Annotated in this window: 49 protein-coding genes (2 of these 49 only partly in view); 22 read left to right on the forward strand and 27 right to left on the reverse strand. The window is 65.7% G+C overall.

Annotated features, from left to right (window positions below):
- From QFZ83_RS10930 to gspD, 4 genes are all read right to left on the reverse strand, one after another.
- Positions 1 to 678 carry the 5' portion of an integrase family protein gene (locus QFZ83_RS10930; RefSeq protein WP_307506034.1) on the reverse strand. The gene continues 666 nt to the left of window position 1, outside the view, so the window shows 678 of its 1,344 coding nt (coding positions 1-678); its start codon is at positions 676 to 678; the stop codon falls past the left edge of the window.
- Between the two features lie 381 nt (positions 679 to 1,059).
- The gene (locus QFZ83_RS10935) at positions 1,060 to 2,781 is read right to left on the reverse strand and encodes an ATP-dependent DNA helicase RecQ (RefSeq protein WP_307506037.1); all 1,722 of its coding nucleotides are present in this window, start codon (positions 2,779 to 2,781) and stop codon (positions 1,060 to 1,062) included.
- A complete protein-coding gene (locus tag QFZ83_RS10940) occupies positions 2,781 to 3,107 on the reverse strand; it encodes a hypothetical protein (RefSeq protein ID WP_307506039.1) in 327 nt (108 codons plus the stop codon). Before QFZ83_RS10940 ends, QFZ83_RS10935 begins: the two co-directional genes overlap by 1 nt.
- Before the next feature lie 330 nt (positions 3,108 to 3,437).
- A complete protein-coding gene (gene gspD / locus QFZ83_RS10945) occupies positions 3,438 to 5,966 on the reverse strand; it encodes a type II secretion system secretin GspD (RefSeq protein WP_307506042.1) in 2,529 nt (842 codons plus the stop codon).
- 908 nt (positions 5,967 to 6,874) lie between these two features.
- Between gspD and QFZ83_RS10950 the strand changes: the two genes are divergently transcribed.
- From QFZ83_RS10950 to QFZ83_RS10965, 4 genes are all read left to right on the forward strand, one after another.
- Positions 6,875 to 8,221 carry a hypothetical protein gene (locus QFZ83_RS10950; RefSeq protein WP_307506046.1) on the forward strand — a complete coding sequence of 449 codons (1,347 nt, stop codon included), beginning with the start codon at positions 6,875 to 6,877 and terminating at the stop codon, positions 8,219 to 8,221.
- A gap of 417 nt (positions 8,222 to 8,638) precedes the next feature.
- Positions 8,639 to 10,648: an alginate lyase family protein gene (locus QFZ83_RS10955; protein WP_307506049.1), complete on the forward strand. Its 2,010-nt coding sequence runs from the start codon at positions 8,639 to 8,641 to the stop codon at positions 10,646 to 10,648.
- A 445-nt stretch (positions 10,649 to 11,093) separates the two neighbouring features.
- Positions 11,094 to 12,962 carry a tannase/feruloyl esterase family alpha/beta hydrolase gene (locus QFZ83_RS10960; protein ID WP_307506052.1) on the forward strand — a complete coding sequence of 623 codons (1,869 nt, stop codon included), beginning with the start codon at positions 11,094 to 11,096 and terminating at the stop codon, positions 12,960 to 12,962.
- A gap of 26 nt (positions 12,963 to 12,988) precedes the next feature.
- Entirely contained in the window at positions 12,989 to 13,279 is a 291-nt protein-coding gene (locus QFZ83_RS10965; RefSeq protein ID WP_307506056.1) for a LysR substrate-binding domain-containing protein, read from the forward strand.
- Positions 13,280 to 13,339: 60 nt separating this feature from the next.
- Here the strand turns inward: QFZ83_RS10965 and QFZ83_RS10970 are convergent, their stop codons facing one another.
- Positions 13,340 to 15,034: a response regulator gene (locus tag QFZ83_RS10970; protein WP_307506059.1), complete on the reverse strand. Its 1,695-nt coding sequence runs from the start codon at positions 15,032 to 15,034 to the stop codon at positions 13,340 to 13,342.
- 4 nt (positions 15,035 to 15,038) lie between these two features.
- Complete coding sequence (locus tag QFZ83_RS10975; RefSeq protein WP_307506062.1) at positions 15,039 to 16,541, reverse strand: ATPase domain-containing protein; 1,503 nt, start codon at positions 16,539 to 16,541, stop codon at positions 15,039 to 15,041.
- A 424-nt stretch (positions 16,542 to 16,965) separates the two neighbouring features.
- Here QFZ83_RS10975 and QFZ83_RS10980 point away from each other — a divergent pair, with 424 nt between their 5' ends.
- From QFZ83_RS10980 to QFZ83_RS11005, 6 genes are all read left to right on the forward strand, one after another.
- Positions 16,966 to 17,346 carry a hypothetical protein gene (locus QFZ83_RS10980; RefSeq protein ID WP_307506064.1) on the forward strand — a complete coding sequence of 127 codons (381 nt, stop codon included), beginning with the start codon at positions 16,966 to 16,968 and terminating at the stop codon, positions 17,344 to 17,346.
- 140 nt (positions 17,347 to 17,486) lie between these two features.
- The gene (locus tag QFZ83_RS10985) at positions 17,487 to 18,431 is read left to right on the forward strand and encodes a Ku protein (RefSeq protein WP_307506067.1); all 945 of its coding nucleotides are present in this window, start codon (positions 17,487 to 17,489) and stop codon (positions 18,429 to 18,431) included.
- 63 nt (positions 18,432 to 18,494) lie between these two features.
- Positions 18,495 to 21,050 carry a DNA ligase D gene (gene ligD / locus QFZ83_RS10990; protein WP_307506070.1) on the forward strand — a complete coding sequence of 852 codons (2,556 nt, stop codon included), beginning with the start codon at positions 18,495 to 18,497 and terminating at the stop codon, positions 21,048 to 21,050.
- A 22-nt stretch (positions 21,051 to 21,072) separates the two neighbouring features.
- Positions 21,073 to 21,309: a hypothetical protein gene (locus tag QFZ83_RS10995; RefSeq protein WP_013541218.1), complete on the forward strand. Its 237-nt coding sequence runs from the start codon at positions 21,073 to 21,075 to the stop codon at positions 21,307 to 21,309.
- 153 nt (positions 21,310 to 21,462) lie between these two features.
- Positions 21,463 to 22,395 (forward strand): Ku protein, encoded by a 933-nt coding sequence (locus QFZ83_RS11000; RefSeq protein WP_307506073.1) that lies wholly within the window; start codon positions 21,463 to 21,465, stop codon positions 22,393 to 22,395.
- Positions 22,392 to 23,237, forward strand: coding sequence for a tetratricopeptide repeat protein (locus tag QFZ83_RS11005; protein ID WP_307506076.1), 846 nt, complete (start codon positions 22,392 to 22,394; stop codon positions 23,235 to 23,237). The genes QFZ83_RS11000 and QFZ83_RS11005 overlap by 4 nt, the downstream gene beginning before the upstream one ends.
- Positions 23,238 to 23,274: 37 nt before the next feature.
- Here the strand turns inward: QFZ83_RS11005 and QFZ83_RS11010 are convergent, their stop codons facing one another.
- Entirely contained in the window at positions 23,275 to 24,153 is an 879-nt protein-coding gene (locus QFZ83_RS11010; protein WP_307506079.1) for an aldo/keto reductase family oxidoreductase, read from the reverse strand.
- Positions 24,154 to 24,268: 115 nt separating this feature from the next.
- Between QFZ83_RS11010 and QFZ83_RS11015 the strand changes: the two genes are divergently transcribed.
- From QFZ83_RS11015 to QFZ83_RS11040, 6 genes are all read left to right on the forward strand, one after another.
- Positions 24,269 to 25,168 (forward strand): LysR family transcriptional regulator, encoded by a 900-nt coding sequence (locus tag QFZ83_RS11015; RefSeq protein ID WP_307506082.1) that lies wholly within the window; start codon positions 24,269 to 24,271, stop codon positions 25,166 to 25,168.
- A gap of 205 nt (positions 25,169 to 25,373) precedes the next feature.
- A complete protein-coding gene (locus QFZ83_RS11020) occupies positions 25,374 to 25,673 on the forward strand; it encodes a helix-turn-helix domain-containing protein (protein ID WP_307506084.1) in 300 nt (99 codons plus the stop codon).
- Complete coding sequence (locus QFZ83_RS11025) at positions 25,673 to 27,004, forward strand: HipA domain-containing protein (RefSeq protein WP_307506087.1); 1,332 nt, start codon at positions 25,673 to 25,675, stop codon at positions 27,002 to 27,004. The genes QFZ83_RS11020 and QFZ83_RS11025 overlap by 1 nt, the downstream gene beginning before the upstream one ends.
- Before the next feature lie 160 nt (positions 27,005 to 27,164).
- Positions 27,165 to 27,578 (forward strand): PaaI family thioesterase, encoded by a 414-nt coding sequence (locus tag QFZ83_RS11030; RefSeq protein WP_013541225.1) that lies wholly within the window; start codon positions 27,165 to 27,167, stop codon positions 27,576 to 27,578.
- A gap of 235 nt (positions 27,579 to 27,813) precedes the next feature.
- Entirely contained in the window at positions 27,814 to 28,134 is a 321-nt protein-coding gene (locus tag QFZ83_RS11035; RefSeq protein WP_307506090.1) for a hypothetical protein, read from the forward strand.
- 141 nt (positions 28,135 to 28,275) lie between these two features.
- Positions 28,276 to 28,836, forward strand: a complete 561-nt coding sequence (locus QFZ83_RS11040) for a fasciclin domain-containing protein (RefSeq protein WP_306879222.1) — start codon at positions 28,276 to 28,278, stop codon at positions 28,834 to 28,836.
- Positions 28,837 to 29,150: 314 nt separating this feature from the next.
- Here the strand turns inward: QFZ83_RS11040 and QFZ83_RS11045 are convergent, their stop codons facing one another.
- Entirely contained in the window at positions 29,151 to 29,861 is a 711-nt protein-coding gene (locus QFZ83_RS11045) for an XRE family transcriptional regulator (protein WP_307506094.1), read from the reverse strand.
- Between the two features lie 68 nt (positions 29,862 to 29,929).
- Between QFZ83_RS11045 and QFZ83_RS11050 the strand changes: the two genes are divergently transcribed.
- Positions 29,930 to 30,172, forward strand: a complete 243-nt coding sequence (locus QFZ83_RS11050) for an XRE family transcriptional regulator (RefSeq protein ID WP_306879224.1) — start codon at positions 29,930 to 29,932, stop codon at positions 30,170 to 30,172.
- A gap of 181 nt (positions 30,173 to 30,353) precedes the next feature.
- Here the strand turns inward: QFZ83_RS11050 and QFZ83_RS11055 are convergent, their stop codons facing one another.
- The 11 genes from QFZ83_RS11055 to QFZ83_RS11105 form a co-directional block, all read right to left on the reverse strand.
- Positions 30,354 to 30,863 (reverse strand): hypothetical protein, encoded by a 510-nt coding sequence (locus tag QFZ83_RS11055; protein WP_307506097.1) that lies wholly within the window; start codon positions 30,861 to 30,863, stop codon positions 30,354 to 30,356.
- Between the two features lie 52 nt (positions 30,864 to 30,915).
- Entirely contained in the window at positions 30,916 to 32,886 is a 1,971-nt protein-coding gene (locus QFZ83_RS11060) for an ABC-F family ATP-binding cassette domain-containing protein (RefSeq protein WP_307506100.1), read from the reverse strand.
- 170 nt (positions 32,887 to 33,056) lie between these two features.
- On the reverse strand, positions 33,057 to 33,935 hold the full coding sequence (gene prmB / locus QFZ83_RS11065) for a 50S ribosomal protein L3 N(5)-glutamine methyltransferase (protein ID WP_307506103.1): 879 nt from the start codon (positions 33,933 to 33,935) through the stop codon (positions 33,057 to 33,059).
- Positions 33,932 to 35,107, reverse strand: coding sequence for a succinyl-diaminopimelate desuccinylase (dapE, locus tag QFZ83_RS11070; protein ID WP_307506105.1), 1,176 nt, complete (start codon positions 35,105 to 35,107; stop codon positions 33,932 to 33,934). Before dapE ends, prmB begins: the two co-directional genes overlap by 4 nt.
- A gap of 14 nt (positions 35,108 to 35,121) precedes the next feature.
- A complete protein-coding gene (locus tag QFZ83_RS11075) occupies positions 35,122 to 36,270 on the reverse strand; it encodes a PilT/PilU family type 4a pilus ATPase (RefSeq protein ID WP_013541234.1) in 1,149 nt (382 codons plus the stop codon).
- Positions 36,271 to 36,320: 50 nt separating this feature from the next.
- The gene (gene dapD, locus QFZ83_RS11080; RefSeq protein ID WP_013541235.1) at positions 36,321 to 37,154 is read right to left on the reverse strand and encodes a 2,3,4,5-tetrahydropyridine-2,6-dicarboxylate N-succinyltransferase; all 834 of its coding nucleotides are present in this window, start codon (positions 37,152 to 37,154) and stop codon (positions 36,321 to 36,323) included.
- A 60-nt stretch (positions 37,155 to 37,214) separates the two neighbouring features.
- A complete protein-coding gene (gene dapC / locus QFZ83_RS11085; RefSeq protein WP_307506108.1) occupies positions 37,215 to 38,426 on the reverse strand; it encodes a succinyldiaminopimelate transaminase in 1,212 nt (403 codons plus the stop codon).
- Positions 38,427 to 38,474: 48 nt separating this feature from the next.
- On the reverse strand, positions 38,475 to 39,470 hold the full coding sequence (locus tag QFZ83_RS11090; RefSeq protein WP_307506111.1) for a DUF3829 domain-containing protein: 996 nt from the start codon (positions 39,468 to 39,470) through the stop codon (positions 38,475 to 38,477).
- A 133-nt stretch (positions 39,471 to 39,603) separates the two neighbouring features.
- Entirely contained in the window at positions 39,604 to 40,242 is a 639-nt protein-coding gene (locus QFZ83_RS11095; protein WP_307506114.1) for a LysE family translocator, read from the reverse strand.
- Between the two features lie 25 nt (positions 40,243 to 40,267).
- On the reverse strand, positions 40,268 to 41,614 hold the full coding sequence (argA, locus tag QFZ83_RS11100; RefSeq protein ID WP_013541239.1) for an amino-acid N-acetyltransferase: 1,347 nt from the start codon (positions 41,612 to 41,614) through the stop codon (positions 40,268 to 40,270).
- 40 nt (positions 41,615 to 41,654) lie between these two features.
- Positions 41,655 to 43,637, reverse strand: a complete 1,983-nt coding sequence (locus tag QFZ83_RS11105; protein WP_307506117.1) for an AAA family ATPase — start codon at positions 43,635 to 43,637, stop codon at positions 41,655 to 41,657.
- A 463-nt stretch (positions 43,638 to 44,100) separates the two neighbouring features.
- Here QFZ83_RS11105 and hrpA point away from each other — a divergent pair, with 463 nt between their 5' ends.
- Complete coding sequence (gene hrpA, locus QFZ83_RS11110; protein ID WP_373457528.1) at positions 44,101 to 47,883, forward strand: ATP-dependent RNA helicase HrpA; 3,783 nt, start codon at positions 44,101 to 44,103, stop codon at positions 47,881 to 47,883.
- A 45-nt stretch (positions 47,884 to 47,928) separates the two neighbouring features.
- Here the strand turns inward: hrpA and QFZ83_RS11115 are convergent, their stop codons facing one another.
- The 8 genes from QFZ83_RS11115 to lptF all read right to left on the reverse strand — a co-directional run bounded on the left by QFZ83_RS11115 (position 47,929) and on the right by lptF (position 53,847).
- Positions 47,929 to 48,087, reverse strand: coding sequence for a DUF3309 family protein (locus QFZ83_RS11115; protein ID WP_013541242.1), 159 nt, complete (start codon positions 48,085 to 48,087; stop codon positions 47,929 to 47,931).
- Between the two features lie 99 nt (positions 48,088 to 48,186).
- Positions 48,187 to 48,639, reverse strand: a complete 453-nt coding sequence (locus QFZ83_RS11120) for a DUF3592 domain-containing protein (RefSeq protein WP_306879235.1) — start codon at positions 48,637 to 48,639, stop codon at positions 48,187 to 48,189.
- Between the two features lie 12 nt (positions 48,640 to 48,651).
- A complete protein-coding gene (locus QFZ83_RS11125) occupies positions 48,652 to 49,020 on the reverse strand; it encodes a rard protein (protein ID WP_307506123.1) in 369 nt (122 codons plus the stop codon).
- A gap of 34 nt (positions 49,021 to 49,054) precedes the next feature.
- Positions 49,055 to 50,227, reverse strand: coding sequence for a pyridoxal phosphate-dependent aminotransferase (locus tag QFZ83_RS11130; RefSeq protein ID WP_307506127.1), 1,173 nt, complete (start codon positions 50,225 to 50,227; stop codon positions 49,055 to 49,057).
- Positions 50,224 to 51,165, reverse strand: coding sequence for a CysB family HTH-type transcriptional regulator (locus tag QFZ83_RS11135; RefSeq protein ID WP_013541245.1), 942 nt, complete (start codon positions 51,163 to 51,165; stop codon positions 50,224 to 50,226). The genes QFZ83_RS11130 and QFZ83_RS11135 overlap by 4 nt, the downstream gene beginning before the upstream one ends.
- Before the next feature lie 62 nt (positions 51,166 to 51,227).
- On the reverse strand, positions 51,228 to 51,605 hold the full coding sequence (locus QFZ83_RS11140; protein WP_307506131.1) for a sirohydrochlorin chelatase: 378 nt from the start codon (positions 51,603 to 51,605) through the stop codon (positions 51,228 to 51,230).
- Entirely contained in the window at positions 51,602 to 52,711 is a 1,110-nt protein-coding gene (gene lptG / locus QFZ83_RS11145; protein WP_013541247.1) for an LPS export ABC transporter permease LptG, read from the reverse strand. The genes QFZ83_RS11140 and lptG overlap by 4 nt, the downstream gene beginning before the upstream one ends.
- Positions 52,708 to 53,847: an LPS export ABC transporter permease LptF gene (gene lptF, locus QFZ83_RS11150; RefSeq protein WP_307506133.1), complete on the reverse strand. Its 1,140-nt coding sequence runs from the start codon at positions 53,845 to 53,847 to the stop codon at positions 52,708 to 52,710. Before lptF ends, lptG begins: the two co-directional genes overlap by 4 nt.
- A gap of 21 nt (positions 53,848 to 53,868) precedes the next feature.
- Here lptF and QFZ83_RS11155 point away from each other — a divergent pair, with 21 nt between their 5' ends.
- From QFZ83_RS11155 to QFZ83_RS11170, 4 genes are all read left to right on the forward strand, one after another.
- Entirely contained in the window at positions 53,869 to 55,377 is a 1,509-nt protein-coding gene (locus QFZ83_RS11155) for a leucyl aminopeptidase (RefSeq protein WP_307506135.1), read from the forward strand.
- Positions 55,374 to 55,817 carry a DNA polymerase III subunit chi gene (locus QFZ83_RS11160; RefSeq protein WP_307506137.1) on the forward strand — a complete coding sequence of 148 codons (444 nt, stop codon included), beginning with the start codon at positions 55,374 to 55,376 and terminating at the stop codon, positions 55,815 to 55,817. Before QFZ83_RS11155 ends, QFZ83_RS11160 begins: the two co-directional genes overlap by 4 nt.
- A gap of 1 nt (position 55,818) precedes the next feature.
- On the forward strand, positions 55,819 to 56,214 hold the full coding sequence (locus QFZ83_RS11165; RefSeq protein ID WP_013541251.1) for a hypothetical protein: 396 nt from the start codon (positions 55,819 to 55,821) through the stop codon (positions 56,212 to 56,214).
- A gap of 137 nt (positions 56,215 to 56,351) precedes the next feature.
- On the forward strand, positions 56,352 to 57,261 hold the 5' portion of the coding sequence (locus QFZ83_RS11170) for a branched-chain amino acid ABC transporter substrate-binding protein (RefSeq protein WP_307506140.1). The gene runs 299 nt beyond the window's last position; 910 of the gene's 1,209 nt are visible here — the first part of the coding sequence; the start codon lies at positions 56,352 to 56,354; the stop codon falls past the right edge of the window.

The raw sequence follows: 57,261 nt of genomic DNA on the forward strand, positions 1-57,261 counted from the left end.
CTTGTAGTCGGACTCTTCACTGCACCAGGTGATGAATGCTTTCAGGCAGCGCCACGCAAGCCGCCCGTACGTCTGGCGCTCTTGCCCCTGTTGCGCGGCCCATGCCTCAATCTCCGATGACGTGAGGTCAGAGAGTTTCAGGGAGAGTAGCGGATGCAGTGGGCCTGGCTTTGTCTTGCCGCTGCCTCTCGTGCCCCGCTTGCTGCTCTTCCCGCCTTCCTGGGTGAGCTTCTCGTGGTCGGCGTAGTGACGAACTCCCCACTTGGGTTTACGGGCCTGCAGATAGAGCTTCCATGCATCACCAACAGTCACCGCCTCTTTCACTGCCTGCATCGCGGCTGCAGCCTTGGCTTCTTCCCGCTGGCGGGCGAGTACGCGCGGATCGTCGCCCCCATCCATCGCCACGCGGAGCCGGAAAGCCTCAGCTCGGGCCGCATCGATCCGCCACGCTCGCACGTCGCCAATAGTGCGCCGGATGGTCTGACGATCTAGCTTGGCCTCGAACACGAACGACTTGGCCCCGTTGGCAGTGACGCGCACACGAAGGCCGGGAGCTTTGCTGTCCCTCAAGAACGCTTGCTGCTTGCCAGGAGGGCAGGCCAGCCGCTCAATTACTCCGGCGGTGAGGTCAATTGGTTCGGAGAGGTCGAGTGCTTGATTGCGCGGTGGGCGTGCCATGGTCTTCCCTGTCGTGTAGCCACCATGTAGCCGTCTGTGATGGATTTACATGAACATCCATCAACATTCAGACGGATGGGAAAACCATTACAAGAGGGGAAATGAGGCGATAGCGACGATTCTACGAACACTGACGAATATCCACGAATAATCGATTCGTCGGACTTTTAATCCGTTGGTCACTGGTTCGAATCCAGTACGTCCTACCAACAATCTCGAGGGCTAGCCGGTAAATACCGGCTAGCCCTTTTTCTTTGCCGCGCGCTCTTGTCGCGATCTATCTCACGATCCGTGGTTGGCTGAGGCATTTGGCCCAACCTCCCAGTGCAGCGCGCATGCTGGGCTGTTGGAGTGGCAGGCATCTGCCATGTACCAGGGCAATCAGCCGCGCACGCGGGCTGCCCCCGATTCACGGCGCAGACGGGTCACATAGTCCGGATGGAAGCAGCGCTGGGTCCCGTCCGCGAATCCGACGGTGATCGACGTCGCGTCCGAAGCGACGACCACGCCCAGCCCGAAGCGCCGGACACGCACCCGATCATGGGCAGCGAAAGCCGGCAGGGTGCGAACGGCAGGCTCCGCGTCGCCGTCGTCCACGAAGATCGGTTGCGCCATTTCTTTTTCATGGGCCTCGATGCGCCGGCAGTTGTCGCACGTGCCGCAGCGTTTGGGTTCCGCCGCCTGATCGAGATCGCTAAGGAGCAACTGCCACCGGCACTGGCCCGACTGCGCGTACGACACCATGCGCTCGAGCGTTTCGCGGTCCTGCTGCCGTCGGGTTTTGTAGGCATCGAGCACCGCGGAGAAGTCGACCTTGCCGGCAGCGCGCTGGCGCACCGACAGTCGCCCGCGCCGGTCGGCCTGGAGCACTTGCGCGTGCTTCAGCACCGCGATGCCCGACTGCATTCGAGTGCGCGGCCGGCCCAGCGCGTCGAGCAGGTGCGCGGCCGTCCATCCCCCGGCCTCGGGCGGCTCGGCGAGCAACTGCCGGTAGATCGCGTCCAGATCCTCCAGCTGCGGATACTTTCCGGCCAAAAAGAACTGCTGCACTGTGCGGTCCTTGGCATGGAACAGGAGCAGGCAGCGCGCCTCTTTTCCATCGCGTCCGGCGCGTCCGGCCTCCTGGTAATAGGCATGCAGGCTCGCCGGCATCTGGCAGTGCAGAACGAAGCGGATGTCGGGCTTGTCGATGCCCATGCCGAAGGCGTTGGTGGCAACCATGACGCGTACCTCGCCCGCCATGAACGCCTCCTGCGCAGCGCTGCGCTCGCGCGCGCCGAGCTTGCCGTGATAGAGCGCCACCGATTCATCGCGCACCTTCAGCGCATCGAACGCATGCTCGGCGGCCTTCACCGTGGCGGCGTAGACGATGCCGCTGCCCGGCGTTTCACGCACGAATTCGACCGTGCGGCGCAAGCGCTCCTTTTCGTTGGCGAGCTGTTCGACGGCAAAGCGCAGGTTGGCGCGGTAGGCGCCGGTATCGACCAGCCCCGAGCGTGGGATGTCCAGGAGCTTCATCACATCGGCGGCCACGTCGTCGCCCGCGGTCGCCGTCAGCGCGAGCACGGGCGGACTGCCCAAAGCCCGGATGGCGGGGCCGATCTCCAGGAATGCGGGCCGGAAGTCATGGCCCCATTGCGAGATGCAATGCGCCTCGTCGACCGCGACCAGCGCCACCGGGTGCGCGCCCAGGCGCCGCAGGAAATCCGGATCGGACAACCGCTCGGGCGTCGTCAACACGATCCGCGCAGTGCCGGCGTCGATGTCGGCTTCCGATTGCGCCAGCTCCTCGGCACCGAGCGAACTGTTGACCTGCACGGCGCGAATGCCGAGCGCTCGCAGCCTGTCGCACTGGTCTTTCATCAACGCGATGAGCGGGGAGACCACGACGGTCTGGCCTTCGAGCAGCACAGCGGGCAACTGGTAGCAGAGCGACTTGCCGGCGCCCGTGGGCATCACCGCGAGCGTGGACAGGCCAGCCAGCACGCGCTCGATCACTTCCGCCTGGCCGGCGCGCAAACGCTTGTGGCCGAAGACATCGCGCAAGGCTCGGTCCACGCGGTGCGCGGGCGGCTTTTCCCTTGGCGATTTGCCGGCGGGCATCAGGCGTTCTCGGGCTCGCCGTCTTCGTTGTCTTCGCGGTCTTCGCGGTCTTCGTTCTCCTCGGCAAGGTCCTCGACGCGGGCCGCTTCCGGATCTTCGGCGGCCGTGTCCACTTCATGCGCCGCATCCGGGATCACGCCGACGCGGTCGGGGAGGATGTCCGAATCGGTCGGCTCCTCGATCCCGGCCTCGGCCGCCGCGCGATTGCCCGTGCCTGCGGCATCGCTGCCGCTGTCGCTGGAGTCGGAGGGACCGAGGCTGTCTTCGTCGGTGCCTTTGGGTTCGATGGGAGCGCGTTCGCCGCCCAGGATGCTGCTGGTTGCCATGTGTTGGGATTCCTCGTGTTGCTGGGTGAACTTCAAAGCCCAGGCTGCAGGTTTCCTTCGTCGGGCCGTCATCCTTCATCGGCCATGCTTGGCTTGCGCTGTAGGAAGTTTGCCCGCGGCTGTTGATTCGGGGTGGGGGGCCTGCGGAGCAACTCACCAGGTGGCTTGAACTGCGCGCATGTGCTTCGTGGCGCGCGGTTGCAAGTGCCGACACGTGAAGCTGCGGAGCGCCTCGGTACGTCATCGGGTTGGGCGCGCAAAAGGAAGCGCAAGACCGCGCAGGGTGCTTCACACATATCGCGATGACGCTGAACACCTCCGCTTGCTGCCCTACGGAAGCTCCCGTCCGCTGACCGGGTCGGCGGTGGGGGGCAGGGCGCCACGCAGCGGGCTTGAGGCGAGCTTGCGGGTGTCGGCCAAAGGCTGCGGCGGCGGAATGAGCTGCGTGCCCTCCATGCGGGTGCTGCCGTTGCCGCGGTTGTTCGAGCGCTGCAGCGCCGCTTCAGGCAGCACCGGGGCGGCGTTCACGCCGCGCAGCATCACGTTGTCGGTGTTGGGCTGCACCTGCAACTGCTGGCCGCGGATCTCGTCGTAGCGGTCGTAGGCAAAGGCTTCGGTCGAAGCGCCGTCGCGCATCACCGCCGGGCGCAGGAACATCATCAGGTTGCTCTTGTTGCGCGTGCGGTTCTCGTTCTTGAACAGGTTGCCCAGCACCGGGATGTCGCCGGCCAGCGGGATCTTCTCGATGTTGTTGTTGTAGGTGTCCGACAGCAGCCCGCCCAGCATCACCAGGCCGCCGTCTTCCACCAGCACGCTCGATTCGATCGAGCGCTTGTTGGTGGTCGGACCGTTGGGGTTGGCCAGCGAGTTCTGGTCGACCGTCGAGGTCTCCTGGAAGATCGTCATGCGCACCGTGCCGTTCTCGTTGATCGTCGGGCGCACGCGCAGGGTGAGGCCCACGTCCTTGCGCTCCACGGTGGTGAACGGGTTCACGCCCACCGAGCCCGAGGTGCTCGCGTACGAGCCGGTGGGGAAGGGCACGTTCTGGCCGATGATGATCTTGGCCTCTTCGTTGTCCAGCGTCAGCAGGTTGGGCGTCGAGAGCACGTTGGCATCGCCGTCGCTGTTGAAGAAGTTGGCGATGGCGCCCAGGATGTACTGGCCGCCGATCTTGCCGGCAATGCCCAGGTTCAGCCCCGGCTGGATCGAGGAGGCCAGACCCGCGGCGTTGCGGGTGGCCAAGGCCTGCGTAAGGGCCAGGATGTTGTTCCTGTTGAGGCTGGAGTTGGTGCCGATGACCGCGTTGTTGCCCAGCGCGCTCTGCCATTGGACGCCGAAGTTCGCCGCCTTGTTGGCGCTGACCTCGACGATCAGCGCTTCGATCATCACCTGCGCGCGTCGGCCGTCGAGCTTGTCGATCACCGCGCGCATCTGCCGGTACTGCGGCTCGGGGGCCGTGATGATCAGCGAGTTGGTCGACGGGTCGGCCTGGATCTGGCCGCCGGTGGAGGGCTGGTTCGCGTTGTTGAGCGGTGCGTTGGCGGCGGCCGAGCCGCTTTGCCCGCCACCGCCCGTGCTGTTCTGCGTGACCTGCTGCGGCACGGCACTGCTGCCGTCGCCCGCGCCTGCGGTGCCTGATGGCCGGTTCGCCGCCATTGCGGCGCGCAGCGTGGCCGCGAGCCGTACCGCGTCGGCGTTCTTGAGATAGACCACATAGATGTTGCCGGCCACGCCATTGCTGCTTTCCGCGGGCGGGCGGTCGAGCTTCTCGATCAGCGTGCGCACGAGCTGCGCGCGCGCCGGGTTGGCCGCACGCATGAGCACCGAATTGCTGCGCGCATCGGCCAAGAGCGTGGTGCGAAAGGATGCGTCGGCGGCGCCCGGTGCATCGCTGACATTCGGTGCGCTCGAGGCACCGCCATCGATGAGCCGCTGCACCAGCGGAATGAGGTCGGTGGCGATCGAGTGCTTCAGCTGGATGACCTCGACATCGGAGGCATTCGGCACATCGAGCGCCGCGATGATGCGCGCGAGCCGGCGCATGTTGTCGGCGTAGTCGGTGATAACGAGCGAGTTGTTGCCCGGGCTCACGTGGATGGTGTTGTTCGGCGGAATCAGCGGGCGCAGCACCGACATCAGGGCATTGGGCGACTCGTGGTTGAGCCTGAAGATCTGGGTGACCACCTGGTTGCTGGCCGACGAAGGCACGGCACCGATGGAGGTGTTCACGGCAACGCTCTGCAGCTTGGCGTTGGCTTCGAGCACCACCTTGTAGAGGCCGTCGGCCTCCACCACCGCAAAGCCCTGCAAACGCAGCGCCGCGGCGAACTGGTCGAAGGCCGCGGCCGGCTGCACGGGGCGGTCGGTCACCAGATCCATCGTGCCCTTCACGCGCGGATCGACCACCACATTGCGCCCGGTGACAACCGCCATGGTGCGGGCCACGGCCTCGATGTCGGCGTCGGAGAAATTGAGCGTGATCGGACTGCTGCGAACAACGGGCGCTGCCGCGGCATCGGGCGGCGCGTGCGTTTCCACCGTCCGTGTCTCGGTAACGGCAGTGGCAGTGGCAGTGGCAACCGCCTGAAGCGTGACCCGCACCGAATTGCCTTGCAGCTCTGCCGTGTAAGGCACCGGCTGCCGCAGGTTCAACACCACCCGGCTGCGCTCGCCGGCCTGCACCACGTTGATCGAACGCAGGTTGGGTTGATTCACTTCGATGGCTGCGCGTCCGACATCGTTGGTGGCGCCAACGAAGTCCAGTGCGATGCGCGCAGGGCTCGCGACCGAAAAGCCGCTGGGCGCGGCGGCGGGCGGTCGTGCCAGGTCAATCTGGATCACCTCCACACCCTGTTGCATGGCGCTTGCGACCGCCTTGATCGCATTCTGCGCAGAGGCGCTGCCGACCGCGCCGGCCGCAAGCAGGCCCAGGCAGATTGCCCGGAGGAGGAATCGGAACCGTAGAGCGCCCCGTGCGCCGAGCTCTTTCACTTGCAGGCGGTTCGTCTCGGATCGAAGGGCCGAGCACCAAGGGGAATCATTGCGGCACGCAGCAGCCGAAGGGGGAAAGGGAGCATGGGGGTACGACGCCAACGGCGGTTTGAATTTCGATGTCGATCACACGCCGTTGCTGTCTCGTCGACCCTCGGGAGTCGCGTTCGCATCCATCGCCCGGCATCGCTCGCAAGAGATTCGGCTCTTGCGAGCGATGCGGACCCCATGTGTCATTCGGGAACCTTGCGCGCTGATTGTTTACTGAAACGCGCAGTTTCCATTAGCCATGAAAAATGGAATTCAGACGCTCATTTTTCGAGGCAATCACCAAGGGCGCGGAGTGCTAGGCATTCTGAAATCTCCGATTCGGAGCTGCGCCACGAGGGCGTTCAGAAGCCATGCGCACGGCGTGAGAGAACAATGGCATTCCACTGAAAAATGAGTGAGTGCATCTCGATTTTCGATGCAGTCAAAAAACTAAGATGAAGTCTCGGGTGTCCCACTTCGTCGATGCCTGAATGGTGAATGAAGCGCCTTGTCAGGCACAAGTTTTAGTTCGGGTTGGGACTGCTGCGCCAGTAATTCCATTTTTGTCGGACTTCACTTAAGCGCAGGCCATAACTTGTCGCATGGCGAGTTCGAAGCGACGCTCCGCGTCACTTTCCGGGCTCGATCGGCGTGTTCTTCCCAGCGGGGAACCGAGGCATGAATCGTGCGCCTCATGGCGCAGCTTGCGAGTGGATCGGGGCCTGGCCTGCGGCATGCCCTTGGCCATGCGCGACGACAGCAATCCCCGCATGAGAAGTGCGCAACGCGCGTGGCGGCTGGTCTTTTTCAATCTTAAAAAAATACTCATGATGATGTTTCCCCGAGGATGCGTTTGTGCACTGATGCTTTCGGTGCTCCTGTCTGGCTGCGGCGGTGGAGGTGGCGGCAACCAGGGCAGTGGCCTGGCCGGCCTGTTCGGTCTGGGCAATGGCAGTCAAGGCAGCAGTGGCACCGGCCAAGGTAGCGGTGGCACAGGTGGGACGAGCGGTACGGGGGGCACGAGCGGCGGCACAGATGGAGGCACTTCGTCCGTCGCAGCGACCACCGCACTGGTGACCAAGCTGGGCAAGCCCGCGCGGGTGCTGTTCGGGCTCGGCTTGGGCGAGATGGATCAGATGAAAAGCCAGAACATTCGCCCGGACATCATCGACACCTACCTCGTGGGCACCGGTGAAAAAACCTGGCCCAGCTGGAACAGTCCCGACGGCGCGTTCATCACATACACCGCGCAAACCAACCAGGCCTACGGCGCGATTTCCATGTTCACGCTCTACCAGATGCAGGGCGATCTGAGCCGCATCAACGACGCGGCCTTCATGAGCAAATACTGGAGCCAGACGCGGCTGATGTACCAACTCATCGCGGATCTGCGCGGGCCCGTCCTGATCAACCTGGAGCCGGACTTCTGGGGATTCCTTGCGGCCAAGAGGTCCGATCACGATGCGACGCAAGTTCCAGCCCGCGTGAGCAACCAGCCTGAATGCGCCGGGTTGCCGGACACCGCCGCGGGTTTCGGCCAATGCCTCGTGCAGATGGGCAGGCAGATCGCGCCCAAGGCGCTGGTGGGGTTCCCGCCCTCCTTCTGGAGCGGCACCGCTGCCGAGATCGGTGCGCAGATGCGCGCGGTCGGAGCGGACAAGGCGGACTTCATCGTCGCGCAGACCAGCGACCGCGACGCGGGCTGCTGGGAAGTCACACCGCGGCCCGAAGAATGCAAGGACCGAACCGGAACGTTCTATTGGGACGCAAGCAACAAGACCAGCCCGAATTTCCACGACTCGCAGAAGCAGATTTCGGATTACCGCGCAGCCCTGGGCAACGGACTCCCGATCCTGTGGTGGCAGACGCCGATGGGCGTGCCGTCCGATACGCCTGGCGGCACCGACCTGCACTACCGCGACAACCATGTCGACTACATGCTGCGCAACGCCCAGGAGTACGGAGACATCCACACCTTCGCCATCGTCTTCAGCCCAGGTGGCAAAGTGCAGACCTCGCTCGCCACCGATGGCGGCCAGTTCGCCCGCCTCTCGGGCCAGTACCTGGCGCGAGGCGGTGCGGCCCTGAAGTAGCGATCGCACGCCGCAATCGCACGTGATCCGGCTGCGACGTCTTCTTGGATGAACGCCAGGATTCACCCGCCTCGCGAGCCGAAAAGCCTTCAAGGCGGCTCGTGGCTCATCAATGAAATCGACGCCTCCAGGAAAGCTGTTGGCCTGTTCCTTACCCCGCGACTTTTCCGCGCATTAATTCAAGGCTCTCTTATGTTTGACAGAACCATTTTTGCTGCTGCGTTGCTCGTGTTGAGCGCGGTCGTACTCCCGGGTTGCGGGGGCGGAGATTCGGGGAGCTTCCAGGCGGTCGCTCCGGTCCCTGCTGTCGGCGGGGGCGCCCCGGAGGTCCCCGCCGTCGCAGGAGGCACACCGGAGACTCCCTCCACCCCCGGTGTCACCCCCGAAGTCCCCGCAGCCCCGGGAGACGGCACCCCGGTGGCCCGTGTCATCAAGCACCCGGGCGTCGGGGTCAGCCTCTCGGATCTCGCGACACTCAAGGCAAACATCGATCAGGGAAGGGAGCCTTGGAAGTCCGGCTACAACCAATTGGCGAACAGTCCCAACTCCAGGCTCAGCTACGCAGGGCGTGGTGGCCCATTCGCGAAGGTGAGCCGCGCCCCCGACGAGAATCTCAATGCTTGGCGCTCCGACATGGTTGCGATCTCGAATCTCTCGCGGATGTGGTACTTCACCCGTAACGAGCGGTACGCGGAGATTGCAAAGTGGCTGCTGCTGGGGTGGGCCACCACCCACACGGAGTTCTCGGGTCGCGAGTCGATGCTCGACCTGGGCGACTACGCGCTCGACTTCGTCGGCGGCGCGGAAATCCTGCGCACCACTTGGCCGGGCTGGAAGGAGGCCGACACGGAGATAGTCAAGAAGTACTTCAAGGACGTGCTGATGCCGGCGGCGAACCCCTATGGCGAAAGCATGTTCGGTGCCGCCAACAAGGGCGCACTGTCCCTCACCGCTCTTGGGCTGATGGCGATCTACAACGACGACATCGAGACATTGGACAGGGTCGTTTATCAGGCCCGTACGCTGGCCCACATCGGGCTGCGGAATTCCAACGACATCGGCATGCTCGGCGACTACCTCCGCGACCAGGGGCACGCCTATGGGCAGCTCAAGTCGCTGACCATGCTCGCCGAGGCGCTCTGGACCCAAGGCATCGACATCTATTCCGATTTCGACAATCGCCTGCTGGCGGCGGGTGAGTATTTCGCGAGAGTGAACGAGCTCGTCCCAACGACAGCCCTTCCTTTCGGCACCACCGATCGCTACTACCTCACCGACGTCACCAATCGCGGCTGGGGCGGCGCCAATCGCGGGAGCACGGCGCTGACCCAACTCCATGGCGCCTACGTCCTGCGCAAGGGACTCCAGGCACCCTTCATCGCGCAGAGGCTCCTCGGGACATCGGTGGACGGCACCAGCTTCATGTTCCTCAGGGAGTCCGACACCTCCAAGGCAACGCCGCCGCCGGCGCTGCCCATTCCTACGAGCACCTCGATCACCTCGGGGTTCAGCAGTGCCGACATCGGGGGGGCCAGCCAAGCCGGCTCGGCCACCTACGCCGCCGGCAAATGGAACGTGGCTGGGTCAGGCTGGGGTATCTGGGGCGCACTCGACAGTTCCCACTTTGTCTACAAGGCCCTCACCGGCAACAGCGCCATCATCGCGAAGGTCGAGTCGCTCGAGAACACCCACCCGTCCGCAGTGGCGGGTGTGATGATGCGCACAAGCTTGGAACCAGGCGCTCCGCGCGCCTGGATGGCGATGAACTACAAGAGTGAAGTCTTGCAGAACATGACGAAACTGGCGGTGTATGGCGGCTCGAACTACGCGAACAAGGTCACGAGTTCTGGACCCACTCACTGGGTGAAGCTCGAGCGCATCGGGAACATCATCACCGGCTACGTTTCTCCCGATGGCACCAATTGGGCCGCCACCGATGTCGGCCGCATCGTCGCCCCCGTTCCCGACACGATCTATGTCGGGTTGGTGGTCTCGTCGGTCACAAGCAAGTTGAACAACAGCGTCTTCAGCAATGTCCAGATCACCGGCGGCGACGGTGGGGCGCCGCGCGTCATCCCGGCGGCACCCGCCATGCTGCTGGCTTCGCCGGGCGATGGGGCCGTCCCGCTGCGCTGGCAGGCGTCCTTCGGGGCCACCGGCTACACGGTCGGCCGCTCCGAGTTCAGCGGCGGGCCCTACGAGGCCATCGCATCGGGCGTCACGGGCAGCAGCTACACGGACACCTCCGTGACCAATGGCACCACCTACTACTACACCGTCGCGGCGAGCAACTCCGCCGGAACGAGCGGCCGTTCTCCTGAAGACAGCGCCGCACCGGGCCGTCCGATGGTCAAGGCTGCCACCGGCGGCGCGAGCAACTCCGGCAACGCTGAAAGCGCCTTGGACCAGGACTCGGCGACGCAATAGTTCTACTCCGGCACGACCGGCTGGCTGCAAGTACGCGGGGGCGCGGCGGCGCGATGGCTCGGAGTAACTGAAGATGGCGCGCCCGCGAGCCAGCGGCGGCTTGCGGGGGGCAAGTGGATGACCAGCCGTTTGCAACGGCGCCACGGAGATCGCTGCGCCGGCACGGGCCCCGACCAGTCGAGAGGCGGGCCTGTCATTCGCCCTGACAGAGCGAAGCAAAGCTGCAATGACGTGCACTATATTTCCGAGCGGCGAGACGAAAAAGGCCCGATCTGGGCGGCCTTGGTGGGTCAATTTGCGCCTAGCCACTGCACGGCGTATTCCCTAGCGGCGGGATAACCCGTGCAAACGGAACTCATGGAGGATGCCTAATAGTTCATGTTGCACTTCGGGATAGGAAGAAAAGTGCAATTTCTTGCAGCCATCCCCAACTCGAAGGAGACATATGAAAACCCACCAGCCTTTGGCAGTTTCCGCAATCGTCGCAGCCGTTCTCGCCAGTGGGTGTGGCGGCGGCGGCGGCAACAACAACAACACCCTGCCTTTCATCGGATTCGGCAATCCCCCTGTCGCCACGGTGCCGCCCCCTTCAGGCCCTGCGGCGCTGACGTGTGACGACACGCTCAAGGCGAGTTTCAAGCCCGACGCCAGTACAAGCGTTGTTGCGGTCAAGTCATTCAAGAAGGGAGACGCTCTTGTCCTGGGTGGTGCGGCGACGGCGACAACGCCGGTGGCTGCCAATGACGTCTGCATGGTCAAACTCAATGTGGGACCTGGAAACTCCGGACCCGAGGGTGCTCCGTCAACGTCGCCCGGCATCGGCATCGAGATTTGGCTGCCATCGAAATCAGCCTGGAATTCGCGCATTCATGCGTTGGGAGGCGGTGGTTGGCAAGGAGGTGTCGCCGGTAGCGCGGCAGCGATTGCAAGCAGCGACGCGGCCGACGTGGCCGGCAAGGAAGGCGCCGTCTCATCGACCACGGATACCGGCCATGCCTCGCTCGCGGGCGGAGCGTTCGCAATGAACCCGGATGGGACCATCAACAAGACCTTGTGGACCGACTTCGCCAGCCGAGGCATTCATGAACAGGCCGTCAAGACGAAAGCGCTGGCAGCGGCCTACTACGGAACGCCGGCCAGGTACGCCTACTGGGACGGAGGCTCGACGGGTGGACGGCAGGGCCTGAACCTGGCGCAGAACAACCCCACCGACTTCGACGGCATCATCGCCAACTATCCCGCCATCAACTGGACGAGGTTCATCACCGCGGAGCTGTATCCGCAGATCGTCTTTCAGCGCGACCTGGGTGGTGTTGCACCGACGCGGGCCCAGCAGGATCTGGTTTCCAACGCCGCTGTTGCCGCGTGCGATGTGGTAGCCGGCCAGCACCTGGGGTATGTGCTCGACCCTGCATCCTGTACGTACGATCCGACGACGGATCTCACGGTTCTCTGCACATCCGACGGCGGAACGAACGCAACGAGCGCGTGCGTCACGAAGGTGCAAGCCGCGGCCATCAACAAGGTCTGGTACGGCATGACCGCCGATGGCTCGGCACCGTCGCCGGCGACCGACAACGGCTGGTCCGCCGCATCGTCCTCCACGCTGCCTGGCTCCGCAAACCAGCGCTGGTTCGGACAGAGCCGCGGAACTTCGCTGTACGGCGCCATGTTCGCTGGCTTCGGCTTGAACGGCCTGACCAGTCCGAACGGTGCATTCCCCATCGCGTCCGACCAGGTGGCGCTCGAGTTGCAGAACTCGACCATCGGCGACCCTTCGTTCGTGAATGCGACCGGCAACGGCCAGTCGCTCTGGAAGCAACTGAGCTACGCGCAGTTGAGCAATGCGTACGACCGCGGCGTGACGCTGCAGCCGCAGTTCGGGAACATCAACACGGACAACCCGGACCTCTCCGCGTTCAAGAATCGCGGCGGCAAGATGCTGACCTGGCATGGTCTGGCCGACGAACTCATCATGGCGCAGGGAACGGTCAACTACTACAACAGGGTGGCCGCCAAGACCGGCGGGCTGAGCGATGTCCAGGGCTTCTATCGGCTCTATCTGGTGCCGGGTGCCGGCCATGGCAATCCGAACGGAACGTCCAACCCGGCAGCGGAAGTTCCTTTCTTCACGCCGACCCAGTTCTACGACGCGCTGACGGCCTGGGTTGAAAAAGGCACCGCGCCGGATGCGCTGACCCTGCAGACCCTGGGCGGTGCCGCAGCGAAAACCCGTCCGATCTGCGTGTACCCGAAGAAGATCACCTACACCAGTGGCGACACCGGTTCGGCGGCGAGCTACACCTGCTCGTAGGTGCTGCCACTGTCAGAGCTCGTGGTGTGGTGATTGCCGGCAGGCTGCGTGCCCAGGGCGTCGCACCGGAAACGGTGCAGACCCTGAGCCACACGCATTCGATCCTGGCCCTCGTGGATGCGGGCGTGGGCGTGGCGCTCGTGCCGCGCTCCGCGCAGAAGCTGGGCTATGCGGGCGTGCGCTTCAGTCCGCTGGACGAGGTCGACAGCTTCGATGTCGAGGTTCATCTGGCCTGGCGCCGCCGCGGTCGCCAGGGCGTGGTGGATGCGGTGCGCCTGCTGATCCAGGAGGCGTACCCGGTACCGGCCAAGGCGTAGCGCGCGGCGTGCGATCGCTACGGTGCGGCAGGCCGAACCGGCGGCGATGCGGCGCTTGCGCTAGGTCGGCAATTTCCGGCGCTGCAGTTCCGCGGCGACCGCCGAGCCGAGCGTGTCCAGGTCGAACGGCTTGGCCAGCACCGACTGCGGACCGATCAGCCGCTCGACCGCGTTCATGTCGGCGTAGCCCGTGGCCATGAGGATGGGAATGTCGGCATACAGCGTCTGCGCGTGCGCAATCAGCTCGGCGCCGTTCATGTGGGGCATGAGGTAGTCCACCAGCAGCAGATCCGGCTTCGCCTTTCTCAATTCGAGCAGGCCCGATGCGCCGTCGGCCGCCTGCCTCACGCGGAATCCGAGCACCTGCAGGCTCTCGACCATGCTGCGGCGCACGCCGGGATCGTCCTCGACGACCAGGATCTCGGCCTGCCGCGCGTCGGCGATCGCCCGACCGGCGGCGGCCGTTTCCTGCGCGGCCTCGGTCGGTCCCGGAGCGAGCGGAAAACGCAGCCTGATCGAGGTTCCCGCGCCGACCGCGCTTTCCACGATCGCGCTTCCGCCCGACTGCCGCGCGAAGCCATAGACCTGGCTCAGCCCGAGCCCGGTGCCCGCATGCTGCTTGGTGGTGAAGAACGGATCGAAGACCTTGTCCAGCAGGTTCTCGGGGATGCCGGTCCCGGTGTCGCGCACCGTCACGTCGGCCGTGCCCAGCGGATAGCCGGGCTCGCCCGCGGCGCCTTCCACCCCCGCGGGGGAGATCTGCGTGCAGATCTCCAGGGTCCCGCCCTGCGGCATGGCGTCGCGCGCATTGACCGACAGGTTCAGGATCGCCATTTCCATTTGCGCGGCGTCCACGATCACGAAGGCGGGCTGCGCGCACAGCGCCAGGTTCAGCCGCACGTGGGAGCCGACCGAAATGGAGATCAGCTCCGCCATGTTCCTGATCAACGCATTCAGATCGTGCAGCCTGGGAACCAGGCTCTGGGTGCGCGCGAACGACAGCAGCTGCCCCGTCAGCCGAGAGCCGCGGTCCACGGCTTCCTTGGCCCGCCGTGCGTAGTCGCGAACGCGCTCCTCGTTCACCTTCAACCGCTCGATCAACTGCAGGTTCAGGTTGACGACGTGCAGCAGGTTGTTGAAGTCGTGGGCGATGCCGCCCGTCAGCCGGCCCAGCGCCTCCATCTTCTGGTTCTGCACCAGGGAGTTCTCGATGCGCTCGCGCTCCAGCATCTCGCGCATCAGCCGGTCGTTGGCACTCGCCAGATCGGCCGTGCGCTCGGCAATGCGCGACTCCAGCGCGCCGTTGATCTGCTCGACGCTGGCCTTGGACGCCTGCAGCTCGGCCAGGTGCTTGCGCGTGAGGTACTGGCGCTGGCGCGCCCGCAATGCGGACTGCGCCGCGCTGACGAGCGTGTCGACATTGACCGGGCGCTCGAGCAGCACCAGGTTGCTGAGCTCCTGCAGCGCCGATCGCGCGCGGTCGGTCCGGCGCACGGTCTGGCGGGCCGCGAGCACCACGAACGGGTAGTCCGACCAGGGCGGCTGTTGCGCCAGCAGTTCGCGAAAGGCCGCGACCGTTGTTCCGTCGAGGGATTCCTCGGTCAGGACCGTTGCGGCCGATCCCTTTTCGATTTCGCGGATGAGCGCACGCGCGTCCTGGCAGACGTGCACCTCGATTCGCCGCGCGGCGAGGGCGTCGCCGATCAGCCGCGCGTCGCGCCCGAACGGCGCCATGACGAGAACTCGATCTTCCACCTGGTCAGGCCCGATCGGTATCGCCGAGAAGCGCGGTCCGGCCGCGATAGCGTGGAAGGCCCGCCATCACGCCTTCGAAATCGGTGAGCGCCTCGCCGATCTCCAGGCCCGTCGGGCCCAGGCGGAATTGATGGATCGTCGTTGCATGCGCGCTCGCGCGGCTCTTGACCACGGACACGGCTTTCAAGAGCTGTCCGCGCGCCTCGAAAAACCGGAACTGCAGCATCGAGTCGCTCAGGTAGCTCAGGTCCACATCGTTCGGCGCCTCGCCGGTGAGGCCATGCTGCGACAGCACGAGGATGGTGGTGACGCCCTGCAGGTTGAGATAGGTCAGCAGTTCGTGCATCTGCAGCATCAGGAAGTTGCTGCCGGGCATCGCGATCAGGTAGGCGTTCAGCGTATCGATCACCACGGTCGTCACGCCTTGGCGCTCGACCGCGTCCCGCACGCGATGCGAGAACTGGCCCGCCGAGATTTCGGCAGGGTCGATCGCGTGCACGGCCAGTTGTCCCGACGAGGCGTACTCGTCGATGCCCAGTGCGAGCGCGCGCGATCGCATCATCAAGGTCTTGACGCCCTCGTCGAACAGGAAGATGGCGGCCTTGCCGCCGCGCTCCACGCTGGCGCGCGCGCAGCAGACGGCCGTGGTCGTCTTGCCCACGCCGGCCGGCCCCGCGAACAGCAGGTTGGTGCCGGGGGTCAGGCCGCCGCCCAGCAAGCGGTCCAGGTCCGCATTGCCCGAACTCAGGGGCTCGCTCGCAAAGCTCCGCCCATGCTCGCTGGCCACCAGCCGGGTGAAGACGTGCAATCCGCCGCGGTCCAGGCTGACGTCGTGCTCGCCCTCGCGAAACTTGACGCCGCGCAACTTCACGACGCGCAGGCGGCGCTTGTCGGAGCCGTAGGTGCCCGTCTTCTGCTCGAGCTGGATCACCCCGTGCGCAATGCTGTGAAGGTGCATGCCGTCCGCGGTGCGCGCCCTGTCGTCCAGCAGCAGCACGGTGCATTGGTGGGCGAGGAAGAAGCGCTTGAGCGCCAGGATCTGGCGGCGGTAGCGCATGGGATCCTGCGAAAGCAGGCGCAGCTCGGACAGGCTGTCGAACACCACGCGCTCCGGCCGCAGGCGCTCGACCACCGCCATGACCCCGCGGATCGTCTCGCCCAGTTCGAACTCCGACGGATGAAAGATGCTCTGCTCGGCCTCGACGCTCAAGCCTTCCTCGCTGACCAAGTCGAAGATCTCGATGCCCTGCAGGTCCCAGCCATGGGAGAGCGCACCTTCGGCGAGCTCCTGCGAGCTCTCGGAAAGCGTGACGTACAGGCCCTTCTTGCCGAGCGCGCGGCCCTGAAGAAGAAATTGCAGTCCCAGTGTTGTCTTGCCGGCGCCTGGCGTGCCTTCGACCAGATAGAGATGGCCTGCGGGCAGGCCGCCTGCGGTCACCTCGTCGAGGCCTGGAACACCCGTGGGCTCCAGCTTGGGCGGTACAGCATGTTCGGTAGAAGTCGTCATAGAAAGCTGTCCGATGGAAAGGATGGTGCGGCTATGCAACGACTCTAATGGGGCACTTCGGCCGTCCTCGGCGATGCGCGGCGCGGCTCGCTGTAGGCCCAAGGCTTGCGCATGCGTACGAGGCTGCTGGCGCGTCGAGCAGCAGGTGGTCGCCCAAGCCGCGTGACTTCTTGCATCGTGCGGCGCGATGGCTGTGGCCGCGAGTGAGCGGCCTGCGGCTTGGCGAGATCGTTCGCATGCATTTGCGGCGAAGTCCGACTTGCTCGAGGTTCACCGGCGGAGGATGGTTGCGCATGAAAGACAAGATGCGACCGTCCGCGAGCGGTCCGAGCTCCGCTCGGATCTGGCCCCGGCCAGGCCCCGCCTGCCCAGCGTGTTCGCCACCCCGTGAAGCATCAACCAGACTCCCTGAGGAGAACCGAACATGGCGACGAAGACGAAAGGTGATCTGCGACAGATCTCCGTACACATCGAAGAGCCCAAGGCCGGCGCGTTCGAATGGGTGCTCAGCGAGGCAGATGCCGAGGACGCCGGCAACTGGCAACCGTTCCAGCGCTCCCGCAGGGCCGCGAGCACCTACAAGGCGGCGATGGCCGACGGTCTGGTCGCGCTCGAATCCCTGATCGACGACCTCGACAAAGGTCCCCGATCGAGCACGGCCCCTGACCGCGAGCCCGGGCCTGAGATCGCCCCGGAGAGGGAACGCGCCGGCAAGGGTGCTGCCCGCGCGGCGCCGAGGCAGGACCCGCCCGCGAAGCCGGCCGGACGCACCCGCACGGCATTCGGGTTCGGCGTGATGCCATAGCGCCTCGCCTACGCCATGTGCGCCATGTGCGGCATGTCCTCCGGGGAGCGCCGGTCGCGTCCCACATCGCCGCGTGCCGGCCAGCGCAATGCTGCCGGACATCTTCGTACCCCCGACCAAGTACTCCCCAAGGAAAGTCCATGGCCACTGGCAGCAGAACCCTCTGGAAAGGCGCGATCACCTTCGGCCTGGTCCACATACCCGTCGGCTTGCACACGGCGAGCATCGAGCAGGGCGTGGACTTCGACTGGCTGGACAAACGCACCATGGACCCGGTGGGCTACAAGCGCATCAACAAGAAGACGGGCAAGGAGATCGACAAGGACAACATCGTCAAGGGCGTCGAATACGAGGACGGCAAGTACGTCGTGATCTCGCCCGACGAAATCGAAGCCGTGTATCCGCGCACCACCCAGACGATCGAGATCCAGCGCTTCATCGATGCCAACGAAATCCCCTTCGTGTATCTGGAGCGTCCGTACTACGTGGCGCCGATCAACAAGGGGCAGAAGGTCTACGCGCTCCTGCGCGAGGTGCTGATCAAGTCCGGCAAGGTCGGCCTGGCCAAGGTGGTCATCGCGACCAAGCAGCACCTGGCGGTGCTGGTGCCGTCGGGCAAGGCACTGGTGCTCAATCTGCTGCGCTGGGGTGACGAAGTCAAGACGCTCGAAGGTCTCGACCTGCCCGCCGCGGGCGTCAAGGGTGCCAACGTATCGGCCGCGGAAATGAAGATGGCGGAACAACTCGTGAACGACATGTCCGGCAAGTGGGAGCCCGAGGATTTCAAGGACGAGTTCAAGCATGCGGTGATGAAAATCGTCGAGAAGAAGGTGAAGGCGGGCGACACCGAAACCGTGATCCAGCCGGAAGAGGAGGCGCCGGAAGAAGCCTCCAACGTGATCGACCTGACCGAGTTGCTCCAGCGCAGCCTCAAGGGAGGCGGATCGGCCAAGACCAAGGCCCCCGCGGCCAGGAAGCGCAGCGCCAAGACCACGGCCAAGACCACCACCAAGGCCACCACCAAGGCCAAGGCGCGAAAGACCCCTGCGAAGAAGGCGGGCGCTGCGGCCAGGAAGGCCGCATAGCAGGCGGCAAGCCAAGCCGTCCGCTTGGGCAGCGCGCCGCAGCAATTGGAGCAACGAGGAACGATGGCCAAGGGCGACGCGCTTTCCACGTACAAGTCCAAGCGGAATTTCGCCGTGACGGCGGAGCCCGCCGAAGGTGGCCGGCCGAGTCCCCACGCGCTGTCGTTCGTTGTGCAAAAGCATGCGGCGTCGCGGCTGCACTACGACTTCCGGCTCGAGCTCGATGGGGTGATGGTTTCCTGGGCGGTGCCCAAGGGGCCCAGTTTCGACCCCAAGGAAAAGCGCATGGCCATCCACGTGGAGGACCATCCGATCTCCTATTCATCCTTCGAAGGAACGATTCCGCCGAAGCAGTACGGCGCCGGGACGGTGATCGTCTGGGACAACGGCACCTGGGAGCCGGTGGGCGATCCACGCAAGGGCCTGGCCGCCGGCAAGCTGGTGTTCCGGCTGCACGGCCAGAAGCTTGAGGGCCTGTGGGAACTGGTCAATATCGCCAAGGGCGGCGAACGGCAGGAGCCCTGGATTCTGTTCAAGAAGAAGGACGAATACGCGCGTGCGCATGCCGACTACGACGTCGTGACAGCGTTGCCTGACAGCGTGATCGCCAAGCCGATCAAGAAGGTGCGCACCCGTGCCTCCGCCCGCAGCGCTGCGTCGGCGCGGCCCCCGCCTTCCAAGGCGCCCAAGCCGCTCGCCCGCGCACGCGTGACGGCGCTGCCGGCGCAGATCAAGCCGCAGCTGGCCACCCTGGTCGCAGGCGTTCCGTCGGTCGGCGAGTGGCTCTACGAAATCAAGTTCGATGGCTACCGGCTCATGGCCCGGCTCGACAATGGCGAGGTCGCCCTGATAACGCGCGGCGGACACGACTGGGCGGCCAGGATGCCGACGCTGGTGGCCGAACTCGGTGCCCTGGGCCTCGGCTCGTCGTTCCTGGACGGCGAAATCGTGGTGCTGGGGCCCCGTGGTGCGCCCGACTTCAACGCCTTGCAGAACGCCTTCGATCGCGGCCGAGACACCCAGGACATCGTGTTCTTCGTGTTCGACGCTCCCTTCTTCGAAGGCCAGGACCTCAGGCAGGTGCCGCTGCGCGATCGCCGGCAACTGCTTCACGACTTCCTTGCGGAGAAGGCCAGCGAACACGTCAGGTTCAGTGCCAATTTCGAAGCCGATCCGACGTCGCTGCTTCGCTCGGCTTGCCAGATGGAGATGGAAGGCGTGATCGCCAAGCGCGCCGACGCACCCTACGTTTCCCGGCGCAGCGAAACCTGGCTGAAGCTCAAGTGCAAGCTGCGCCAGGAGTTCGTGATCTGCGGCTACACCGACCGCACCGACGAGGCCGGCCAGGTCGGCAGCTTGCTGCTCGGTGTTCACGACGACGGCGGCAAGCTGGCGTCGGTCGGTAGTGTCGGCACAGGCTGGAGCGGCGAGGAAGCCCGTGAGATCAAGCAGAAGCTGCTGCCGCTGGCGGCCCCGAATTCGCCTTTCGAAAAAGGCGACACCAAGCCGGGTCGCTGGTCCAGGCGCAAGGCCGGCAGCGAGCGTTGGGTGAAGCCGCAGTTGCTGGCGGAGGTCAGCTTTGCCGAATGGACGCCCGACGGGCAAATTCGCCACGCCTCGTTCATCGGCCTGCGCGACGACAAGCCCGCCAAGGTCATCGTGCGGGAGCGTCCCAAGGCGGTCGGCGCGCCTGCCGCTGCGGCGTCCAGCCGCACGGCCGCCGGCTCGTCGAGCGCTTCGATCACGGTGACGCACGGCGACAGGGTCATCGATGCCACCACGGGCATCACCAAACTGGATCTGGTGCGCTACTACGACTCCGTGGCCGAATTCATCCTGCCGCATCTCAAGGGTCGTCCTTGCTCTTTGGTGCGCGGCCCGACAGGCGTGACCGGACAACTGTTCTTCCAGAAGCACGGCGAAAAGATCGGCATTCCGGGCATCACCGAACTGCCCGAGAGCCTGTGGCCGGGCCACGCCGCTCTGCTGGAGATCGGCAACGCCAAGGCGCTCGCCGGTGCCGCCCAGATGAACGTGATCGAATTTCATACGTGGAACTCGACAGCCAAGACGATCGACAAGCCCGACCGCATGGTGTTCGACCTCGACCCCGGCGAAGGGACCGCCTGGGGCCACATCCAGGAAGCGGCGACGCTGGTGCGCGCGATGCTCGAAGCCCTTGGCCTGAAGGCTTGGCTGAAAACCAGCGGGGGCAAGGGGCTGCATGTGGTCGTCCCCCTGGCGCCGCGATACGACTACGACACCGTCAAGGGGTTCTCCCAGGCGATCGTGCAGCACATGGCCAGGACGATCCCGGCGCGCTTCGTAGCCAAGAGCGGCCCGAGCAACCGCGTGGGGAAGCTGTTCGTCGACTACCTGCGCAACGGGCACGGCGCGACGACGGCGGCCGCGTTCTCGGCGCGCGCGCGGCCCGGCCTGGGCGTTTCGATCCCGGTTTCGTGGGACGACCTGGGCAGCCTCAAGAGCGGCTCGCAATGGAGCGTTCGGACAGCGCGCGAACACCTGTCTTTCCAGACAGAGGATCCATGGGCCGGCTACTGGAAAACGCGCCAGCCGCTGACGCAGGCCATGAAGCGACTCGGCTATGAAAAACGCTGACTGAACGAGGACAGGAAAAATCATGAAGCTTTCACATCTCGCACTGACCGTGATCGAAGACCCGCTGCACGATGGTCGCTATCACTGGCTGCTCCTGACGGCCAGCGGCGATGCCGACCAGGTCAAGGAGTTCGACGCGTCGGACAAGTCCTTTGCATCCGCGCACGAAGCCTTCGAGGCGGGCGCCGTGCGGTGGCGACAGGAAATGTCGCGCGAGAACGAAGACGCCGACCCCGTCGGGGATGCCCGCATCGACTGACAGAAAGACCCGGCATGAGAAGCAGGGCGGAGCGAACCTGGTTCTGCAACTCGGCGTCGGCAGGTTGATACAGATGCGCCGCATTGACGCCTTTGGCCTCTTTTCCACGGCCGAAAAAAATGGCATGTTGATTCGCGTCGCAAAGGAGCCGCCATGCCCACCCCTCGCTCGATCGCTTCCCTGTCGCTCGGCTTCGGCCTGGTGTCGATACCCGTGCGGCTCTACACCGCCACCGAGAGTTCGGCGGCCATTCACTTCAACCTCCTGTCGAAGGAGGGGACGCGGGTGAAGCAGCAGTACGTTTCTGCGCTCAACCCGAAGAAGGTCATTACCCGCGCGGAAATGGTCAAGGGCTACGAGTTCGATACGGACCGCTTCGTCATCTTCCAGCCCGACGAACTGAAAGCGCTCGAGGATGGCGCGAGCCACCTGATCGACATCGTCGCGTTCATTCCGGCGGACGCGGTCGATCCGATCTACTACGACAAGCCGTATTTCCTCGCGCCGGACAAACGCGGCGGCAAACCGTACAACCTGCTGAAGAAAGCGATGCTGACGAGCGGGCGCTGCGCCTTGGCGAAGTGGGCCTGGAAGTCCAAGCAGTACGTGGTCCAGGTGCGCGCCCAGGAGGACGGACTCGTCCTGCAGCAGTTGCTGTATGCGCAGGAGGTGCGCTCCATCCAGGACCTCGGCATCGAGAAGCTCGAACCCTCGGCCGCGGAACTGAAGCTGGCGCTGCAGCTGATCGATCAGATCTCGCAGGACAGCTACGACCCGACGATGTTCGAGGACGAGGAGCAAAAACGCATCCTGGCGGCCATCGACGCAAAGATCGCGGGCCAGGAGATCGTGGCGACCGAACATCCCGAGGACGGCGAGTCTTCCGGCCAGGTGATCGACCTGACTCAGATGCTCATGGCGAGTCTCGACCGCAAGGGCGGGGGCGCACACAAGCCGCGGACGATGCCGGCCAAGGGCACCCAGGTGGTGACGCCCATCCGCAAGCCGATGGCCAAGGCCAAGCGCGCGCCCAAGGCTGCTGCAAAGGCAGTCGCACCTGTGCCACGCACGAGAATGAAAAAGTGACGGCGCCCGAGGAATTCCCGCTGTCGCTGCGCAACGTGCTGAAGTCGTTCGGCCTGTCGCGCCACACGGTGCTCAAGCTGATCGAGCTCGGCTTCGTTGCCCCGGTGAAGGCTGATGACAACGTCTGGAAATTTTCCTTTCAGGACCTCGTGCTGCTTCGGTCCGCAAATGAATTGCGAGCGGCACGTATTCCCACGCGGCAGATTCTCAAGGCGCTGCGCCAGCTTCGCGCATCGCTGCCCGAAGATCAGCCGCTCCGAGGCATGCGGATCACGTCCGAAGGGGATCGTGTGACGGTCCGCTTCGGAGATGCGCACTGGGAGCCCCAGACGGGGCAGTTCGTGCTGGACCTTCAGATCAGGTCTGGCGAAAGCCCTCTGAGCTTTTTCCCCTCGAGGTCCGCGCCGCTTGTCGGCGCTGTCGCGCTCGATGCGCGCTTTGCCGAGGCTGAAGCGTTGGAAGAAACGGCCCCCAGGATCGCCGAGGCGCTCTACCGAAGCATCCTGGCGGACGACCCCACGTATGCCCACGCGTACCTGAATCTCGGCTTCATGCTCTGCGAGTCCGGCGAGTTCGATGCGGCTGCGTCGCTCTACGAAAAGGGGTTGCGGTTCTGTCCGGACGATCCGCTGATGCATTTCAATCTCGCCGTGGCGCTCGAGGGTGTCTCAGACGTGGACGGCGCATTGGCGAGCTACGAAGAGGCGCTGCGGCTGCAACCGGACCTGCTCGACGCGCATCGGAATGCGGCCCTGCTGTATGCCGACAGCGGGCGGCAGCAGATGGCCATCCGGCACTTCAGCGCATTCCGGCGATTGCAAGCCGGCAAGCAGCCGAATTGAAGGAGCGGCCTGTGCGTGTGGTGCGAGTCAGCCAGAGTCATCCGACCTTGGCCGCAGCCACACGGTCCAAGGCCTCCATTGCATCGGCAGGCAACGCCAGCTTCCCTGCAGCCAGGTTCTCGCGCAGGTGCGCGACCGACCCAGTGCCGGGAATCAGCAGGATGTTGGGAGAGCGGCGCAGGAGCCAGGCCAGCGCCACCTGCATCGGCGTGGCGCCCAGGCGCTGCGCGACCTCGGAAAGCCCGGAGGACTGCAGCGGCGTGAAGCCGCCCAGCGGGAAGAAGGGAACATACGGAATGCCGTCGCGCGCCAGGTCATCGATCAGCGCGTCATCGTTGCGATGCACGAGGTTGTACTGGTTCTGCACGCAGGCGATGCGGCAGATGCCGCGTCCTTCCGCCACCTGTGCGGAGGTGACGTTGCTCAGGCCGATGTGCCGCACGAGCCCTTGGCGCTGCAGATCGGCCAATGCTGCCAGCGGCGCCTCGATCGATCCTTCGGCCGGGCCGTGCACGTCGAACATGATGCGCAGGTTCACCACCTCCAGCACGTCCACCCCGAGGTTGCGCAGGTTGTCGTGCACCGCCTGCGTGAGCTCGGCGGCAGAGAACGCCGGCAGCCAGCCGCCCGTGTCGGAGCGCTTCGCGCCGATCTTGGTGACGATGACGAGGTCTTTCGCGTAGGGCGAGAGCGCCTCGCGGATGAGCTGGTTGGTGATGTGCGGGCCGTAGAAGTCGCTGGTATCGATGTGATCGACGCCGCTGGCAACCGCTTCGCGCAGCACGGCCAGTGCCGCGTCGCGGTCCTTGGGCGGGCCGAACACGCCGGGACCGGCGAGCTGCATGGCGCCGTAGCCGAGCCGATGGACGGTGCGGTCGCCGAGGGTGAAAGTGCTGGGTGTCTGCGTGCTGGTCATGGTGGCTTTCCTGGATGTCGTGTCGACGAAGAAGGTGTCGTGAAGCCAGTCTAGGCAGCGGGCCCGTGTTTGATAAGCCGTGATAATCGGCACGGGCTGTGCAGGATTCAGAACAATGAAAGCCGATCTCGGAGATCTCAACGCCTTCGTGGCGGTGGCGGGCGCCAAGGGCTTTCGGGACGGCGCGCGCCTGAGCGGTGGGAGCGCCTCGAGCTTGAGCGAGGCTGTGCGCCGGCTGGAGACGCAGCTCGGCGTTCGCCTGCTGCATCGCACGACCCGCAGCGTGCGGCCCACGGAAGCCGGAGAACGCCTGCTCGAGCGGCTGCGGCCCGCGCTCACCGAGGTCGAGGCGGCGCTCGATGTGGTGAACGGCTTTCGCGACCGGCCGGCGGGCACGCTCAAGCTCAATGTGCCGATCAGCGCCGCGCGACTCGTGCTGCCGTCGATCGTGCCGCCGTTTCTGGCCGCTTATCCGGAAATCTCGCTGGAGGTGATCGCGGAGGACGGCTTCGTCGATGTGCTGGCCGCCGGTTGCGATGCCGGCATTCGCTACGACGAGCGGCTCGAACAGGACATGGTCGCGGTGCCGATCGGCCCGCGCGTGCAGCGTTTCGCGGTGGCCGCAGCGCCTTCGTACCTGGACCGCCGCGGCAGGCCCGAGCATCCGCGCGACCTGCTCGGCCACGCCTGCCTGCGCGGGCGCTTCGCCAGCGGGTCGATGCCCCCGTGGGAGTTCGAGCGCGATGGCGAAGCCCTGCGCATCGATGTGACCGGCCAGTTGATCGTCCGGATCGGTTCGGCCGCCGATCTCTCGGTCGATGCGGCCATCGCCGGTGCCGGTGTGATCTACCTGTTCGAGGACTGGCTGCGGCCCCATCTCGACAGCGGTGCCCTCGAACCGATCCTGGAGCCTTGGTGGCCGCGTTTCTCGGGCCCTTTTCTCTACTACCCCGGCCGCCGGCTGCTGCCTGCGCCGTTGAGGGCGTTTGTGGATTTCATACAGCGTGAGGGCTGAGTTGCGGGTTGCCATTTCGGCGCCGCCGTAGGCTGAACCATGGGACCCCGCCAAGTAAGCTGGCGCGCAGCTATTTCGCATTCACATTGTTCCGGTATGCCGGAACAAACGCATTCAGAGGCGCGGGTGGCGAATTGTTCCGTTATTGCGAAACTAATGGCGACTTTTCAGCTTTCGGCTTATAGTTCCGGAAATACGGAACAATATGGCCCGAACACTTCCTGAATTCCAGCAGAACCTGAGTCCAGCCGCGGCATCCCTCGAGCAGCTCGGCAAGCTCGTGCGAAATCGACGCGCTCAATCGCGCATGCGCATCGACGACGCTGCGTCCCTCAGCGGAGTCTCCAGCGACTTGCTTTCGCGTTTGGAGAACGGCAAGCCGGTGACCGCGGACAAGCTCATGCTGGTGTTGGACAGCCTGGGCCTTCGCATGCTCGTCGTGCCCAAGACCGCCATTCCTGTCCTCGAGGCAGCGCTTGACCCCTCCGCGGGCGAGGGGCGGTGATGGACGGGTACATCCTGGACGTCTACGCGGAAGCCGTGCGGGTCGGCACGCTCGGCTATGACCAGGCTCAGGATGCCTTCCACTTCGACTACGGCGCTGCCTGGCGGACGTTGCCGGGCCGGTACCCGCTCTCGCCCCATCTGCCCTTGGAGGGGAGCGCGTCGCCGCAGGCCATCCGCCGTTTCCTGGAGAACCTGCTCCCTGAAGGCGAGGCGCTTGCCGTGGCGGCCACCGATGCGCGCGTGGCGCGCAACAACGTCTTCGGGCTTCTGCGCCACCTCGGACATGAGACCGCTGGCGCGCTGAGCTTTGTCGCTGCCGGCCAAGAGCCGGCCGAGCAAGAGCCACTGCGCCGGCACCTGCCGCTCGAGGAGCTGCAGGCACGGATCGACAACCGCGCGAACGAGCCCTTCAACCGGTGGGACGGCAAAGTGCGCATGTCCATCGCGGGGCATCAAGACAAGCTTCTGGTGGCCGTCGAGGAAGACAGGCTGTTCCTGGTCGACGGGGTGCTGTCGTCCACGCACATCCTCAAACCAGAGCCCGTGCGTGAGGACGCAAGGTGCATGGTGGCCAACGAGCATTTCTGCATGCAATTGACCCATCGCATCAGCATGCGGCGCTGGAAGGCGCCTGGTGCCGCGCACGTGAGCATCCTGCGAGTGCCGTCGCCGGTCTTGAGCATCGAGCGATTCGACCGCCGCAAAACGCCGGACGGCGTCGAGCGGTTGCACGTCATCGACGGGTGCCAGGCGCTGGATCTGTCGGTGAATGCAAAGTACGAGCGCAACGTCGGGGACCAGCCGGAGGTGCGGCACATTCGCGATGGCGCCAGTTTCGAAAAGCTCGGCGCACTCCGGCGCGGGTTCGTCGAACCGGCGCTGGGCATGCAGCGCCTGGTCCTTTGGGCGGTCACGACCCTGCTGTTCGGCAACAGCGATTCGCATGGCAAGAACATCTCGTTCTTCGTCGACCGCACAGGGCTCACGCCCACGCCGCTGTATGACCTGGTGAGCGTCGTGCAGTACGCGGCGTTTCATCACGACCTGGCGATGGCATTCGGGGACGAGTTCGAACTGGATGCAGTGCGTTCGTTCGCGCTTGCCGACTTCTGCATGCGCTTAGGCATCGACCGCAGGTACTTCGCCCGCGAGCTGACGCGACTCTGTGACTTCGCACTTCAAGAGGCGCCCGCGCAGGCGGCGGACGCTGCGTACACGGGAGAGGAAGTCGCCTTCGTGCGAGACCTCGCTCAGTTCGTGGCCCGACGGGCGCAGGCCTTGTCGGCCATGGCGCGCGATATCCCGAAATTCACCGCGGATCACTTCTAGTCGTCGGCGTCGCAAGACCAGGGCCGGAGCAGCCGCGCTTTGCAGCAATGTCATGGGGCAGCGGCAGCCCCCGGAGCGAGGATGAACTGCAAGAACGGCAGACGACAGACCGCCGGCTTCGGATGAGAATGACCGCTGATTTCATCAGCGCACGATTTCAATGAACGACGATCTAGAAGCACGAATTCGCTCCGGCCAGGCATTGTCCGAATCGATGGGCAACTTCCACGTGACCGGGTGGTCGCCCGAGCGCAAGACGGTCCAGGCCGCCTTCACGGTAAGACGCGAGTACTGCCATACGAACGGCACCATCGCCCAGGGCGGATTCATCACCGCCTGGCTCGATGCCGCCATGGCCCATGCCGTGATGCACGACTCGGAGCAGCAGCAGACCGTCTTCAGCCTCGAGATCAAGGTGAGCTTCTATGAAAAGGTCGGCCCGGGCGAGGGGCGGGTCGAAGGGCGGGTGATCAGGCGTGGCAAGCGCATTGCGTTCCTCGAAGCTGCGCTCTACAACCCGGAGGGCAAGTTGGCCGCCGAGGCATCCTCGACCGGAATACTGGCAAGCCTCTAGTGCGTTGACGCCGGCCGCAAATTGCGTGGGACTGATCGGGCCTGCAGCAAGCGGGGCCGCCTGGTCTTCATCAACAACCGCTTCGCACGGCATTCAAGCGACAGCTTCGTCCCCAGCTTCGATGCCAACGCGCGCGCCTTCGGCCTACGCGAATGTCCGCCGCCCGCTGAGCAGGGCCGGCGGGTTCGAGGGCCAAGCTCGGCGCTGAGATCAACCTACAAGGAAAGGCTTTCGCATGAGCGCCAACGACACCCGGCTTTCGGGCCCGATCGCAGAAGAACTGACGCCGCTGGAGATTTCCCAAGGCATTCTCGAAAGCGAAGAAAACCCGAGCGCCTTGCGCGCGGTCACCCCGCTGGAGCGGGCGGCTTCCGGTGAAGGGGAGAGCGGCGAACGGCAGCGCTCGCGCATCGGGCGTTTCCTCTTGAGCCCGGTGGTGCTGGCCGGTGCGGCCGCGACGGGCGTGGGCCTGATCCTGGCGCTGGCCTATGCAAAGAAGACGCCGCGCTCGGAATTGCGCGCGCACTTGCGGACGCTGGGCTCGTTCCGGTTCTGAGGACGACTGAGGACGGTGCGGCGCCAACAGGCGCCGTTTTCTTTTTTCGTCGATGAACGAATCTGCTGCAGGCAACGCCCCGTATTGAAGGCAGCCGTCGCGCATTTCGCGGCGTGCTCGTCACACAACAGGAGCACCTTCATGCAGAGCAAACTTCATCGCCTCGCCGCCGTCACCCTTGCCGTCGCGCTTTCCGCCGGAGCCTATTCGGCGATGGCGGCCAGCGTCATGGTCGGCGGCGCGCCGATGCTGCCCACCAAGGACATCATCGACAACGCGGTCAACTCCAAGGACCACACGACGCTGGTGGCGGCCGTCAAGGCGGCGGGCCTCGTCGACACGCTCAAGGGCCCCGGTCCGTTCACCGTGTTCGCACCGACCAACGCGGCCTTCGCGAAGCTGCCGGCAGGCACGGTCGACACGCTGCTCAAGCCCGAGAGCAAGGATGCGCTGACTGGCGTGCTCACCTACCACGTGGTGTCGGGCAAGCTCGATGCGGCCGCGCTCAAGAAGGAGATCAAGGCCGGCAAGGGTTCCGCCGAGCTGAAGACCGTCGCCGGCGGCACGCTCATCGCCAAGAGCAAGGGCGGCAAGATCACGCTCACCGACGAGAAGGGCGGCACCGCCACCGTCACGATCCCGAACGTCTACCAGTCGAACGGCGTGATCCACGTGGTCGACAAGGTGCTGCTGCCCAAGTAAGGCCAAGCCGTACCCGCCCCCTGTCTCTGTCTTCTTCCAGCGAACACCGCGGAACCGGCTTTGCCGGGCCGCAGGTGTTGCCCCCGGTAGGGGGTTGGCGAAGCGACACGAAGTGCGCGCAGCCTGGGGGCGAGCAACAGTGCTTAAAAAAAAAGCCCGCACGAAGGCGGGCTTGAAGGTGACCTGCTGGAGGAGGGAGGATCAGAGAGGATGCAGGCCACGGGAGAGACCCAACTATGCGTTCCGAAACTGAAAGCCACCTGACCTGTTCGCGCTCTCGCCCGTTCCTCATTCCGCGCTAACTCGGTCCGCAATCAATCCTCGTCTTCCCACTTGCCGATGACCGTGCCGAGCACGACGAACGCGGTGCGGATCGGCTCGTGCTTCGGATTGAGCGGCAGCAGCCAACGCGGGCCGTCCTGCTCCTTGAATTCCTTGAACGTGAGCTTGCCGCCTTCCGTGACCAGCGCAATGACCCGCTCGCCGTCGGCGGGGGTCTTGAGGTTGGTGTCCACGAAGATGATCGAGCCTTCGGGATAGCTCTTCAGCTCGCCGCTGGCCGCGGCCATGCTGTCGCCCTCCACCCGCAGCGCATAGGTCTTCTCGGGGCTGTGGTGGGCGATGCAGGGAATCCAGCGGTCGGTCGTGTGCGTGCCCGCGATTTCCCAGTTGGCGGCCTGCGACCAGGAAATGAGCGGCACCGTGTCGGGCGTTCCGGGCTTGAAGTACGGCAGTTCCGGCGGTACGCGCACCACCCGGTAGATGGCGGCGGGCTCGTTGGCCTGGTGCTGCGCCTGGCGGATCTGGATGGGGTCCCACGGCGCCGGGCCATCGCCGGTGTCCAGCCAGTTGGGATCGGCCCGGTAAGCGCGGGCCAGGGCCAGCAGGCCCCCGGTGCGGATCGTTGCGCCGCGCTCGATCTTCGAGATGCTTGCCTGTTTCACGCCCGAGACGACTTCGGCCTGCTTCTGGGTCAGTTTGGCGTATTCGCGTGCCGCCTTTGCACGTTTGGCAATAGTCTCCATAGCAGGCTATTTAAGCCTGAATGAATATTACCTCTAGAATTCGAAATATAAAACAGGGAGTATTTTCAATGAAGCCACGCGAGTTGGTGCATGCGTTGCGGGCCATGGGCCTCACGCAAAAGCAGATCCAGGAACGCACCGGGATCCCGCAACCCACGGTCAGCAAGATCGGCCTCGGGAGGGTGCGCGACGTGATGTCGCGCCACTACGTGGCGCTGTTGACCGCCTACGAACACCAGGTGAAGGTGCAGGCCGCTGCTGCGGTGGCGCCGGCCCCGGCTTCGTTCCACTGGCCCCGCGTCAATGAATGAGCGGTGCGCCGTCCTCCATCGCCGGGCTTGTGGCTCGACGGCGCACTGTGCGCATTGGTGGCGCTGCTGTCCGCGGCGGCGCTGTTCTACGGGGTCTTGAAAGGCATTCCGGCGGTGACCGGCATGGCGGCGTTCGGCCTGTCCGGGGCGGCCTGGGCCGCGTGCGTGCTGCTGGACGACGCTAGGCGCCAACGGGCACGTGCTGTGCGGGAGGCGCTAGAGCGAGAGTGGCGCTGACGCGCACGCAGTCCTTGATGTGCTGTTCGCCCAGTGCGCGCAGGGCCGCATAGCCGAGCGCCGCCGACACGATCTGCCCCGCGATCGGCACGTACTTGGTGGCCTGCTTGGCCGTGAGGCGCACGCCGGCGTGCTTGGCCAGCTTGATCAGCAGGTCGCGCGTCACGAGCCGGCCGACCAGCAGCGCGCCCACGGTAGTAGCAGCCTTCTGGATGCGCTCGCGCTGGTGCGGCGCGAGCTTTTCGACCTGGGTGACCGAGAGCCCGAATTCGGCGCTGATCTGCGGCACCAGCCGCGAGAGCAGGGCCGCATCGGCCGCCCAGTCGATGCCGGGCAGCGGAATCGCGCTGGCCGCCGCCGCCATCAGGGCCTTGCGGCCGATCAGTCTCCGGCTGCGGTGGATGGCCGCGATGATTTTTTCGTCACCATGGGCCAGTTCGATCGCGGACGGCATGCGGCGTGTCTCCTTGATGGGCGGTGCCGGCAGGGTGCCGGCGGGTTCAGGGTCAGGCTGCCAGAGCCTCCAGCTGGTCCGAAAGGGCCAGCCAGCGCTCCTCGAGCTTGGCGATTTCTTCGTTGAGGGCCTTCAGCCGCTTGCCTGCCTCGGCGAGTTCGGCCGGCGCAATCGGCTCGGCCAAGCGGGCTTCCAGCGCAGCCCGTTCGACGCCAGCCGCGGCCAGGCGTTCATCGACCTGGGCAATTTCGCGCTTGATCGGCTTGGCCTGGTCGCTGCGCTGCTGGCGCTCCTGCGCGCTGGGCTTGGCCGCGACGGCTGCGGCGGCCGCAGCAGCCACCGCGCTCTCCGCCTCGCGCACAGCGACCTTGGCTTCCTCGCGCAGGCGCTTGGCTTCGTCCAGCAGATAGCGCTGATAGTCATCCAGGTCACCGTCGAAGTCGGCAACGACACCGCGGCCCACGAGCCAGAACTCGTCGCACACCGAACGCAGCAGCGCACGGTCGTGGCTCACCAGCATCAGCGTGCCTTCGAACTCGTTGAGCGCCACGGCCAGGGCTTCGCGGGTGGCGAGGTCCAAGTGGTTGGTGGGCTCGTCCAGCAGCAGGAGGTTGGGGCGCTGCCAGACCATCATCGCGAGCACGAGGCGGGCCTTTTCGCCGCCGCTCATGGTGCCCACGGGCTGCTTGACCATGTCGCCGCTGAAATTGAAGCTGCCGAGGAACCCGCGCAGCGCCTGCTCGCCGGTGCTTTCCTTCACCGCGCTGCCCAGCTCGCGGGCCATGCGCACCATGTGCTCCAGCGGGTTGTCCTGCGGGCGCAGCACATCGAGTTCCTGCTGCGCGAAGTAGCCGATGTTCAGGCCCTTGCCCTCGGTGACTTCGCCGGCCAGCGCGCCCATTTCGCGCGCAATGGTCTTCACCAGCGTCGACTTGCCCTGGCCGTTCGCGCCCAGGATGCCGATGCGCTGGCCCGCCAGCACCGAGCGGCTCACGCCGCGCAGGATGGTCTTGGGCGCTTCGTCTTCGATCTCGTAGCCGAAGCTCGCATTCGCGATCGACAGCATCGGGTTGGGAATGTTGCCCGGCTCCTTGAATTCGAAGGTGAAGTCGGCTTCGGCCAGCAGCGGCGCGACCCGCTCCATGCGCTCCAGCGCCTTGACCCGGCTCTGCGCCTGCTTGGCCTTGCTGGCCTTGGCCTTGAAGCGGTCGATGAACTTCTGCAGGTGGGCGATCTTGTCCTGCTGCTTGGAGAACGCGACCTGCTGCTGCTCCATCTGCAGCGCGCGCATGTCCTCGAACTTGCTGTAGTTGCCGCCATAGCGGGTGAGCTGGGCGTTGGCGATGTGCAGGGTGACGTCGGTCACGGCGTCGAGGAACTCGCGGTCGTGGCTGATGACGATCATGGTGCCGGGGTACTTCTGCAGCCAGGTTTCGAGCCAGACGAGCGCGTCCAGGTCCAAGTGGTTGGTGGGCTCGTCGAGCAGCAGCAGGTCGCTCGGGCACATCAGCGCGCGGGCCAGTTGCAGGCGCATGCGCCAGCCGCCCGAGAAGCTGTTGACGGGGCCGTCGAGCTCGTGCGACTTGAAGCCCAGGCCGAGGATCAGCGCCTGTGCGCGCGGCACGGCGTCGTGCTCGCCGGCATCGGCCAGGTCGGTGTAGGCGTGGGCCAGTTCCATGCCGATGTCGGCGTCGTCGGGGTTCTCGGCGTAGGCGGCCTCGATGGCCGCGAGCGTGGCACGCAGCTCGGCCAGGCGGGTGTCGCCGCCCACCACGAAGTCGGTGGCCGACTCCTCGGTCTCGGGCATGTCCTGCGCCACCTGGGCCATGCGCCACTGCTTGGGCACGTAGAAATCGCCGCCGTCTTCGTGCAGCGAGCCGTTGAAGAGCGCGAACAGCGTGGACTTGCCTGCGCCGTTGCGTCCGACGAGGCCGACCTTTTCACCGGGGTTGATGGTGACGGTGGCGCCGTCGAGCAGTTTCTTGGCGCTGCGGCGAAGAATGACGTTTTTGAGAGTAATCATGAAATAGGAACCGTAGGGGCGATTATCCCGTCCGGCCCGGGGCGTCCTGGCGCGAAGGGGCAAAAGGGGATATCACCCGATGAAGGGGGACCGCAGCCAGCGCTGCGACGAATCGGCGGAAAGGAGCTTGGGCGGGCGCAGCTAACGCACGCCTGCGCCGGCCAGCACCGTCATGGCGGGGAGAGCGACGCGAGGGCCGCCCGGGTCACGAGCAGGACCTGGTCCTCGCCCGCCGAGGTTTCGAGCCACACCACTTCGAGCTGCGGGAATGCCGCTTCGAAGTAGTCGCGCTCGTTGCCGATTTCCAGTACCAGCACCGCCTGCTCGCTCATGCGGGAAGGCGCATCGGCGAACAGCTTCCGGATGAAGTCCATGCCGTCCGTGCCGCCGGCCAGGGCCAGTTCGGGCTCCGCCAGGTACTCGGCGGGCAGGGCGGCCATGCTGGCGCTGTTCACGTAGGGCGGATTGCAGAGCACCAGGTCGTACGGGCCAGGCAGGTTCGCGAGGCCATCGGACTCGACCAGCTTCACGCGCGCATCGAGTTCGTGCCGGGTGATGTTGATCGCTGCGACTTCGAGCGCCTCGACCGACAGGTCGGCGGCGTCCACCGTCACGTCCGGGTAGGTCAGCGCCGCGAGCACGGCCAGGCTGCCGTTGCCGGTGCACAGGTCGAGCACGCGCTGGGTATGCGGGCCGAGCCAGTAGTCGATGCTGCCGTCGGCGATCAGCTCGGCGATGAAGCTGCGCGGCACGATGGCACGCTCGTCGATGTAGAAGGGCACGCCTTGCAGCCAGGCTTCCTTCGTGAGGTAGGCAGCAGGCTTCCGCGTGGCAATGCGTTCGTCCAGCAGTGCCGCGACCTTGCCGGCATCGGCTGGCGAGACGGCCGTGTCGGCCACCGCGTCGATGTCGTCCAGCGGCAACTTCAGGCGCCACAGCACAAGCCACGCGGCTTCGTCAAAGGCGTTCGCGGTGCCGTGCCCGAAGGCGACGCCGGCTGCTTCCAACCGCTTCGCGCCGGCCTCGATGAGTTCGATGACGGTGCTCATCCGACGAGCGAGGCTTCGAGCCGTTCCAGCGTGCGCTTGTAGATGTTCTTCAGCGTCTCGATCTCGGCCACGTCGATGTGTTCGTCGATCTTGTGGATGCTGGCGTTGACCGGGCCGAGCTCGACCACTTGCTTGCAGATCTTGGCGATGAAGCGCGCATCGCTCGTGCCGCCGCTGGTCGAGAGCTCGGTCGCGATGCCGGTCTCGTCGGCAATGGCCGCCTGCACCGAAGTGACGAGTTCGCCGGGGGTGGTCAGGAAGGGCAGGCCGCCGACCGTCCAGGCGAGCGTGTAGTCCACGCCATGCGCATCGAGCACCGCATGCACGCGCTGCTGCAGCGATTCGGGCGTCGATTCGGTCGAGAAGCGGAAGTTGAAGTCGATCACCGCGTTCCCCGGAATCACGTTGCTCGCGCCCGTGCCCGAATGGAAATTGCTGATCTGCCAGCTCGTTGGCTGGAAATAGCCGTTGCCCGCGTCCCAGCCGCCGGCCGTGTTGATGGCCACCAGTTCGGCCAGCGCGGGCGCCACCGAATGCACCGGGTTCTTCGCCAGGTGCGGGTAGGCGATGTGGCCCTGTACGCCCTTGACCGTCAGCTTGCCGCTCATGGTGCCGCGGCGGCCGTTCTTGATCATGTCGCCGCAGCGCTCGACTGCCGTGGGCTCGCCGACGATGCAGTAGTCGATGACCTCGCCGCGCGCGGCCAGCGTGTTGCAGACGATGACGGTGCCGTCGACGCCCGGGCCTTCTTCATCGCTCGTGAGCAACAGGGCCAGCGTGAGCTTCGGGTCGGCCGTGCCTTGCAGGAATTCCTCGATGGACACGACGAACGCCGCCACCGAGGTCTTCATGTCACACGCGCCGCGGCCGTACAGCTTGCCGTCGCGGTGCGTGGGCGTGAACGGGTGGCTGGTCCATTGCTCGACGGGACCGGTGGGCACCACGTCGGTGTGGCCGGCGAACACCAGCGTCTTGCTGCCCGTGGTGTCGGCCGGGCGGCGCACCGCCCAGAGGTTGGTCACGCGAAAGTCGGCGGGCCCGCTCTCGATGGTTTCGAGCGTGAAACCCAGTTGCGCCAGCCGTTCGCCGAGGATCTGTTGGCAGCCCGCGTCGTCAGGGGTGACCGAGGGGCGCGAGATGAGTTGTTCGGCGAGCTGGAGCGTGCGGGACATCGGAAAGGCTTGGTTCAGAACTTCACGTCGAGCGTGATGTCGGTGAAAGTCGGTTCGTCGACTTGGTCGGTCAGATGGCGGTCGTCGACCTGCTGCTTGGGCGCAGCGCGGTTCTGCAGGCGCCACAGCAGGTTGGTGGGCGAGTCGGAATGGGCCAGGCCCTCTTCGCGCGTCACGCGCTCCTCGATGATGAGGCGGGCGATGTCTTCCTCGAAGGTCTGCGAGCCTTCGGCCATCGACTGCTGCATGGCTTCCTTCACCGCGGAGAAGTCGCCCTTTTCGATCAGGTCGGCCACGAGAGCGGTGTTCAGCATGACTTCGAGCGCCGGCACGCGCGCGCCGGCCGGCGTGCGCAAGAGGCGCTGCGACACGATGGCGCGCAGCGCGCCGCCCAGGTCGCCCAGCAGCGTGGGGCGCACTTCCACCGGGAAGAAGCTCAGGATGCGGTTCAGCGCGCGATAGCTGTTGTTGGCATGCAGCGTGGCCACGCACAGGTGCCCCGACTGCGCGTAGGCGATGGCGGCCGTCATGGTCTCGCGGTCGCGGATTTCGCCGATCTGGATCACGTCGGGCGCCTGGCGCAGCGCGTTCTTGAGCGCAACGTGCAGCGAGGTGGTGTCGCTGCCCACGTCGCGCTGGTTCACCAGCGATTTCTTGTTGGTGTAGGTGAACTCGATCGGCTCTTCCACCGTGAGGATGTGGCCGCTGGCGTTCTCGTTGCGGTAGTCCAGCATCGAGGCGAGCGTGGTGGTCTTGCCCGCGCCGGTCGCGCCGACCATCAGGATCAGCCCGCGCTTGTCCATGATCAGCGTCTTCAGGATGTCGGGCAGGTTCAGGTCGGCAAAGCTCGGAATGACCGAGGCGATGTGCCGCACCACCACCGCATACGTGCCGCGCTGGCGCATGGCGCTGATGCGGTAGTTGCCGGCGCCTTCGAGGGCGACGGCCATGTTCAGTTCGCCCGTGTTCTCCAGCTCCTGGATGCGGGCTTCGGGCACCACCTCGGACAGCAGCGCGAGCGGCGCCGTCGCGGGCAGGACCTGCGCATTGATCGGCACGCAGATGCCGTTGATGCGGATCATCACCGGGGAGTGAGCCGAGAGGTAGATGTCGGAGGCCTTGCGCTCGGCCATCAAACGAAGAATTCGCTCCATCATGTTCATCGGTCTCTCTCCTCGGGTCTGTTGTTTTCTAACGGGACAAAAGCAGGGGATCAGTCGCGCAGCAGGTCGTTCAGGCTGGTCTTGGAGCGCGTTTGCGCATCGACCGTCTTGACGATGATCGCGGCGTAGGTGCTGTAGTCCTGGCCCGACTTGGTCTTCTTGGGCAGGTTGCCGCTGATGACGACGCTGCCCGACGGCACGCGGCCGAAGAAGGTCTCGCCGGTGTCGCGGTTGAAGATCGGGGTGCTCTGGCCGATGTACACGCCCATGCCGAGCACCGAGTTTTCTTCGATGACCACGCCTTCGACCACTTCGGAGCGGGCGCCGATGAAGCAGTTGTCTTCGATGATGGTCGGGCCGGCCTGCAGCGGCTCGAGCACGCCGCCGATGCCGACGCCGCCCGACAGGTGCACGTTGGCGCCGATCTGCGCGCACGAACCCACGGTGGCCCAGGTGTCGACCATGGTGCCTTCGCCCACGTAGGCGCCGATGTTCACGTAAGAGGGCATCAGGATCGCGCCCTTGGCGATGTAGCTGCCGCGGCGGGCCACGGCCGGCGGCACGATGCGCACGCCCGATTCCTTGAGTTCGGCGGCCGACAGGTGCGAGAACTTGGTCGGCACCTTGTCGAAGAAGCCGAGCGAACCGGCCTGCATCTGCTCGTTGTCCTTCAGGCGGAACGACAGCAGCACGGCCTTCTTGATCCACTGGTGCACGGTCCACTTGCCGACGCTTTCGCGGGTGGCCACGCGCAGCTTGCCGTTGTTGAGTTCGGTGATCACGCTCTCGACGGCGTCGCGCACTTCGGCGGGGGCGGCGGAGGGCGAGATGTTGGCGCGGTCTTCCCACGCGGCGTCGATGATTTGTTGCAGTTGCTGGGTCATGGAGAGAGTCTCGGGTGAAAAATCGGGGCCAGGAGCCTTGGGAAGCGGTGCGTCAGCGGGTCAGGGCCGGCCGTCCTGCACGAAGCGGACGATGCGTTCGGCGGCTTCCACGCACTCGGCCGTTTCGGCGACCAGGGCCATGCGGATGCGGCCCCGGCCGGGGTTGGCGCTGTGGGCCGTGTTGCGCGCCAGATAGCTCCCCGGCAGAACCGTGACATTGTATTGAGCGTAGAGCGCGCGGGCGAAGGCTTCGTCGTCGCCAGCCCACACTTCGGGCACGCCCGCCCAGAGGTAGAAACTGGCGTCGGGCAGGCGCACGTCGAGCACGGGTTCCAGCAGCGGCGTGACCGCGGCGAACTTGGCGCGGTACTTGGCGCGGTTCTCGATCACGTGCGCCTCGTCGCCCCAGGCCGCGATGCTGGCGGCGGCCACGGTGCCGCTCATGGCGCTGCCGTGGTAGGTGCGGTAGAGCAAGAACTTCTTGATGATGGTCGCGTCGCCCGCCACGAAGCCGCTGCGAAGGCCCGGCACGTTGCTGCGCTTCGAGAGCGAGGTGAGGGCGATCAGGTTTTTGAAGTCGGGCCGGCCCAGCTTCACTGACGCTTCGAGGCCGCTCAAAGGGGGCTCGTCGCGGAAGTAGATCTCGCTGTAGCACTCGTCGGCCGCGATCACGAAACCGTGGCGGTCCGACAGGGCGAAGAGCTTCTGCCACTCGTCCAGCGGCATGACGGCGCCGGTCGGGTTGCCCGGCGAGCAGACGAACACGAGCTGGGTGCGGGCCCAGATGTCTTCCGGCACGCTGTCCCAGTCAACCGCGAAATTGCGCGACGGCACGCTCGGCACGTAGTAAGGCTCGGCGCCCGAGAGCAGGGCCGCGCCCTCGTAGATTTGATAGAACGGATTGGGCGACAGCACCACCGGCTGCGGCGACACCGTGGCATCGATCACCGTTTGCGCCAGCGAGAACAGGGCCTCGCGCGAGCCGTTGACGGGGAGCACCTGCGTCGCCGGATCGAGCGCCAAGCTGTAGCGGGTCTGGAGCCAGTCGGTGAAGGCGGTGCGCAGTTTCAGGTCGCCGGCGGTGGCGGGGTAGGCAGCCAGCGCGCCGAGGCTGGCGCTCAGCGCTTCCTTGATGAAAGCCGGCGTCGCGTGCTTGGGTTCGCCGATGCCGAGGCTGATGGGGGCGTATTCGGGGACGGGCGTGACGCCCGCGAACAGTTGCTTCAGCCGCTCGAAGGGGTACGGCTGCAACCTGGAAAGCAAGGGATTCATGCCCGGGATTATCGGCGACGGAGCCTCACCCGGGACTGGGGACCCGCGTCAGCAGAGCGGGTGGTTGAACTGCCCGATCATGTTGGCGAAGTTCTGGTTGTAGCGATTGGCCGAGCTCACGATGCTGGAGCTGCGCATGTGCGCCGGCATCCGGGCCATGGCGCCGGTCTCCTTGCGGGCGAACACGCCGTCCTTGATGTCCTTGACCATCGAGCGCGACTGGCCGATGAACTCGTTGATCTGCAGCATGCCGCCACTGCAGCTCTTGCCGCTCTGGGTCGACTGCTCGGCCATCTTCTTGCTCCAACCCGCGGCCGAGTCGGCCACCAGCGCGAGCGAGGCTTCGAAGGCGGCGAGCGCTTTCGGATCGTTGGGCGCCGCGAACAGCGCGCTGGCATCGGCGTGGTTGACCTTGCCGTGATAGATGAGCCCGGCGCGGTAGTAGGCGGCGGTGTCCTTGGGCGCTTTCTCGAAAGCTTCCTTGGTGAGTGCCTGGTCGCGGGCGCCCAGGCCCTTGTCGAACGCGGCTTCGGCCTCGGCAACGGTGGTGAGCGCGGCCAGGTAGTCCGTGCTCAGCTGGCGCGCCTTGTCGCCGTTGTCGGAGAGGTAGCCCTTGGAGTTGGCGTAGTCGTTCAGCTCGCGGCTCAGGGGCGACAGCACCTTGAGCGCAGCCGAGAACGCCTTGGCCGACTCGTCGATCTCGGGCAGCGGCGCGGCGATGGCGACGGCGGCGTCCAGCCTCTTGGCCGAGCGGTCGACGAGGATGTCGTTCTGGATGCGCAGGCTGGTCAGCGGCGCCTTGGCCTTCAGCAGCGGAACCTGGTTTTCGAGGTAGTTCTCGCGCGCTTCCTGGAACGAGGTGCTCAGGGTGTTGGAGACGTCGACGTAGATGTTGTATTTCTCGACGAGCTGCTGCTCGTCGCTGGACTGCTTGGCGGCGACCGGGGCCTGGCCCTGCGAGGTCTTGTCCGCCTTGTCGCCGCAAGCTGCGACGAGCGCCGAAATGGCGACGAGGGTGGCTCCCAAAAGTGTCTGGTACTTCATTCTTTCTTTTCCTCCGTTAAGAAAACCGAAAAGGCAGGCCGTGGCATGGCCTGCCGAAAACATCGGAGCCCGTTAGGGCCCCGGGGGAACATCGTGGAGAGGGCGCCGCTGCCTGAGGACAGCGGTCGAGGGGTCAGGCGGCGCTGCGCCGGTAGAAGGCGAGCGAACCCGCCAACGCCAGCAGCATGCCGCCGCAGGCGCGGTCGATCCAGCGCGTGGCCGAAATCGTCAGGAGCCGGATCGCGCGGGCGCCAACGAACGCATAGGCCAGCATCACCAGCGTGTCCAGGCCCGCGAAGATCAACGCGATGATCAGGTACTGCGGCGCTTGCGCAGCCGTCGGGTCGATGAACTGCGGCAGCAGGGCCGAGCAGAAGATGTAGCCCTTGGGGTTGGTCACCGCCACGAGAAACGACTTGAAGAAGATGCGACGGCTTTCACCCGCCGTGACCGTGGCCGCAGCATCTGCGGTCGGCAACTGGAAGCCGCCCTTGGACCGCAGCATGCGCAATCCGAGCCAGGCCAGGTAGGCCGCGCCGACCCACTTCAGCATCGAGAACCAGAACTCCGACGCTGCCAGCAGCGCGCCGAGCCCGAGTGCGACGGCACCGACCAGCACGAAGTCCGACAGCACCGCGCCGAACATGCCCGGCAGCGCGCGCCGCACGCCATGGCGCGAGCCGTTGCTGAGCGCCAGCAGCACGGTGGGGCCGGGCGTGGCGATGGCGGCGAAGGCCACGATGGCGAACAGCAGGGCGGTGGCGAGCGTCATCGGGGTGTCTCCGTCTGGGTGTTCTTCAGATCTTCTTGACCAGGACCATGCTCTTGCGGTCCCAGTTGTACTTGCGCTTGCGGGCCTCGGGCAGCCAGTCGGGGTTGACCTGCTGGAAGCCGCGCTTCAAGAACCAGTGCATCGTGCGCGTGGTGAGCACGAAGATGCTTTCCAGGCCCATCGACTTCGCGCGGTGCTCGATGCGCTTCAGGATGCGTTCGCCGTCGCCTTGCGACTGCGAGAGCGGCGAGACGGTCAGCGCGGCCATTTCGGCCGTCTTCGCCTCGGGGTACGGGTACAGCGCCGCGCAGCCGAAGATCACGCCATCGTGCTCGATCACCGTGTAGTGGCCCACGTCGCGCTCGATCTCGGTGCGGTCGCGCTTGACCAGCGTGCCGTCGCGCTCGAAGGGCTCGATCAGTTGCAGGATGCCGCCGATGTCGTCCACGGTGGCTTCGCGCAGGCTCTCGAGCTTTTCATCGATCACCATGGTGCCGACGCCGTCGTGCACGTAGATCTCCAGCAGCAGCGAGCCGTCGAGCGCGAAGGGCAGGATGTGGTTGCGCTCCACGCCGGCCTTGCAGGCTTTCACGCAGTGCTGCAGGTAGAACGCGGTGTCGGTGGGTTTCTGCGCGGGGGGCAGGGACGCGAGCAGCTTCTCGGCGGCGTCCAGCGGCAGTTCGGTGTCGATCGGGTTGTCTTCGCTCTCGGGCAGTTCGCTGTCGATGCGGATGCCCGGAATTTCGGTCAGGAAGATCAGCTTGTCGGCCTGGATCGAGATGGCCACGCTGGTGGCGACTTCTTCCATCGTCAGGTTGAAGGCCTCGCCGGTGGGTGAGAAGCCGAAGGGCGACATGAGCACCATCGCGCCGAAATCGAGCGTGCGGCGGATGCCGGACGCATCGACCTTGCGCACGAGGCCCGAATGCTTGAAGTCCACGCCATCGACCACGCCCACGGGGCGCGCGGTGATGAAGTTGCCCGAGATCACCCGCACCGTCGAGCCGGCCATCGGGGTGTTCGGCAGGCCCTGGCTGAAGGCCGCTTCGATCTCGTAGCGCAACTGGCCGGCGGCTTCCTGGGCCGAGTCGAGCGCCACCGCATCGGTGATGCGGATGCCATGCGAGTACTGCGCCTCGTGGCCCTTGGCCGCCAACTGCTCGTTGACCTGCGGACGGAAGCCGTGCACCAGCACGATCTTCACGCCCATGCTCTGGATCAGCGCCAGGTCTTGCGCGATGTTCTGCAGCTTGCCGGCCGCGATCGCCTCGCCAGCGAGGGCCACCACGAAAGTCTTACCGCGGTGCGTGTGGATGTAGGGCGCGACCGAGCGGAACCAGGGCACGAAGGTGAAATTGAAGACGGTGGACATGGGGCGTGATTGTGCATTCTTGGAAGGCATTTCGTACGGCTCAGGCCAATGCGCGCAGCACGCGGGCCGCGACCGCAGGCGGACCCGCGCCGCGGCCTTCGTCGGCCGCCGGCTGCAGCACATCCGCCTTGCGGGCGCGGAAGGTCGCGAGCAGCGCCGCATAGGCGTCCGTCGACTCGCCCGCCGGGGTGGCTGGCAGGTCGAGCAGGGCGGCCAGTTCGGCGGGCGCGATCGATCCTTCGCGCATGAGCGCATCGACCACCGCCATCAGCGCGGCCGTGTGCGTTTCGAGCAGCGCCAGCGCGCGTGCGTGCTCCTGCATGAGCAGCGCCTCGATCTCGGGGTTCGTCGCCTCGACGTCGGTGTTCAGGTCGTCGTTGGCGTCGTTCGCGATGTCGGTGCGGCTGAAGCGCGAGCCGAAGGCGTAGTGGCGCACGTACTGCGCGGCGTTGGCCGTGGCCTGCATGAAGTCCTGCGAGGCACCCGAGGTGCAGGCCTCGCCGCCGAACACCATCTGCTCGGCGGCGCGGCCCGCGAGGCTCACGCAGATGCGGTCGCGCAGGTTCTCCTTCGACCAGACCTTGCGCTGCTCGTAGCTGTTGTAGCCGCCCTCGAACGAGGCCACGTTGATCTTGATCTCCTGCGGCGCGCGGCCGAAGAGCACGCCGTAGATCACGCCGTGGCCCGCCTCGTGCACCGCGAGCAGGGCGCGGAAGTCCTCGCTCGAGCGTTGCTTCAGGCGATTGAGCTCCAGCACCACCGGGAACTGGTGGCGCGCCTTGCGGTACTTCGCCACGATGCATGGCACGCTCGCGTCGAGCGAGAGCCACACCGGTTCAGCGCCGTCCGCGCCGCGCTCCAGCGCCCACAGCGCCGCGTTGACCAGCGTGGCGCTCAGGATCGCGTGGATCGACGAGAACAGCGGGCGCGTGCCCTGCGCCGGGAACACGGCGTTGGCGTAGATCTGCTCGTACACGCCCGCGTCGAGCACGAAGCGCACACCGGAGCTTTCCTGGATCTCGCTCACGTAGCGGTCGCAGATCGACAGGATCAGCTGCACGTAGGTCGCGCGGTTGAACGACGGGTAGATCACGTGGTTGTTGCCCAGGCGCGCGATCTGCTCGGGACGGAAGCGATTGGCCAGCGCCTTCTTCACGTCGATGACCGAGAGCTTCTTCGTGAGCGCGTGGAAGATGTCGGCGTCGGTGTCGCAGTCTTCGACGCGCTGAGCGGTCTCGGCGTACATCTCGTCCAGGTTGCCCGAGACGAACACCAGCAGCTTGCTGTAGTCGGTTTCCCAGCCCTGCTGCGTGTCGCGGAAGGCGCGCAGGCGCGCATGCACCTCGGCGGGCTTCCACGCCATGATCTGCAGCAGGGTCTCGGGCAGCTTCAGGCAGCGCTTGACCTCGCGCGCCTCCCAGGGCGAGAGGTGCAGCTTGCGCTTCTTGAGCTTCTTCTTGTCGGCGGGGCCGTCGCGGTCCTGCTCGTACTCGGCGTACGCGAGCGAAGACTCGATCTCTCCGAGCATCGAGAGCGCGGGCGGCAGGCGCCCGTCGGACAGCAGCGCCCACACGTCCTGGTAACGCTCGACCTTGGCGTCGTGGCCGTTGCCGTCCACGGTGCGAAAGCGCTGGAACTCGTCGAGCACCAGGATGCCCGGCGTGCCCTCGACGATGCCCGACTCGGCCAGCATGGCCGAGATGGAGCCGCGGCTGTGGTGGCCCGAGCCGTGGCTGAAGCCGTCCATCTGCACTTCGATGAAGCGGTCGTAGAAGCCCAGGTGCTGGGCGAGCTTGCGCACCAGCTGCGTCTTGCCGGTGCCGGTCAGGCCCCAGAGACACACGATGACCGGGCGGCTGATGAGCTGCGGCAGCACATACCAGGCGCGCAGCGATTCGATCACGCGATCGATGATGTCGTCGATGCCGAAGAGTTCTTCCTTCAGCGATCGGGCGACAGTCTGCAGGTGCTTCGTGCGCTCGGCGAGCTCGGCATGCAGTTCGGAATGGATGTCGGTGGACATGGAATGATTTCTTTGAATGAAACAGGTACGAAAAAGCGGCCACCCCCTCGCAAAGAGGGAGCGGCAGACAGACGCTGTGAAGGGACGGTTGCTGCGCTTCCGAGGCTGAAGCGCGCGACTCGAAAAAGTGGCGCGGACTCAGGCCGGGCGGAGCAACCTGACCCGGCCATGCATTGGGAGCGCATGGCGTGCGCAGCGGCTGCGCAACAGGGTGAGGGCAAGGAAGGACATGGACGCGATCCTAGCGAGGAGCCGAGGTCGAGTAAAGAATATTTACGCCACGCGTTGCGCGAAGGCCGCCGCTCTGTGGAAGCCGTGCAACAGCCGCGCTGCGCGCCGATAATCCGTGGTTTGCCCGCCGCGTCCCGACGACTGCTTTCCCTTGACGACCACGACACCCTCCGCCCCCTTGCGCATCGAGTTCCCCGAATCGCTTCCCGTCTCCGGCAGGCGCGACGAAATCATGGCCGCCATCCAGGCGAACCAGGTCGTGATCGTCTGTGGCGAAACCGGCTCGGGCAAGACCACGCAGTTGCCCAAGATCGCGCTCGCGCTCGGCCGCGGCAAGATCAACGCCGAGCCGGGCAAAGGCCGGCTCATCGGCCACACGCAGCCGCGACGCATCGCCGCCAGCTCGGTGGCCAAGCGCATCGCCGAAGAACTGAAGACGCCGCTGGGCGACGTGGTCGGCTTCAAGGTGCGCTTTCAGGATCGCCTGAGCCGCGATGCCTCGGTCAAGCTCATGACCGACGGCATCCTGCTCGCCGAGACCCAGACCGATCCGCTGCTCAAGGCCTACGACACGCTCATCATCGACGAGGCCCACGAGCGTTCGCTGAACATCGACTTCCTGCTCGGCTACCTGCGCGAGATCCTTCCGCGCCGTCCCGACCTGAAGGTGATCGTGACCTCGGCAACCATCGACGCCGACCGCTTCGCGCAGCACTTCGCATCTGCCAAGGGACCGGCACCGATCATCTATGTCTCGGGCCGCACCTTCCCGGTCGAGCAACGCTATCGTCCCTTCGAGGAATCGCGCGAGCACGACCTGAACGACGCGATCGCCGATGGCGTCGACGAGCTCTGGCGCGATCCGCACAACGCGGGCGACATCCTCGTCTTCCTGCCCGGCGAGCGCGAAATCCGCGAGGCCGCCGACCATCTGCGCCGCCACCTGAGCCACCAGCCGCTGTTCCGCAATGCCGAGGTGCTGCCGCTGTTCGCACGGCTCTCGGGCCCCGAGCAGGACCGCATCTTCGACAGCCACACCGGCCGCCGCATCGTGCTCGCCACCAACGTGGCCGAGACGTCGCTCACGGTGCCGGGCACCCGCTACGTGATCGACACCGGCACGGCGCGCGTCAAGCGCTACAGCTTCCGCAGCAAGGTCGAGCAATTGCTGGTCGAGCCGATCAGCCAGGCCGCGGCCAACCAGCGCGCGGGCCGCTGCGGCCGCGTGGCGAACGGCATCTGCATCCGGCTTTACGACGAGAAGGATTTCCAGGGCCGCCCGCGCTTCACCGATCCGGAAATCCTGCGCTCCTCGCTCGCGGGCGTCATCCTGCGGATGAAGTCGCTGCGGCTGGGCGACGTGGCGCAGTTTCCGTTCCTAGAAGCGCCGTCGCCGCGCGCGATTGCCGACGGCTACCAGTTGCTCAACGAACTCGGTGCGGTCGACGACGCGAACGAACTCACAGCCACCGGCGCCGAACTCGCCAAGCTGCCGCTCGACCCGCGCGTGGGCCGGATGATTCTCGAAGCCCGCACGCGCGGCGCGCTCGAGGAAGTGCTGGTCATCGCCTCGGCCCTCAGCGTGCAGGACGTGCGCGACCGGCCGATGGAAGCGCAGCAGCAGGCCGACCAGGCGCACTCGAAGTTCGACGACGAGAAGAGCGAATTCAGCGGCTACCTGCGCCTGTGGAAGTGGATCGCCGACGCGCGCGGCGGCCATGGCGACACGCACAAGCTGAGCAACCGCCAGTACGAACAGTTGCTGCGCCAAAACTTCATCAACATCCGCCGCGTGCGCGAGTGGCGCGACATCCACTCGCAGCTGCTCACGGTGGTCACCGAGCACAAGTGGCGCATCAACGCGGAGCCGGCCGGCTACGAGCCGCTGCACCTGTCGATGCTCGCGGGCCTGCTGGGCAACGTCGGCTGGAAGCTCGAAGACGACGAGGCGTACCTCGGCGCGCGCGGCATCAAGTTCTACAAGCACCCCGGCGCGCACCTGAAGAAGAAGCCCGGCCGCTGGATCGTCGCGGCCGAGCTGGTCGAGACCACGCGGCTCTTCGGCCGCGGCATCGCCAACATCGAGCCGCAGTGGCTCGAACAGGTGGCGGGGCATCTGCTGAAGAAGCAGTTGCTCGACCCGCACTGGGAGAAGAAGGGCGCGCAAGTCTCGGCGCTAGAGCGCGCGACGCTGTACGGCCTCGTGGTGTACAGCGGGCGGCGCGTCGACTTCACCAAGGTCGATCCGGTTGCAGCGCGCGAGATCTTCATCCGCGAAGCGCTGGTCGACGGCCAATGGGAGAGCAAGTTTCCGTTCCTCACCGCCAACCGAAAACTGGTGCGCGAGGTCGAAGGCCTGGAGCACAAGGCGCGCCGGCAGGATGTGCTGGTCGATGAAGAGCTGATCTTCGCCTTCTACGACGCGCAACTGCCCGCCGACGTGGCGAGCGGCATCACCTTCGAGAACTGGTACCGCCATGCCTCGCGGGAGCAACCGCGCCTCCTGTATCTCACGCGCGACGAGCTGATGCGCCATCAGGCGGCCGGCATCACGACGCAGTCGTTCCCTCCGACGCTGCGGCTGGGCGGCGTCGATTGCGCGGCGGCCTACCTGCACGAACCCGGCGATGCGAAGGACGGCTTGACGGTCAGCGTGCCGCTCTTCGTGCTCAACCAGGTGAGCGAGGAGCGCTGCGAGTGGCTGGTGACCGGCATGCTCAAGGACAAGATCCAGGCGCTGCTCAAGAGCCTGCCGCAGCGCCCGCGCTCGCGGCTGGTGCCACTGCCCGAATCGGCGGCGAAGCTGGCGGAAGAACTCTCGGCGCCCGAACTGTTCGGCGCTGGTTCGCTCACCGACGTGCTGCTCAAGCGGGTGCGCGACATGACCAGCATCGACGTGAAGCGCGCCGACTTCAAGCTCGACATGCTGCCGCCGCACCTGTTCATGAACCTGCGCATCGTGGACGAGCACGGCCGTCAACTGGGCATGGGGCGCAATCTGGGTGCGCTGAAGGCCGAGCTGGGTGCGCAGGCACGGGGTGCCTTCCAGGCGCTCGCGGGGCTCAACGTCAAGGCATCGCCCGCGCCGAAGGCCTCAGCCGCCGACGAGGACAAGGCGCCTGCGAAAAGTGCCGCGCCCGAGAAGGCCACGCCCGCGTTGCCCGCGGGCCAGCGCTACACGGCCTGGACCTTCGGCGAGCTGCCGGAGCTGATGGAGGTGCGGCGCGGATCGCAGTCGCTCATCGGCTTCCCTGCGCTGCGCGACGAAGGCGATGCGGTGACCATCGAGGTGTTCGACGAGCCCGCCGTGGCCGCCGCGAAGCACCGCGCGGGCCTTCGCCGCCTGTTCGCGCTGCAGCTGAAGGACGCGCTCAAGTACCTCGAGAAGAACATCCCCGACCTGCAGAAGATGGCCGTGGCCTACATGCCGCTGGGCACCTCGGAGGAACTGCGCGCGCAGATCATCGACGTGGCGATCGACCGCGCCTTCCTGCAGGAACCGCTGCCTACCGACGAGTTCGCCTTCAAGCGCCGGCTGGAAGAGGGACGCGGGCGGCTCACGCTGATCGCGAACGAGGTGGCGCGGCTTGCTTCGACCATCCTCGTCGAGTACGCCGCTGCCGCGCGCAAGATCAAGGACACGAAGATCCAGCCCGAAGCCGTGCAGGACGCCGCTCAACAACTGCAGAAGCTCGTCGGCAAGCGCTTCATCGCCGATTCGCCGTGGACGCAACTGCAGCACTTCGCGCGCTACCTGAAGGCCATCGTGCTGCGCCTGGACAAGCTGCGCGCCGACCCCGCGCGAGACGCCTCGAAGCTCGCCGAACTGCGCCCGCAGGAGCAGCGCTATTGGCGCCTCGTCGCCGAGCGCAAGGGCGTGGTGGACGACCGCATGCTCGAGTTCCGCTGGCTGCTGGAGGAGCTTCGCGTGAGCTTCTTCGCGCAGGAGCTGCGCACGCCGCAGCCGGTGAGCGTCAAGCGGCTGGACAAGGCCTGGGCCCAGCTACAAGCATGAAAAAGCCCGCTGCAAGGCGGGCTTCTTTTCAGTGCAAGGCAGGCGCTATATGCGGCCCATCAGCACCAGGATGACGACGATCAGCACGATGAGGCCGACGCCGCCGCTTGGTCCATAACCCCAGGAGCGGCTGTAACCCCAGCTCGGCAGCGCGCCGATCAATATCAGGATCAGGACGATGAGCAAAATGAACGAGAGGGACATGGTTTTCTCCTGGGACGTTTGTTGTAACGAGCCTTGATGCTCATCGTCCCGGGGCGCGCGAGGCGCCGGAGAGCCGCCCCTTCGGCGGTCAGGGCTGTCCTACCGTGGGCGTCGGCGCTTGGCGCTTGCTTCGTCGGAGAGCAGGAAGTGCATGCCGATGGCGAATGCCAGGAACACGGCGCCCAGCCCGCCGACGATGGCCGCGCCGCCCCAGAGGTCGAAGAAGCCATTGAGCCGGGCGTCCTTCGGATCGGCGGGATTGAAGAACACCTCCACGATCTCTCCCTTGTCGTAGGCGGGCGGGCTGCTGCTGCTCGAGGGCGTGAACTCGATGATTTCGCCGGACGGCAGCTTGAAGTGCACCATCGGGCGCCATGTGTCCGAGCTGTTGCGGCGCGAACTCTCCACGCGCAGCAAGTCGATCACTTCGCCTTGCGCCCGACTGGCCGAAGCGATGAACTTCGTGGTGTTCTGGTACAGCAGCCCCGCGCCAATGAGCATCAGCACGCCGACGAGGCCGAAGACGAATTTGATGACGCGGGCGGAGTTCATTGGAGGTGCCTTTCAGCTTCGCACCAGCTCGCTCAACAGGGTGCCCACGGCGGCCAGCACGAGGCCCATCGCCAGGAAACCCACCGCCCACAGCGTGGACACCAGCGCTCGCCGCCAGGGACGGGTGCGAAAGAAATAGACCGGAATGCCCAGTAGCGGAAACACGCCGGCGAGCAGCGCCGAGCGGCCGGGCGGGATCACGCCGCGCTCGAGGCCCTCGGCGCGGCACCACGTGTAGCAGAGCGCAGAAATCAGGACCGCATGCGCCACGTCGAGCACGCTGTAGCCCTTGCCGCGCAGCGGTGGCATGAAGGCGTCGGCCACGCCAACGATGAAGAACGAGAGACCCAGCGCCAGCAGGATCCAACGGGGCCGGTTCATCGTCATCGCGGCGCCTGGGTCCTGGTGGCCGCTGTCAGAGCTTCGCGAGCCGGTCCAGCGCGGCGACGAGCGTCTCGTCCTTTTTGGCGAAACAGAAGCGCACCACGCGCTGGTCGAAGCCGTTGCCGTAGAACGCCGACAGTGGAATGGCAGCCACGCCGATCTCGCGGGTGAGCCAGAGGCAGAAATCGGCTTCGGAGAGATCGCTCACGGCCGAGATGTCCACGCACTGGAAGTAGCTGCCTTCGCTGCGCAGCAGCTTGAAGCGCGTCTTCTCGGCCAGGCCCGCGGCGAACAGGTCGCGCTTGCGCTGATAAAAGGCCGGCAGTTCGAGATACGGCTTGGGCTCGGCCATGTACTGCGCGAGCGCATGCTGCATCGGCGTGTTGACGGTGAACACGTTGAACTGGTGCACCTTGCGGAACTCGGCCATCAGCGGGGCGGGCGCGGCCACGTAGCCGACCTTCCAGCCGGTCACGTGGTAGGTCTTGCCGAAGCTGCTGACGATGAAGCTGCGCGCCGCCAGGCCCGGAAAGCGGGCCACGCTTTCGTGGCGGGCGGCATCGAACACCATGTGCTCGTAGACCTCGTCGGCGATCACGAACACGTCGGTCGGCGCGAGCAGCTCTTCGAGCTTGCGCATCTCGGCCTCGGTCCAGACCGTCGCGCTCGGGTTGTGCGGCGTGTTGATGATGATCGCGCGGGTGCGCGGGCTCATCGCCGCGGCGATCTTGTCGAAGTCGGGGCGGAAGGTGCCGGGCACGAGCGGCACACGCACCACGCTGCCGCCGGCCAGATCGATGTTGGGCACGTAGCTGTCGTAGCAGGGCTCCAGCACGATCACCTCGTCGCCCGGCCGCACGATAGCCAGGATGGCGGTGATGATGGCCTGCGTCGCGCCTGCGGTGACGGTGATCTCGGTGCCAGCGTTGTAGCTATGGCCGTAGAGCGCGGAAATCTTGGCGGCGATAGCATCGCGCAGCGCCGGAATACCCGGCATCGGCGGGTACTGGTTGTGGCCCGCGGCCATGGCGGCCGTCACGTCTTCGAGCAGCTTCGGATCGCAATGGAAATCCGGAAATCCCTGGCCGAGGTTGACCGCGTTCTTCTCGGAGGCCAGCGCCGACATGACGGTGAAGATGGTGGTGCCGACTGCCGGCAGCTTGGTCGTGATTTCGGGCGTGCGTGGGGAAAGCACAGTGCTCATAGCTCGTAGTCTTGTTGATGGCCGCTCAGGGCCTTGGCGATCAGGTTGCGGTCGAGCCGGTCGCTCAGCAGTTCGGCGAACTTGAAGACGAAGTTGCGCAGATACGCGCTGCGCTTGAACGCGACACGGGCAATATTCTGGCCGAACACATGGCCCATCGGGCGCACCACGAGATCGGCATTCGACTCGTCGCGCACCGCCATTTCGGCCACGATGCCCACGCCCAGGCCGAGGCGCACGTAGGTCTTGATCACGTCGGAGTCGATGGCTTCGAGCGCGATGCGCGGCGTGAGCTTCTTCTGCGCGAAGGCGTGGTCGATGCGCGTGCGGCCGGTGAACGACGGGTGGTAGGTGATGATCGGCTCGAGCGCTAGGTCCTCGAGCGAAATGCGCTCCTTGGCGGCCAGCGGATGGTCCTTCGGCAGCACCAGCACGTGCTGCCATTCGTAGCAGGGCAGGGTCACGAGTTCGGCATAGCCGTCGAGCGATTCGGTGGCGATGCCGATCTCGGCGATCTCGTCGATCACCATGCGCGCGACCTGATCGGGCGAGCCCTGGTGCAGGCTCACGTTGACCTTCGGATAGGCCTCGCGCAGGTTGGCCACGGGCACCGGCAGCACGTAGCGCGCCTGGGTGTGGGTGGTGGCGATGGAGAGGGTGCCGCTGTCCTGCGCGCTGAACTGTTCGCCGATGCGCTTCAGGTTGCCCACCTCGCGCATGATCAATTCGATACTGGCAATGACGTGCTGGCCCGGCTCGGTCACGCGTTTGAGGCGCTTGCCGTGGCGCGCGAAGATTTCGACGCCCAGCTCTTCTTCGAGTTCGATGATCGCCTTGGAGACGCCAGGCTGCGAGGTGTGGAGCGCCTTGGCGGCCTCGGTGAGGTTCAGGTTGCGCCGCACGGCTTCCTGAACAAACTTGAATTGGTGCAGATTCATATCAAATTCCGTCTTATTGCGGAATTCATTATGCCTTCGCAATCTATCGAAATCGCCGGGTCTCAGGATTTGGCCGCAATTCTGGCCAGCAATTCGACCAGTTCCGGCTCCTCGCCGACGATGCGGGCGAGCGAGAAATCGACCTGCGGCCACGCCTTGCAGAGGGCGTCGAGCTGAAGCGGCAGATCTTCGCGGGCATGCTTGCCCATGCCAAGGAACAGGGGAACGACGCGGATGGCGGTGGCGCCATCGGCAATCAGGCCGGCTGCGGCCGAATGGAGATCCGGCGTGGCCAGTTCCATATATGCGCACACGACGTGGGCTGCGGGGTCGTCTTTCAGAACCCGCGCGGCCACTGCCTCGATGGGTTCGCGCCAGCGCTCATCGCGCGAACCGTGTGCCAGCAGCACGATGCCGCGCATTTCAGCCGCCATGGTCATCTTCGTAGAACCAGCCAGCTGAAGGCCGTCAACGACATCACCGAGTAGATGAGTCCCGGCGCCGCCGCCGTGAGCCATGGCGACCAGTTGCTGAGGTTGCCGAGATAGCCAAACACGTTGTTCAGCAGGAAGAAGCTGATGCCGATCATCACGCCGCCGAACACGTAAGTGGTGATGCCGGCCTGCCGGAAGTGCAGATAGGCGAAGGGAAGGGCGAGCACCACCATCACCAGGCACGACAGCGGATAGAACACCTTGCGCCAGAACTCGATTTCGTAGCGCTGCGCCGTCTGGCCGTTGGCATCCAGGTGGCGGATGTAGTCGAACAGGTCGATCGTGCTCATGCGGTCTGGCCGCAGCAGCGCCACGGACACCATTTCGGCCGTCAGCGACGTCGGCCAGTCCATCTGCGGGATCTCGGTGGTGACGATGCGGGCCTTGTCTGCAGCGCTGCGCGTGTCGTAGTCCTGCTTCTCGATGTCCGCCAGCGCCCAGTGCCCGTCGAGGATGCGGGCGGACTTGACGACCAGCTGCTTGCTCACGTAGCCGTTGGCGTCGAACTCGAAGATGCGCGCGTTCTTGAGCGAGCCGTCGCGCGAGATCGACAGCACGTTCACCGCATACGACACGTTGTCGCGCTTCTCCTTGAGCCAGGCGCCCGTGTTGCCCACCAGCGAGTAGGTGCCCTGGTAGCGCGACTTGAGCAACTGCCCGGTGCGCTCGGACAGTGGCGCGATGTAGTCGCCTATGGCAAAGGTGAGGATGACAAAGCCCACGCCGAGCAGCAGCAGCGTGCGGAGTGCCCGCCACGGCCCGAGGCCGCTGGTGCGCAGGATGGTGTATTCGGAGCTCTGCGCGAGCCGCGCCATCACGAAGATGCAGCCGATCAGCACGGTGATGGGCAGCAACTCGTAGAGGTGGCTCGGAACCAGCAGCGTCACGTAGATCAGCGCCTGCATCGGACCGTAGGCGAGGCTTTCGGGCTTGCCGACGGATTGCAGTTCATCGACGAAGTCGAAGAAGAAGAACAGGCACAGGAAGCCGAGCGTCACGAAGGCCACCGCCTTCAGTGCCTCGACATAGATCAGGCGTCGGATGGTTTTCACGTGGTCGGGTCGATCTTGGAAGGCTGCGGGGCCGCCAGGCCGCCTGCGATCACGCGGCCGGGCTTGCTGCGGCGAGCCCAGTTGTTGTTGCGCAGGCCCAGCCAGGCCACTGCGATCAGGAAGACGCCGCCGTGCAGCAGGAGCATGAAGGTGCCCATGCCGTAGCGGCCGGAGCTGATCCAGCTCTGTCCCAGGTTCAGCAGGTTGTAGTAGATGACGAAGGCGAACAGCGCGAACAGCAGGTTGCCGCTGCGGCCCACGCGCGGATTGACGCTTGAGACGGTCAGCGCCAGCAGCACGAAGTTGATGGCGGCCAGCAGCATGCCGATGCGCCAGCCCAGTTCGCCGAGCGCCGCGGTGCTGCGGTCGCGCAGCAGCGACAGCGTGGTGCGGGCGCGCGGCGGGGTGGTGTTGGCCGCGGCGTCGGAGCTGCCGCCGGCGCGGGTGCCGTAGGTCTTGAATTCGCTGATCTTGAGGCCCGAGGTCGGCAGCAGCGGGCGCTCCAGGCGCTGGCCGTTGCTGAGCATCAGGAAGCGGTTGGGTCCCACGTCCTCGATGCGGCCGCTGCGCGCCGAAGTGGTGATCTGCAGGCCGCGCTCGATCGCCCAGATGAAGACGTTGGTGGCGGTGGCGCCGTCCGGCGTGTCCTTGTCGATGAAGAAGACGCGCATGCGGCCCGACGATTCACGGAACTCGCCGGGCGTGACGCGTTCGATGTCGCTGCGCTGCTCGTACTGCTGGCGCATGCCCATGGTCTGCGAGTTGGCCCAGGGCCAGCCCACCAGCGCCATCACGGCGATCAGGATCAGCACCGGCCAGGCAAAGCGGAACAGCGGCTCCACGAAGTCGGCCAAGCCCCGGCCGCTGGAGAACCAGATGACCATCTCGCTGTCGCGGTACATGCGCGAGAGGGTGCCGACGATGGCGATGAACAGGCTCAGGCTCAGGATGGTCGGCATGTAGCCGAGCACCGTATAGGCCATCACCAGGAACACCTCTTGCGGGTTCACACTGCCCTTGGACGCGAGCCCGAGGGTACGGATGAGCATCATGGTCATCACGATGGTGACCAGAACCACGAGGGTCGCTCCGAAGCTGCGCGACAGCTCCTTGCGTAGGGAAGAATGGAATAACATCGTTCGAGGAAAAAAAGGATTATGGACTTTCAACTCAAGCCCCTCACCATCGCCCAGGCCGCAGCCGAAAAATCCGACGTCCTCATCGTGCTCGTCGGCAGCGCGCCCATCGCCTCCAAAGACTCTCTTTCCGTGCTGGCCGCAAGTGCCCGCAAGGCCGGCGATCTGCCCGACAAGGCCGGCAAGCTCCTCTCACTCTACCGTCCCGACGATGTCGTGGCCTCCCGTGTCGTGCTCGCGGCCATCGGCGACGGCAAGCCCGCTTCGGTGCGCAGCGGCGTGATCGCGGCGGTCAACGCGGCCAAGGCCCATCGGCCCAAGCGAGCCGTTGTCGTCTTTGCCCAGCCGGCCGACGGCGCCGCTGTGGCCAGTGCCGTCACGGCGGCGGCCGATGCCAGCTATGTCTACACAACGACCAAGCCGAAGGCCGAGGCGCGCAGCATCCGCCACCTGACCGTCGGCGTGGCCGATGCGGCCGGCGCGAGCAAGGCTTTCGACGAGGCCCGCGCCACCGTGCTGGGCATCGAACTGGCCAAGGAGTGGGGCAACCGTCCCGCCAACCACGCCACGCCCATGTTGCTGGCTGAAGCCGCCAAAGAACTGGGCAGGCTTTCCAACATCAAGTGCGAGGTGCTCGGGCCCAAGGAAGTCGAGAAGCTGGGCATGGGCTCCTTCGCCGCGGTGGCGCAGGGCTCGTCCGAGCCGCTGCGCTTCATCGTGCTGCGCTATCAGGGCGCGCCCAAGGACCAGGCACCGGTGGTGCTGGTCGGCAAGGGCATCACCTTCGACACCGGCGGCGTTTCGCTCAAGCCCGCGGCCGAGATGGACGAGATGAAGTTCGACATGTGCGGCGCCGCGAGCGTGCTGGGCACCTTCCGCGCGCTCGGCGAGATCCAGCCGGCGATCAACGTGGTCGGCCTCATCCCTTCGTGCGAGAACATGAACGACGGCAAGGCCGTGAAGCCCGGCGACGTGGTCACCAGCATGAGCGGGCAGACCATCGAGGTGCTCAACACCGACGCCGAGGGCCGACTCATCCTGTGCGATGCGCTGACCTATGCCAAGCGCTTCGAGCCGGTGGCGGTGATCGACATCGCCACGCTCACCGGCGCCTGCGTGATCGCACTCGGCGGCGTGCGCAGCGGCCTCTTCGCGAGCGACGAAACGCTGGCCGGAGCGCTGCAGGCGGCCGGCGAGCAGTCGCAGGATCGCTGCTGGCGCCTGCCGCTCGACGACGACTACGCCGAAGGCCTCAAGAGCAACTTCGCCGACGTGGCCAACATCGGCGGGCGTGCTGGCGGTGCGGTCGTCGCGGCCAAGTTCCTGCAGCGCTTCGTCGGCGACTTCCCCTGGGCGCACCTGGACATCGCTGGCACCGCATGGAAGAGTGGGGCGGCCAAGGGTTCGACCGGCCGGCCCGTGGGGCTGCTGGTGTCCTACCTGACGACGCGCGCGGCCGACAAGGCCGCCATCGCCACGCCCAAGGCCAAGCCGAAGGCCCCGGCACGCAAGGCGAAGTCCCCGAAGTGACGGAAATCGGCTTTCACTTCAACGCGCCCGACAAGCTGAACTACGCTTGCCGGCTCGTTCGCAAGGCTGTGAATGCACGGGGCCTGCGGGTGGTGGTGGTCGGCGATGCCGAGGCGCTCGACGTGGTCGATGCCGCGCTCTGGCAGCTGTCGCCCGTCGACTTCGTCGCGCATTGCCGCAGCGATGCGCAGCCCCACGTGATGGCCCGCTCGCCGGTGATTCTTTCGTCGGAAGGCGCCGATGCGGCATCGCTGCCGCACCGAGAAATGCTTGTGAACCTGGGCCTCGAAGTGCCCGCCGGTTTCGAGCGCTTCGAGCGCCTGATCGACATCGTGAGCGACGAGGCCAACGACCGGCAGGTCGGCCGCTCGCGTTGGCGCCATTACGCCGATCGTGGCTACACCATCCAGCCGCACGACTTCGCAAGGAGCGCTTCCTGACATGGCCAGCACGCTGCGCACACCGCCCCGGTTCGTCCCCACCCTGACCACGGTGCTCGATATCCCTGAGGAGCCCGCGAGTCCCGAGCCGGCCGATGCGCCTGCGCCACAACCCGACCCCGCCAGCGCGGTTGCACTGCCGCCCGCGGTGCAGCTCACGCAGGCTGAAATCGTCAGTCTCGAAGAGCAGCTTTTGCACCGCGTGCTGCAGCGCGTGGACCTCTCTCTCGAAGAGCGATTGAGCGATGCGGTGTCCGCCGCGGTCCAGCAGCAACTCGACGACATGGTGCCGCGCCTGCGCGGTGAAATCGAGGCCGTTTTGCGTGCTTTGGTGATCGAATCCATGGCCGCCGAACTCTCCGAAAACACAGGGTCTACGCCAGCTTCCGGCGCATAAATCCTCGGCTAAACTGCGCCGCAGGTCGGAATGGCGTGAGGGTGCCGCTGGTCTGCGGCGCGAAACTTGCGAGGTCTGCGCGCCCGGATCACACGACCGGTTTTTTATTGTTTTCATCCAAGTTCTGGAGGTTTCCCATGCAATTGAAATGGACTGCGGTCGCACTGGCTGCACTCACGCTGGTGGCTTGCGGCAAGAAAGAAGAAGCTGCTGCACCCGCTGCAACGCCAGCGCCCACGGCGGCTGCCCCCGCACCCGCAGCACCTCCTGCCGATGCACTGGTCGTCAAGATCGGTCACGTCGGCCCGACCAGCGGTCCCATTGCCCACCTCGGTAAGGACAACGAGTTCGGCGCCAAGATGGCCATCGAAGACCTGAATGCCAAGGGCCTCAAGATCGGCGACAAGGTTGCCAAGTTCGTGCTGGTGCCGGAAGACGATGCCGGCGATCCGAAGCAAGGCACTGCCGTTGCTCAGAAGCTGGTCGACGAAAAGGTCAACGGCGTGGTCGGTCACCTGAATTCGGGCACCACCATTCCCGCCTCCAAGCTCTACAGCGATGCCGGCATTCCGCAGGTCTCGCCGTCGGCAACCAATCCCAAGTACACGCGCCAAGGTTTCAAGACCACGTTCCGCGTGGTGGCTGACGACACGCAACTGGGCGGCACGCTCGGCAAGTACGCCGTCGAAACGCTCAAGGGCAAGAACATCGCCGTGATCGACGACCGCACGGCTTATGGCCAAGGCGTTGCCGAAGAATTCGAGAAGGCCGCCAAGGCCGCAGGCGGCACCATCGTGGGCCACGAGTTCACCACCGACAAGTCGACCGACTTCAACGCCATCCTGACCAAGCTGAAGGCTGCCAAGCCCGACGTCCTGTTCTTCGGTGGCATGGACGCCGTCGGCGGCCCGATGCTCAAGCAAGTCAAGCAGCTCGGCCTGAACGTCAAGTTCATGGGCGGCGACGGCCTGTGCACCGGCGAACTGCCGAAGCTGGCTGGCGATGCCATCGGCGAAGACATGGTGGTCTGCGCCGAAGCCGGCGGTG

It is taken from the genome of Variovorax sp. W1I1, assembly GCF_030815625.1.
In the GTDB taxonomy this organism is placed as follows: domain Bacteria; phylum Pseudomonadota; class Gammaproteobacteria; order Burkholderiales; family Burkholderiaceae_C; genus Variovorax; species Variovorax paradoxus_C.

Excerpts from the sequence above, each read along its gene's own strand:
- QFZ83_RS11010 (WP_307506079.1), bottom strand. The coding sequence starts at position 24,153 with ATGACCAGCACGCAGACACCCAGCACTTTCACCCTCGGCGACCGCACC.
- QFZ83_RS10950 (WP_307506046.1), top strand. The coding sequence starts at position 6,875 with ATGCGCGACGACAGCAATCCCCGCATGAGAAGTGCGCAACGCGCGTGG.
- QFZ83_RS11020 (WP_307506084.1), top strand. The coding sequence starts at position 25,374 with ATGGCCCGAACACTTCCTGAATTCCAGCAGAACCTGAGTCCAGCCGCG.
- dapE (WP_307506105.1), bottom strand. The coding sequence starts at position 35,107 with ATGTCCCGCACGCTCCAGCTCGCCGAACAACTCATCTCGCGCCCCTCG.
- QFZ83_RS10975 (WP_307506062.1), bottom strand. The coding sequence starts at position 16,541 with ATGACGACTTCTACCGAACATGCTGTACCGCCCAAGCTGGAGCCCACG.
- hrpA (WP_373457528.1), top strand. The coding sequence starts at position 44,101 with ATGGCCGCCATCCAGGCGAACCAGGTCGTGATCGTCTGTGGCGAAACC.
- QFZ83_RS11115 (WP_013541242.1), bottom strand. The coding sequence starts at position 48,087 with ATGTCCCTCTCGTTCATTTTGCTCATCGTCCTGATCCTGATATTGATC.
- QFZ83_RS11130 (WP_307506127.1), bottom strand. The coding sequence starts at position 50,227 with ATGAGCACTGTGCTTTCCCCACGCACGCCCGAAATCACGACCAAGCTG.
- QFZ83_RS11055 (WP_307506097.1), bottom strand. The coding sequence starts at position 30,863 with ATGCCGTCCGCGATCGAACTGGCCCATGGTGACGAAAAAATCATCGCG.
- QFZ83_RS11125 (WP_307506123.1), bottom strand. The coding sequence starts at position 49,020 with ATGAACCGGCCCCGTTGGATCCTGCTGGCGCTGGGTCTCTCGTTCTTC.
- QFZ83_RS11120 (WP_306879235.1), bottom strand. The coding sequence starts at position 48,639 with ATGAACTCCGCCCGCGTCATCAAATTCGTCTTCGGCCTCGTCGGCGTG.
- QFZ83_RS11165 (WP_013541251.1), top strand. The coding sequence starts at position 55,819 with ATGGCCAGCACGCTGCGCACACCGCCCCGGTTCGTCCCCACCCTGACC.
- argA (WP_013541239.1), bottom strand. The coding sequence starts at position 41,614 with ATGTCCACCGTCTTCAATTTCACCTTCGTGCCCTGGTTCCGCTCGGTC.
- QFZ83_RS11060 (WP_307506100.1), bottom strand. The coding sequence starts at position 32,886 with ATGATTACTCTCAAAAACGTCATTCTTCGCCGCAGCGCCAAGAAACTG.
- QFZ83_RS11075 (WP_013541234.1), bottom strand. The coding sequence starts at position 36,270 with ATGAACATGATGGAGCGAATTCTTCGTTTGATGGCCGAGCGCAAGGCC.
- dapC (WP_307506108.1), bottom strand. The coding sequence starts at position 38,426 with ATGAATCCCTTGCTTTCCAGGTTGCAGCCGTACCCCTTCGAGCGGCTG.
- QFZ83_RS11045 (WP_307506094.1), bottom strand. The coding sequence starts at position 29,861 with ATGGAGACTATTGCCAAACGTGCAAAGGCGGCACGCGAATACGCCAAA.
- QFZ83_RS11035 (WP_307506090.1), top strand. The coding sequence starts at position 27,814 with ATGAGCGCCAACGACACCCGGCTTTCGGGCCCGATCGCAGAAGAACTG.
- ligD (WP_307506070.1), top strand. The coding sequence starts at position 18,495 with ATGGCCAAGGGCGACGCGCTTTCCACGTACAAGTCCAAGCGGAATTTC.
- prmB (WP_307506103.1), bottom strand. The coding sequence starts at position 33,935 with ATGAGCACCGTCATCGAACTCATCGAGGCCGGCGCGAAGCGGTTGGAA.
- QFZ83_RS10995 (WP_013541218.1), top strand. The coding sequence starts at position 21,073 with ATGAAGCTTTCACATCTCGCACTGACCGTGATCGAAGACCCGCTGCAC.
- QFZ83_RS10985 (WP_307506067.1), top strand. The coding sequence starts at position 17,487 with ATGGCCACTGGCAGCAGAACCCTCTGGAAAGGCGCGATCACCTTCGGC.
- QFZ83_RS10935 (WP_307506037.1), bottom strand. The coding sequence starts at position 2,781 with ATGCCCGCCGGCAAATCGCCAAGGGAAAAGCCGCCCGCGCACCGCGTG.
- QFZ83_RS11040 (WP_306879222.1), top strand. The coding sequence starts at position 28,276 with ATGCAGAGCAAACTTCATCGCCTCGCCGCCGTCACCCTTGCCGTCGCG.
- QFZ83_RS10940 (WP_307506039.1), bottom strand. The coding sequence starts at position 3,107 with ATGGCAACCAGCAGCATCCTGGGCGGCGAACGCGCTCCCATCGAACCC.
- QFZ83_RS10960 (WP_307506052.1), top strand. The coding sequence starts at position 11,094 with ATGAAAACCCACCAGCCTTTGGCAGTTTCCGCAATCGTCGCAGCCGTT.
- QFZ83_RS11105 (WP_307506117.1), bottom strand. The coding sequence starts at position 43,637 with ATGTCCACCGACATCCATTCCGAACTGCATGCCGAGCTCGCCGAGCGC.
- QFZ83_RS11095 (WP_307506114.1), bottom strand. The coding sequence starts at position 40,242 with ATGACGCTCGCCACCGCCCTGCTGTTCGCCATCGTGGCCTTCGCCGCC.
- QFZ83_RS11025 (WP_307506087.1), top strand. The coding sequence starts at position 25,673 with ATGGACGGGTACATCCTGGACGTCTACGCGGAAGCCGTGCGGGTCGGC.
- QFZ83_RS11090 (WP_307506111.1), bottom strand. The coding sequence starts at position 39,470 with ATGAAGTACCAGACACTTTTGGGAGCCACCCTCGTCGCCATTTCGGCG.
- lptF (WP_307506133.1), bottom strand. The coding sequence starts at position 53,847 with ATGTTATTCCATTCTTCCCTACGCAAGGAGCTGTCGCGCAGCTTCGGA.
- dapD (WP_013541235.1), bottom strand. The coding sequence starts at position 37,154 with ATGACCCAGCAACTGCAACAAATCATCGACGCCGCGTGGGAAGACCGC.
- QFZ83_RS11050 (WP_306879224.1), top strand. The coding sequence starts at position 29,930 with ATGAAGCCACGCGAGTTGGTGCATGCGTTGCGGGCCATGGGCCTCACG.
- QFZ83_RS11030 (WP_013541225.1), top strand. The coding sequence starts at position 27,165 with ATGAACGACGATCTAGAAGCACGAATTCGCTCCGGCCAGGCATTGTCC.
- gspD (WP_307506042.1), bottom strand. The coding sequence starts at position 5,966 with ATGCAACAGGGTGTGGAGGTGATCCAGATTGACCTGGCACGACCGCCC.
- QFZ83_RS10980 (WP_307506064.1), top strand. The coding sequence starts at position 16,966 with ATGGCGACGAAGACGAAAGGTGATCTGCGACAGATCTCCGTACACATC.
- QFZ83_RS11155 (WP_307506135.1), top strand. The coding sequence starts at position 53,869 with ATGGACTTTCAACTCAAGCCCCTCACCATCGCCCAGGCCGCAGCCGAA.
- QFZ83_RS11015 (WP_307506082.1), top strand. The coding sequence starts at position 24,269 with ATGAAAGCCGATCTCGGAGATCTCAACGCCTTCGTGGCGGTGGCGGGC.
- QFZ83_RS11140 (WP_307506131.1), bottom strand. The coding sequence starts at position 51,605 with ATGACCATGGCGGCTGAAATGCGCGGCATCGTGCTGCTGGCACACGGT.
- QFZ83_RS11135 (WP_013541245.1), bottom strand. The coding sequence starts at position 51,165 with ATGAATCTGCACCAATTCAAGTTTGTTCAGGAAGCCGTGCGGCGCAAC.
- QFZ83_RS11000 (WP_307506073.1), top strand. The coding sequence starts at position 21,463 with ATGCCCACCCCTCGCTCGATCGCTTCCCTGTCGCTCGGCTTCGGCCTG.